The sequence below is a fragment of the Bradyrhizobium septentrionale genome (assembly GCF_011516645.4).
Lineage (GTDB): Bacteria > Pseudomonadota > Alphaproteobacteria > Rhizobiales > Xanthobacteraceae > Bradyrhizobium > Bradyrhizobium septentrionale.
This window is the reverse complement of record NZ_CP088285.1, coordinates 5,345,227-5,401,044: the sequence shown is the minus strand read 5'-3', so window position 1 is coordinate 5,401,044 and position 55,818 is coordinate 5,345,227. Positions and strand designations below refer to the sequence as shown.

Sequence of the window (55,818 nt, the reverse complement as noted above, 5' to 3'; positions counted from 1 at the left end):
TAAGCCGACCGTGCTTGACATTGGCTGTTCATACGGCATCAACGCTGCGGTGCATCGGTTTCCATTGACGTTCGGGGGCTTGCGTCATCGCTACGCTCGGCGCGAGATGAGGGCAATCAGCTCTGAGACACTGGTGCGTCTTGATCGCAGTTTCTATGCGTCTTGGCCCGATGTCGGACTGGCGCGATTTATCGGTCTCGATGTATCGGCACCGGCGATCAGCTATGCAACAGGTGTCGGTCTCCTTGAGCAGGGTATTGTCGCTGATCTTGAAAAGGAGACGCTATCGACGGACAGCGCGCTTATCATCCGCCCCACTGACGTTATCATGTCGACGGGGTGCATCGGCTACGTTACCGAGAAGACGTTCAGCAAAATTCTCGACGCGACAGAGAAGCGTCCATGGATTATCTCATTCGTGCTACGAATGTTCCCATTTGATTCTCTGGCTGCAACGCTCGCGAAGCGTGGCCTTGTAACGGAACGTCTTACCGGCGCGACATTTATCCAACGTCGCTTTCGCGATGCTGAAGAGTTTGAAAGTTGTTTGGCCACCTTGGCGGCTCTTGGCGTCGATACTACCGGTCTTGAATCGGAAGGGCTGCTTCACGCCGATTTGCTCTTGTCCCGCCCTGAGATAGATGCGCGCGCCACCCCTCTGGAAAACATTGTCACCGTCGCCAGCGGCAGGGGTCGGCCTATCGGGCCCCGTTATGTGCATATTGGAGGCAACGCGGGCTTGCAGGTTGCGTTGGAGCCGTGACGGGTTCCTTTTCCGAGGATAGCTGTGGGTGTGCCCCGGGGAACTGTGCACCGAAGTGGATCATGCCTGACTTCCGGAATGATTCCTTTCTGTCAGGTCGGTAGTCTTACAGAGAAGCCTTGGCTATGACGACTTCACCGACTGCAAATCCATGTGTTGCCGTGCCGTACGTCGAGATCGACGCTGCGTCAGATTTCTAGGATCGAGTGCGGCGTGTTGCCGTTTCCAACGTATCGCTCGAAGTGCGGCAAGCTTCATTGATCGCGCTCGTAGGGTGGCTCGGGACCTGACAAGACCACGCTATTGACCATCAATCGTCCGTCGATCCTGACGTCGGAGACGTCAGGATCGACGGAGTGCCTGTAAGCGAAACAAAACCGCGAACGCTAACGGCCGGCTTTGTCCCGTAGAGCGGTGGATCGGACCATTCCGGCGTCCCCGGTTCAGACCAACCTTACCGACGTGATAGCTGCTGGACAGGCTAGTGATATTAAGCTGAGACCACCAAAGAGGGCGGATATTGTGTGTTGGAGGGGTCGCCACACTTGGTCCGCCGAACCTCAGATAGTCGTACTCGAATTTGACGGACCATTCTGGCGTGAGCGCTTGCTCGATGCCTGCGCCGATTGTGCCACCGAAACGACTGTCATCGAAATGTGTGGCATTCTGTGGCGCCTCGCCAGGTTCGTTGTTATTGACGATATCGCCGCGATTGTGCTGCCATGCCACGCCTAGCCTGAGATAGGCTAGTGTGCGGCCGTTGCGGGCCAAAGGCATAACCCAGCCGACCGGTCCCGGTCGCAAAGACGTCTGGACCTGCTTTGCAGTTTGCGCTCACGATGATGCCGGAGACGGCAAGACAGGTGTTTGTACCCTCGGAGATTGCGCCACTGCTATCCAATTCGAGGCCAAAAACCCAGCGCTCCCTCTGCCAATTGTAGCCAATCTGACTTCCGGCCACGAACAGAGGGGTGTCGACTACGTCACCGAAAATCAAGGGGCCATAGGGGTCAGTGAACGATGTCCGGCCGTAGCCCCCGCCGAAGGACCCTCCTATGTATCCGCCGGTCCACCTCCATAGAGCCGGCGGCGCCTTCACTGTGACTCCGAGATCGGCCGAATGAGCGGCGCCGCTTGCAACGAGCGAGGCTGTTGCGGCTACAAAACAAAGAAGTTTATATCGCATATCACCTCAAGAGGCGCGCGCCACTCGCAACTAAAGCGAATGATCCGACTTAGCTGGCGCCGCTTCACGGTGTGTGCACGACGTGTGCCAGCGGCCGCAATGCGCATTGCCTGCGCTTTTTTTTCGATCGCACTGCCGTATTGGCGGCAAGACAGGTAGATTTGGGCCAGCCCGCAACCTCTACCCATCAAAACCGATGTCGCATTTACGACAACTCGCTGGATCAGGATGAGTTCAAAGGTAGAGCGCCAGACTTCCACTCTGGAAACTTCGGTTCAAATCCGAACGTCCGCACCAGTCACTTCATAGTGCGCGCAAGAACGGTGCAGGATGGTCGCCCTCGGCGATGTTGATTTCGATCTGCAACGAGCTACAAATTTACCAGAACACGCTCGACAAGACGCTTTATATGTATGTCCGGAAGTCCGATGGGCTCCCGGCTGATGCGACACCGGGAAACTGGAAGCTCGTGGCTACGAAGCAAGACGTTTCCGCAGCAGCGATCGAGCAATCAACGCGAAGGCTTTTATTTGTCCGTCCGGAAGTCTGCCAGGCCTTCGACTGGACGCGGCGCCAAATAGAACCGCGCGCGAGCCCACGTTCGTCGCCGCAGATCGGCCAACATCAAGTCATGAATTTTGATGGTGTGGAACGGCCCTTCGAACCGGCATCAAAAGTGCCTAACGTGGTCGCTTCGAGAGGCGCCACAAGGGAAGGACCGTTCCAATGGAGAAGATTATCACAGTAGGTTTGGATTTGGCTAAGTCGATCTTCCAAGTGCACGGGATCGGCAACGACGGGAGAGTATTGGTTCGCCGCATGTTGCGACGATCGCAGGTGCTGCCATTCTTTCGAGCGCTCTCCTCTTGCCTGGTCGGCATGGAGGCTTGTGCGAGTGCACATCATTGGGCGCGCGAAATCGCGGCCCTGGGGCATTCGGTCCGCATGATGCCACCGGCCTATGTGAAGCCTTATGTCAAACGAAATAAGACCGACATGGCTGATGCAGAAGCCATTTGTGAGGCTGTCACCCGTCCGACGATGCGGTTCGTACCGATGAAGACTGCCGAACAACAAGCCGCCGGTATGATTCTGCGGGCGCGAGAGCTGCTGATCAGACAGCGGAGCCAGACTGCCAATGCTCTGCGCGCTCACATGGCCGAGTTGGGTATTATTGCGGGGACGGGCATGGCAAGCATCGCGAAACTTCTGGGATTGCTCCGGGAGGGGGAAGACGACAGGATCCCCGCCACCGCCCGCTTTGCCCTGATCCATTTCGCTGAACAGATTGAGCTACTTACAAACCGCATAGAGAAGCTCGATAGAGAGATTTTGGTTGCCGTCAGAAAGGATCCCGATGCGAGGCGTCTGATGAGCATTCCCGGTGTTGGTCCTCTCATCGCCGCTACCGTTCGGACATCGGTCTTGGATGCTCGTGGCTTTGCCACTGCACGAGATTTTGCGGCTTGGATGGGTCTGACGCCGAGGGCACAATCGAGCGGTGGGAAAGAAAGGCTCGGCGCGATATCGAAGCGGGGAAATCGGCAACTACGGACGCTCTTAATCGTCGGTGCAACTTCTATCATCAAGCTTGCCAAACGAGGCTTGAAAGTCCCGCTCTGGGTTCGGACCATGCTGCAACGCCGGCCGGTCAAGGTCGTATCAGTGGCGTTAGCCAACAAGATTGCGCGCACCATCTGGGCGTTGCTAGTCAAGGGCGGCATCTATCAGGCACCGGCCGCAATGCTGAAATCTTAATCTTAAGAGCTCATCGGCGGAAAAGGAAAGCCGCCGAGGAGGCAGGGTGCAATCTGGATGAACACTGAATGACGACATTCCCGGTAGCAATCAGACCGCCTGACTCACTGCGCTTCGAGCGCGCAAAATTGATTGGGCGATTGCTTCCGCGGACATCATCGTGGCCAGCGGCCAGGTGCCGCGTTACAGGCCGAACATATGACCGCACCGCCATTCCTTGTTCAATCAGAGAAAGACCTTGCAGCCCGGGCCGTTCCACATATGAGTCAGACTCTCAGACTGATCTGCATTCTTCACGGACGACGGCTTAGGCCCCCGACTTAGCCGGCGGCCCTCATCTTACCCCGTGGAAGCTTCAACCCGAGAAGCTTGAACACGTGAGCGCTGATCTTCTCTTGCGCCTCGCGTCACTCAGTCGAGCGCAGCATGGCTAGCTCGCCGATATAGCACCCGCTGATGCCGGGCACGGCGTGGCCTAGCAGGATGCTGGAGAGGATGTCCGGCACCCCCAACGCGGTCGTCAGCGATTTGTAGGTGTGCCGGAGTGCGTGCCCTGCGGTTGGCAGTCCAGAGCGCTGCGGAGCCTGCCTAAAGCCCGGGAAAACGAGGTCCGGTACAGTGACCTCACCATGGCGCGGACACTCTTCCACGCCGAAACACATTATGGCGTTTTCTGGATACCGAAGGTATCTTGGCGTTGGACCCTCCGCCTATTCTGTAGCCCGGCGCGATCGAAGGCGGGCGCTCTTGTGAAGATGCGCTCCGCGATAGGCAGATCTTCGGTGCTGTCGATTTCGTACCACCTGAGACCGTCGCAGCGCGACGCTGCAATCCGTAAGCCTCGTCTTTCCACCAGGCTGGCAAGGAGCGCCTCTGTGTAGGCCTGCGTAGCTCCAGATCCGATGAGATCATCTAGCGCTGGGACGATCGTTGCTCTCAGCGTCGTCGCTGACAATCGTAGCAGGTTCATCGTCTTGAAACGTCTTGGGCCATCCGCGAAGGTTAGCTGCGGTCTGTTTCATGCGGAAACTCGTGATGACGCCGCTATCCGACAACAAGACCGCCGAACCTTCCATCGATTCATTGAAGGGAGCAACTGCAGCCACGTCGGTTGCTTGGCTCATCATTAGGTAGCGCAACGCATCCTCTTCAAAGAAGACGTCACCCTTCGACAATGAAGCAGTCTCCGGAAAAAAGCGCGTCGCGCGCCAGCCAAAGAGAATAGGCGCTGCCGGTGCGGTCGAACCCGGACGATTCGACAGAGTTGATTTCGAGCTCGCCAAAGCGGCTGCCGCAGGCATATTGAATAGCGTCCTTGCGGTAGCCCATACAATTGTGACTTCTTCCACGCCACCGCTTCCAAGTTTCGCAGCGCGTTATGGAGTATCGGCGTTTCATTGACCTCGACAAGCGGCTTGGGCCGCAGATCGGTCAGCGGCCGCAAACGGGAGCCGAAGCCCGCGGCCAGAATGACGGCTTTCTTCGGAGCATCGGTGGTCATTTCATTCCCCTTCGTCGTTGTTTGATATCGCGTCCTCACTCCCAAGCGTAAACGACACGGATCGTCACCGCGATTTCGGTAGTTAATCTGGTCCCGGCAGAGCTCCTGTGAGGGGATGGGCAACTCCCTCAGACCGAGGGGTCTTGGCGGCAGTCCTCGCCGCAGCGGCGCCCGACGATGTGAACAAGACTGTCCGCTGAGCCAACCCCACGCGCTCTCCAAAGGTCCCACAATGTCGGTTGTTCTGCTGCTGTGTGGGGTCTACGGGCTTCGTGAAAAGCGGATCTACATCTTCGGAAGCGCGGATCATCGTCCGCGTTGGGGTTTCTCCGAGAGAGAAATGCGCTCGTGACCCTTCGTCGGTGACTGGATGGTCGTTGAGGTGGGGAGATCGGCCGAGATATTGCGGCAATGGGCAGATCGGCCGCGTATGAGCTGTCGCGGCAGTCGATGGTATGCCCAATTTCAGGAGTGAAAACCTGCGACTTGCTGATAAGCGCGCTTGAGCATGATGGCAAGGCAGCCAGTTGCATGGCGGTGGTCCTTCGAGAATGAGTATGTTAGAGAAGCTATTGCCTTAAGTCAGCAGGGCGAAGATAGCGCGCTTCTGCACTTGCGAATTCGTCGTTCCTCAAGACCTCGTCGAGTGTCGCGATATCGGGCTCAATGCTGACAGTGTTCCCCTCAGCTGCGGCCGCAGACCTGCCGCATTGCCGCTCGCATGGAATGGTTGGCCCAGATCACCGTCGCGATGCGTGCTTTACAATAAGCAGAGACCGATGTTCGATAGTATTTCGTTGGAACGATCACGACCGGCAACCTGTTCTGGCAGGCGTGCGTGAACGCAAGGATCTCGTCTGCGGCGCTCTTTGCGAGTGAATGAGGATCGCATTGGCTCCCGCATCCACGCAAGCGTGAGTGCGCAAAACGGCTTCTTCCATTTCATGCCCGACAATCAACGCTTCGATGCGGGCAACAAGCACCAAATCGTCCGCGACCGTATCCTTCACGGCACGCAAGCGGGCGGCTGGAGAATTCGTCGATATCGGCGAGGGGATGCCGCTCGCCAATAAGCGAGTTCGTCTTCGGGAAATAGCTGTCTTCCAGCGCAATCCCGGCAGCGCCACGCTGACGGAGTGTGCGTGCCAATAGACGAGCATTGTTGAAGTGCCCGAAGCCGCCATCCCCGACAACAAGCACAGGAAGCTCGTTCTACGTCGGCGAGTTGGCTCCAGGACGCTTCATTGGCGTCGCGGCAGCCCAACGAGCAGGCAATTGACAGGCCCGACGCCCAGAGACCCTTGAACTCACGCGCTTGGCGATTGCGGCGGAGAGGCCGTCATGCGCTTCCATGAGGAACGAGACTTCGCTGCTGGAGCAGACCTGAGCACGCAGCATTTCAGTGAGTAAGGAATCAGCGCGCGGACCGGAGCCACTCGCGGGAACAGATTGCTGTGATTGGTCTTGCATGCCGATTCCTTGTTCGTGCGTTTGGTCGGCCGATATTCAGCGGCGGAAGGTGACATGTTTCTGTCATCAAGATCAATTACGCGGGTTGGTAGTTGACTGTGCCGCAAAATTGTTGCGTCTCGCACCGGACGAGCAGGATTCGTAGGTAAGCCAAGCAATCACATGATGTCCGATCGTTGAAGGACGCACTGTAACCCATGCGCCAACCGAGTTCCTTTCTGTATTTTGTATTCTGCGCGGTTGTGAGACTACCTGACGCGCTAAGGGTTCAGTTCGTTCGCATTTTGTAGCGCTCAAGTGTGCGTTTGGCGTTTCAGAGTACACCCGCGCGGACTCGCGATCAGGACTCGGTCGCGTTGCACGGAAATTATCTAATCGATCGTGTCGCGTTCCTGTCTAACTCCGTTCAGCTCGCGGATCATGAGCGTGGGGAGGGCGTGCGAGACGGATCCGAAGTCCTTGTCTCTCTTGTTGAAACGAATTCGAGGGTCCTTCCGGCCACGATGCCCGTGCCGTCCCTTGATCGAGGTGTGAGGCTGATAGTGCTCGGCACAGCGTGGTCTCCGATCCGGGGCTCCAGCGCCTGACGTTCGAGGTTATTGCCGGGCGCCTTCGATTCAACCAAGCGCGGGATGGGACCTTTTGGGAGGACACAGCCGATGTCGCCATCGCAGTCTGCAAGCGCCGAACCATCCCCGACCTTCGGCCATCTTGAGCGACCGGCATCTCCTGGGTTCAGCACCGCTTCGAGGCACCTGGATCTGCCCGCCCAGTTGTCATGCCCCGCGGTTGAGATACAGGCCAGCGTGCCAACGGAGGACTTCCCGCGTGCGCAAGACTTCACGCATATCGTCGGCTTGGCATGGGACCATGGTTGCCAATCAGCCTCCGATGTCCTGATCGGTGTACTGAGCAGAAAAGGCCTCCTGCCGACGTCACCGCTCCAGTCGCGAACACATTTTTACATCCATGGTCGGCCTTACACGACGAAGCTGGGGCAAGGAACAAGGCACCCGACCCCAAATAATCCGGCAGGACTTGATATTACGCTCATCCCTGGATCTAGCTTCGAATCCCACGAGCCCGCAGCAGTGGGCATCGAAGGCTTCGCGGGAGATATGCGAAAAACATCGTCATCGACCAAGGCTGCGACGTCTGCGATGCCGACGAAGGGTGCCAAAGGCTGTGGGCTGTGGTCATGTTTCAAGTCAGGGATTGGCAAAAGTCGTCGCGAAAGCTCGTCCGGCCCTCTGGATCAGCCGGATGAACAGGCCTCCGGATCGGGCGTCCCAGTGCAGCGTCCGCTGGCGCTCCGCCGCACGCAGTGGCTGGGTGACGAGCATATCACGGCGGATTACACACTCCTGGAGCGGGAATTGCAGAGGGACAATCCGGATCTGGCCGCCCACACCCGGTTTCTGCGGCCCGCGGAAGCTCATCTGCTGCGCTTGACCGATGACGCGAACGTCGTGCAGGAAACCTTGCTGGCGATCGTCAATGACGAGCATGGTAACGATACCGCCAACTTCCTGTTCGTGCCAGTGAACAATGGCGGTGTCAGTAGCAGCGACGGTACGCATTGGACGCTGCTGCTCGTTGATCGCCGCGAGCCGGAAGGGATCGTTGCCTATCACTACGACTCCTTGCCGAAGCGTTCTCACGCTGACCGGGCAAGAGAACTCGCAGTCAGGCTGGGCGCTCGCCTCGAGACCGCGCGCATGAACCGGCAGGAGAACAATTGTGATTGCGGCGTCTTTGTGGTGGACGGCACACGGACGCTGGCGAGACGATTGGCGGAAGGGCAGCGGCCTGATGACGAGCCGCTTCACCTCGACAACCTCGTCGCCGATCGGCAGGCACTCCAGGATCGACTGAGCGGTCGTGCGCATTCGCGACGGCGAACTCGGTAATGCGCTTGGTCTGCTGGCGCGTCGCTTGCCGGCACCAGAACCTTGGTTGGGTACCAGGACGCGTGAACGACGTGGGTCGGCTCGCTCACGACCCCGCGCTCGCCGGATCGTGGGTGCCGGGCTGTGATCGACCAGCCAATCGGACGCTTCGACACCGAGCGACGGGCTTAAAAGCGAACCTGTCAGCGCTGTCGATCTGCCCGAACGGTGGATCGACACCGTGACTGCCGCTGGCCCATGAAGAACATCGTGCGGTATGTGGATCAAGCGCGTACCGCAGGTGGTAAGGTGGAAGAATCGCGCCTAGCCTCTCGCCGCCGACTTAGCCGCCTATAAATTGGGGCATCAGAATAATGTTCGCGCTGAACGGATTGTTGGGGGTCACTTCCCTCATCCCTGGCCCCAACACCGCCATATAGGGCTGACCATGAATAATCAGACCTGTCGGCTGCTGGAATGACTGCGGCAGCATTCCTCTTCTATTCAGTGCGCCGATCAGGACGTCGGGGGCGCGTTGCGGGCCGTGATTGAAGCCCAAGGCGACGACATGTCCGAAATCATACGCCGGCGCCTGAGCCGGTATCGCGGCTGCCGGATAAGATGACTGTTGCGGCTGGCCCAACTCGCACCAAGCCCCGGTGTCGTGATCATCGTTACGCACGGCTTCGCGTGTAGACGACGCCGCAGCCCTTCATCTTCGGGATTCGACAACAGCCGTCCAGCTATCGCTTCGACCGTCCGTTGGGCCGCTTGCGCCTCACAAACGCGCGTGCTGCCAAAGACGACGATGGTATGGGCTATCTGTCGCTCCCGGAGCAGGGCTTCTGTCTTGAGGAAATCGAGCTGAAGGCGGACGCCGCGCGTCGCCTCGCTCTGCATGAAATCGGCATCCTGATCCGCCTCCTGATAGCTTGGCGACATCAGTATCCTGCGCAAGGCCTCGGGCGCGCGAGAATCAACTTCAGCGCTCTCGGGTTGTTGACCTGGAAGCGCATCAGCTCTGTCGACGTGATGCTCGGGGCTCGGCATCGAACCGGAGCGAGCGGACCGGGGACCGGTCATATGCCCCCTCCTATCCACTGTTTCGCTCAAGCACCGCCCCAACCTGTTTCTGTGTGGCAAGGGGCGAGTGCCGCGCTGCCTTTCAGGGCCTCGCGAACTTCGTCATCTTCCAATTTGTCCAGGAACCAGTGGCGATCAGCGGGCTGCTCCGCGCGACTGACAGTTGGAGTGTCTTGGTGAGGCTCTGCTTGTTCGACAATGGGCAATTTCGCTTGATCGGCCATGGTGACGCTCGTCAGGAGGATGAGAATACTGGCAGCATCCGCGATTGCCCGAACAGACGCATTGAGCAGGGTCAATCCGCAGCAGAAGACGACGGGAACTTTCCGGAGGGGCAGCGTGGGGCCTGTCTTTTCCACTTTCGGCCGTCGGCCGTCTGAGCGGCTTCGCGAAGGCGTGATAGCCCACCGTTGCCGGGAACAATGAGGCTCGGGCGAGCATTGGCCAGCATCTTTGAGCTGGCTCAAGCTATTCCCGTCACATTGGCCTCTTAACTCGGAACCGATTAGCAGATTTTGAGGTCATTCCTGACCCCTTCCTCGGGAGAGCGGCATGCAATCAGTCACGGGTCCAAATGAGCGAGCGCAGGTCAAAGATCTCGAGTTGCTCGACCGTTACTGGCGAGCCGCCAATTTCCTTTCCATTGGCCAGATCTACCTGCTGGCAAACCCACTTCTGAGCGAGCCGCTTAAACCCGAGCACATCAAGCCGCGATTGCTTGGTCATTGGGGCACCACACCGGGGCTCAACTTTATCTACGCTCATCTCAATCGTGCGATCCAAGCGTCCGATCTCAACGTCATCTATGTCTGCGGTCCCGGGCATGGCGGTCCCGGCATGGTCGCCAATACCTATCTGGAGGGCACATACACGGAAATCTATCCGGAGGTGACGCGCGACCTGGATGGCTTGCAAAAGTTGTTCCGTCAGTTCTCCTTCCCCGGAGGCATTCCGAGCCACGCGGCGCCGGAAACGCCGGGTTCAATTCACGAAGGCGGCGAGCTGGGATATGCGCTGGTGCACGCGTATGGCGCAGTGTTCGACAACCCTGATTTGATCGCCGTTTGCGTCGTCGGCGACGGCGAGGCGGAAACCGGCCCACTCGCGGCGTCCTGGCACTCCAACAAGTTCTTGAATCCGATGCATGACGGCGCAGTGCTGCCGATCCTGCACCTCAACGGCTACAAGATTACAAATCCTACCGTGCTGGGGCGGATGGATGACGAGGAAGTCCGCAGCCTCTTCATCGGCTACGGCTACGAGCCGCTGTTCGTCGAAGGTGACGATCCGCACGCCATGCACCGGCTGATGGCCGACACGCTAGACGTAGCGCTCGCCAATATCCGTTCCATCCAGCAACATGCACGCCAACAGGCTGCGGGCTTTCGGCGCGCCAAGTGGCCGATGATCGTACTGCGCAGTCCAAAGGGCTGGACGGGCCCGAAAGAAGTTGATGGATTGAAGGTTGAGGGATTTTGGCGCGCCCATCAGGTGCCGATCACCAATCCGCGAGGCAATCCCGAGCATTTGAAGCTGCTTGAGCACTGGATGAGGAGCTACGAGCCGGGCAAGCTGTTCGATGGGGACGGCCGGCTCGAACCGGATTTGCAGGCGCTCGCTCCGGCTGGCAACCGCCGGATGGGGGCCAATCCGCACGCCAATGGCGGCATGCTCAAGCGTGAGCTCAAGCTACCGGATTTCCGCAGCTATGCCGTCGACGTTCCGAGCCCCGGGGGCGTGGTCGCCGAGGCCACTCGCGAGCTCGGCAAGTTTCTGCGCGAAGTCGTGAGTCTCAATGCGAACGCCCGCAACTTCCGTATCATGAGCCCGGACGAAACCTCGTCCAACCGGCTGGACGCGGTGTTCGAAGCCACCGACCGGGTCTGGATGGAAGGGATCGAGCCCTACGACGTCCACCTCGCGCACGACGGCCGCGTGATGGAGGTGCTGAGCGAGCATCTCTGCCAGGGCTGGCTCGAAGGCTACCTGCTCACCGGCCGTCACGGCTTCTTCTCCTGCTATGAGGCTTTCATCCACATCGTGGATTCGATGTTCAACCAGCACGCCAAGTGGCTGAAGGTTTCGCGCGCGCTGCCGTGGCGGCGTCCTATCGCCTCGCTGAACTATCTCCTGACCTCGCATGTCTGGCGACAGGATCACAACGGTTTCAGCCATCAGGATCCCGGCTTCGTTGATCTCGTCACCAACAAGAAGGCCGATATCGTCCGCGTCTACTTTCCACCCGATGGCAATACTCTGCTGTGGGTCTCCGATCATTGCCTGCGCACCTACGATCGCATCAACGTGATCGTCGCGGGCAAGCAGCCCGCTCCGCAATGGCTTTCGATGCGTGAGGCGATCAATCATTGCGAGGCGGGCATCGGCATCTGGAAATGGGCCGGCACCGAGCCGCCCAACGCCGAGCCGGATGTGGTAATGGCTTGCGCCGGCGACGTTCCAACGCTGGAGACACTCGCCGCAGTCGATCTGCTGCACAAGGCGCTGCCGGACCTAAAGATTCGCGTGGTGAACGTCGTCGACCTGATGACGTTGCAGCCGAAGGAGCAGCATCCACACGGGCTGTCCGACCGCGACTTCGACAGCCTGTTCACGCGAGACAAACCGGTGATTTTCGCCTATCACGGCTATCCCTATCTGATCCACCGCCTGACCTATAACCGCGCCAATCATGCCGGCATGCATGTGCGCGGTTTCGCTGAGGAAGGCACCACCACGACACCATTCGACATGGTGGTGTTGAACGGGCTTGACCGCTTCCATCTTGCGATCGAGGCGATCGAGCGGGTGCCGGGGCTCGACATCAGCGCGGCCCACGTCAAGCAGGGATTCCGCGACAGGCTGACCGAGCATTCGCGTTACGTGCGCGAGCACGGCGAAGATATGCCGGAGATCCGAGACTGGGCGTGGTGCAACGGCGCAGGTGGTACGACACTGCGGTGATCGAGGATTTGAAAGGCCGCATCTGCAGCGAGCACGAAAGAGACCGCCGATGTCCGATCATGTCCTGGTGCTGAATGCAGGCTCTTCCAGCATCAAGTTCGGCTTGTTCGACATTGAACCCGTCGAGCCGGAACTGAAGTGTAAGGGCCTGATCGACGAGCAGCAAACGGCGCCACACATCGTGGTGACCGATGCGTCCGGAACACAGCTGTTCAAGAAAGGCCTTCCCGGCGGCGAAGGACAGCGGGTCGATCTGCTCAGCGGCATCTTGACCTGGATTGACGGGCATCTCGCCGGGAACAGGCTTGTCGCGGTTGGCCATCGTGTCGTGCATGGCGGACGCGACTTCTTTCGCCCCATCATGATCGACGACCAAGCTCTCGCCGCGATGGACGCGTTGACCCCGCTCGCCCCGCTGCACCAGCCGCGCTGTCTGACACCGGTTTGTGCGGTGCAGTCGCTGCGGCCAGGCCTCGCGCAAATCGCCTGCTTCGATACAGCCTTCCATCACAACCTGACGCCGCTTGCGAGCCGCTTTGCCATTCCGCGCCATTTCGAAGACCGCGGCATCCGGCGCTATGGTTTTCACGGGCTCTCTTTCGAATATGTCGCGGGCCGCCTCGCCGCACTCGCACCGACGCAGAAGCACACGGTGGTGGCACATCTCGGCAATGGCGCCAGCCTCTGTGCCTTGCACGAGGGCAAGAGCGTCGACACCACCATGGGACTGACCCCACTCGACGGTCTCGTCATGGGAACACGCTGCGGCACGATCGATCCGGGCGTGCTGCTCTATTTGTTGCAAGAAGCGAAGATGTCCGCCGACGAGGTCCAGCATTTATTGTACGAAAAGTCGGGCCTGCTTGGCGTGTCCGGCATCTCGGCCGATATGCGCGCCCTGCTGGCAAGCCCGGAAGCCGCCGCACGCGACGCGATCGATCTCTTCACGTTCCGGGTTGCCGCGGAGGTCGCTGTGATGGCGACCTCGCTCAACGGACTTGACGGCCTCGTGTTCACCGGCGGCATCGGTGAACACGCCGCTGAAATAAGGCAACGCATCTGTGATCGTCTCGCCTGGCTTGGCGTCAAGATGGATATGGCCGCAAATGCGCTGAGCAAGCAGCGTATCGCTGCGAAGGGCAGCCCGGTGGATGTGCTGGTCATTCCCACCAACGAGGAGATCAGCATTGCGCGGCACTGCCGCAGCCTGCTGGCTGCAGGTTGCTAGGTTGCGCCCACTACAACCGCCCTATTCAATCCGTCGCCGCAACCCACATCACGAGCTCGCGTGCGAGCGCGCCGAAGGCCCGATCAAATGCGGCTGCCGCCTCAGGCGGCGTCAGTGAGGTCATCTCTTCGGAGTCATCGAGAATCTTTGCAACCTTTACCTGACCATTCTGGTCCACTATCTTCGCAGAGAAGGAGATGATCGCGCGCGGCTGGGTTCCGAGCACGATTTCAAAACGACGGAGATCGATCAGCAGACGTGACGCACCTTCTACGCCGCTGTCGGCGCGGAACGGCGCATGTGCGATGTCGTAATTCTCGAAGCTCTGCAGTAGTCGCGCCTGCACCAGCGCCGGAAGGCTGTCGCTCCATTGCACGGCCTCAAACCCTTGATTTTCTTCCTCCGGCGAGAACAGAAAACGCTGGGTCTGCAGGTGGGTAATCGCGGTCGGCTCAGCTATGATCAACGGCGCAGGCAGAGCTGCATGGTGTTGCAACCCGAAGCTGTCCACGGCGTGAAGGTCGTAGACTACCTTGCGCGGCGCGGGCGTACCGCCGCCCGTCATGCGCTCCAGCCCTGCCACGATGCCGTCAAGCTTGGAGGTGTTGCGCGCGAGTCCTTCAGCAAACGTACTTAGATTATCGATCGTGCTATGCAGCGGCGCCGCATTTTCAGACAGAACGGCATCCACCCGGCGCAGGGCATCGCGCGCGGCCTGCGTCATGCTCCGGCCGGCGCCCTTTTCGGCCACCAGCGGCCCGCGCGCCGGCGGCGACGCGGGATCATCACCACCTTCCAGCGCAATCACGGGAACACCAGTCAACCCCTGGAAATCGAGACCAACGCGCGTGTCGCTATGCACCGGCGTGTGCTCAGCGACCGCGATCTTGGCGCGAACCTCGCGCGGGCGTTCCGGCACCAGCTCAAGTGCAGTCACCTCGCCGACGCGGATACCGTTGAAGAGGACGCCTGCACCAACGAGGAGCCCAGACACGGGATCGGTGAAAACAAGCTGATACGTCTCCCGCTTGCCAATGCCACCGACATTGTTCAGCCAATAGACAAAGCCGAACACCGCGACGATTGCCGATAATACGAATGCACCGACAATAATGTAGGGCGCGCGAATTTCCATGTGTTTCTCTCTCGTCTAGCTGCCCAAGCCGAGCATTTGCGCGCGGGCACCATGAAAGTAGGCATTGACCCAAGGATGATCGGACTCGAGCACGGAGGGCAGCGATCCGATCGCTGCGATCCTGCCGTCTGCGAGCGCGGCAACGCGATCGCAGACGGCTTGTAGGCTGTTCAAATCATGCGTCACCATGAAGACAGTGAAGCGCAGCGTCCGGTGCAACGTCCGGATGAGGGCGTCAAACTCGCCGGCCGCGATCGGATCGAGGCCGGATGTCGGCTCATCGAGAAAGAGCAGCGCTGGATCGAGCGCCAGTGCCCTGGCAAGCGCAACACGCTTGGTCATGCCGCCCGAGAGCTCGGACGGAAACTTGTCCCCGTCTTCGCGCGCGAGGCCGACCATCTCGAGTTTTGCGTCCGCAATTTCGTCAAGCAGCCGCGGCGAAAGCCGCGCGCGCTCGCGCAGAGGAAACTGAATGTTCTGTCGAGCCGTCAGCGCCGAGAACAGCGCTCCCTGCTGGAACAGGATGCCCCAACGACGTTCAAGGCTGCCGCTTGCGAAATCGATCTGCCCGCTGCGCTTTGGCAGCAATCCCACCAACGTTCGCATCAGTACAGATTTTCCGCCACCGGATGCCCCTACGAGGCCAAGAATTTCCCCGTCCTTCACATCGAGGTCGAGGTGATCGAGGATGATCTTCTTGCCAAAGCCGACCACGAGGTCCCGTATGTGTATCGCCGGGGCGTCGGTCATGGCTACATCCCGATCGAGGCGAAGAAGACTGCAAACAGTCCGTCGAGCACGATCACCAGGAAGATCGATTTCACCACCGAGGCGGTCGTTCGCTCCCCGAGCGACTCCGCGCTGCCCTTGACGCTCAGCCCCTCCACGGCCGCGACAAGCCCGATCACGAGCGCCATGAACGGCGCCTTGATGATGCCGACCTCAAAATGCGTGACGGAAACCGCCTCATGGAGACGTGCGATGAAGATTGCAGGGCTCATGCCGCCATAGAGCCAGGCGATGAGCCCGCCGCCATAGAGCGCCGCGAGCGAGCCGAGAAAGGCAAGGATCGGCAACGCCACCACGAGCGCCAGGATTCGTGGCAGGATCAGGACTGCAACCGGATCGAGCCCCATGGTGCTGAGGGCATCAATCTCCTCACGCATCTTCATTGCGCCGATCTCGGCGGTATAGGCACTCCCCGATCGTCCCGCCACCATGATGGCGACGATCAACACGCCGATCTCGCGCAGCACGAGGATGCCGACCATGTCGACGACATAGGATTCCGCGCCGAAGCGACGGAAATGGAAAATCCCTTGCTGGGCGATGATGGCCCCGATCAGGAACGTGATCAGGGCTATGATCGGTACCGCTTGCCACCCCACTCGGCCGAGCTGGTAGACGGTTGATGTCAGCCGAAACGACCGCGGATGCCTGAGAATGCCTAGCAGGGCTGCGCTGACGGTACCGAGCATATGGAGGAATGCCCCCGAATCGGACGCCAGCCGCCGGCCGCCGCGGCCGAGCTGATCGAGCCTCTGCAGCAAGGGGTTGAACGATTTGCGTTCCGCAGGGCCGCCGCGGTTCAGTCCTCGCACCTCTTCCAACAAGTCATCGTGCGGACCGTCGGCACCGGTGAGGGCTGCTCTGGTTGCGCCACCGCGGGCCAGCTTTTCAAGCAGCCAAGCCCCGACTGTGTCGAGCGTGGTGATGTGACGCAGATCAATCGCCCCGATGTCAGTGCGCGCCGCCCCCTCGCACAGCCGCTCCAACTGCTCGACATTGGCAACGTTCCAGGCGCCGCATGCTGTTAGCAGGCGTGGATCGTCTGCGTTCGCTGTCAATGCCGGTACGCTGAGCAAGGAAACCAACTCCAAGTTTGCCTATCAAGCATAGGAGGCTGGCGGCGGCGGTGTTTGACACAACGCAATTTGCTTCAACGGCCTCCAGGTCGTTCTTGACGCAAATCAAACGGCTTTGCGGGCGGGAGGCCTATGATTTGGCATGTTTGGCCCGTCAGCACCGGGCACGCTCAGGAAGATTTCGATGAACCGCCCCGCTTTCAAGCCTTTGCCGAATACTGCGTTACCGCACTCATTCAGACAGGTCCGGCTCGAACGTGCACGCGAGCACGATCACCCCGAGGGCGCCTCCGCGATCGGCTATATCATCGTCGCTCCGCTAGACACGGCGTCGCGGATCGATGTCGAGACTTGGAAAACCCATCGCGAGGCCTGCCGTGTCGTTCGTCAGCGGCCCGACGAGGACGATGAACTCGGCCACCTTGTGCACGGACCGAGCGACAGCTGGCGATTCCACTACGACGTGGCAGGGGCAGCCGCCGATGAAGCCGGATATCATTTCGGCAACGAGCGCTTTCGCCTCGGCGAATATGTCTCTGTCCGCGAGGCGGATGGCATGCATCCCTATCGGATCGTTGCGGTCTCGCCGCTTTGATCGCGCCCACGCCGGATCAGGATGTCGGTCCCCAAGGCATCCATCGCCGGAAGGGAGAGGTCTAGGACGACATTGATGATCCTGTGGTCGGTGGGCACTGCGGCGGCCGTGAAACCGAGCTCATGGCACATGTTCAGCATGGTCGTGTTCTCGGCCAGCACTTCGCCGGACAGCCGCTTGAGTCCTTCCGACCTCGCATAATGGATCAGGAGCTGCATCAACGCCCATCCCAGTCCTTTGCCCTTGAGGTCTGACTGCAGCAGGATAGCATATTCGGCATTCTCGTAGAGCGAGTCCGAATGAAGCTGGACTGCTCCCACCATCGCGCCAGTACTCGGATCCAGCGCCGCAAAGGCCATCGCACGCGCATAGTCGAGCTGAGTCAGCCGTGCATGAACGTGTGCGAAAAATTCTTCATTGCCTGGAAGAAGCGAAGCCTAAGGTCCTCGGCGGTCACTCGCCTGAAGAAGCTCTCGACCATTAGCTCATCTTCCGGCCGCAACGGCCGTATCACGACGCGCGAGCCGCCCCTGAGGGCAAGCTCTCCTTCCCATTGAGACGGGTAAGGCCGCACCGCGAGCCGCGTCTGGCCGGCAAACAGCCGCACTGGTCTGCGGACTGCCACGCGCGCGTCGAGCGCAATCACGCCGCTCTCGTCTGCCAGTAGCGGATTGATGTCGAGCTCTGCGACTTCCGGAATATCGGCCGCCATCTGCGCCAGCTTGACGAGGGTGAGCGGCACGGCGTCGCCGGGGACAGCGGGCACGTCGCGATAGGCCGCAAGCAGCCGCGAGACCCGAGTCCGCCCCACCAGGTCGCGCGCCAGGTTCATGTCGAGCGGTGGCAGCGCCAGCGCCTTATCGCTGATCACCTCGACCGCGGTGCCACCGCGGCCAAACACGATCACGGGGCCAAAGGTAGGATCGTCGGCAATGCCGACGATCAGTTCGCGTGCCGCCCTCCGCTCGATGATCGGTTGGATCGTCACCCCCTGAAGGGTGGCATCGGGACGCGCGTTCCGGGCACGCGCGAGCACCGTCCGGGCCGCCTCGGCGATGCTTTCGCGAGTCAGCAAGCCGAGAATGACGCCGCCGATATCCGACTTGTGACGGACGTCGCGGGAAAGCAGCTTGACGGCCACCACAAGTCCCCGGGCCAGGAACGGCGCGGCCTTCTCCGCGGCATCGTCGGCATCGCGCGCGGCAATCGTCGGCACCATCGGAATATCGTAAGCCTCAAACAGGGCGGCGATCTCGGCCGGGTCAAGCCATTCCCGCCCTTCGGACAGCGCCTTCGCGATTATGCGCCGCGCCGCAGCCGTTTCCGGCTTTAAGGTCGAGGCGATACCGGGCGGCGTTGCGGCCAGTGCGACGGAGGCTTCGCGGAATCTCACCAGGTACGTGAAGGCGCGCACCGCATCATCCTCGGTCGGAAAATGCGGGATGTGGGCAGCTTCAAAGGTCGCCGCCGTGCGGTCGTCGGCACCATCCCACGATGCAAGCACCAGCGTGCCAACGTCGCTCTTCCTGGTCCGACGATCAAGAACACATTGTGCCACCGCTTCGGCGATTCCTTCGGCCGGCGCGACCGCCGTTTCCACGTTCATGACCAGCACCGCGTCACTGTTCGTGTCCTCGAGCAATGCGTCGAGCGCGGACACGTAGCGAGTGGCATCGGCGTCGCCGGAAATATCGACGGGATTGGCGCGAGACCAGCCTCGCGGCAGAACCCGATCGAGCCGAGCAATGATCTCCGTCGTCAAGTTCGCCGGAGTGCCCCCGAGTTCGGCAAGCCGGTCGATCGCTAGGATACCGAGCCCGCCGCCATTGGTCAAAACCGCCAGCCGGTTGCCGCGTGGAACAAAACCGCGGCCGAGCAACTCGGCGCAATCGAACAGTTCGCGCAGGTCGTACACACGCAGTATACCAGCACGGCGGAATGCTGCATCAAAGACGGCGTCTGAACCGGCCAGCGCGCCGGTGTGGGTGGCAGCGGCCTTGGCGCCCTGGGCCATCCTCCCCGCCTTGACGACGATTACCGGCTTGAGCCGCGCCGCGGAGCGCGCTGCGGACATGAACTTGCGCGGATCCTTGATGGCCTCCACATAGAGCAGGATCGCGTTGGTATGGTCGTCCAATGCGAAATAGTCGAGCAGGTCGGCAACGTCGACGTCGAGCTGGTCGCCGATCGAGACAATGCCGGAAAAGCCAAGCCGCCGTTGCGCAGCCCATTCGATCATCGCGGCAGCAATGGCGCCGGACTGCGAGATCAGGGCCATCCGTCCGTCGAATGGACGATGGGCCGCGAAGCTCGCATTGAGCTTCGCGTGCGGGACCATCAGCCCGATACAGTTGGGCCCGATCAGGCGTATGCCGTGCTTGCGCGCCGTCCGCGCAACCATTTCGGCAAGCGAGCCCGCGCCGTGCCCGAGACCCGCCGACAGGATCACCGCGCCGCCGACGCCGACCGCGGCGGCGTCCGAGATGATCACGGGTATCGCAGCCGCCGGCGCCGCGATCACGAGGAGATCCGGAACGAACGGTAGCGACTTGATGTCCGGGAACGTAGCTTCGCCGCCGATCTCAGCGTAGTTTGGATTGACCACGGCGATCCGGCCGACAAAGCCGCTCGCCTTAAGATTCCTGAGAACAGCCGCGCCCAACGACGACGGACGCGAGCTGCCGCCGACAAGTGCTATTGTTCGCGGCAAAAGAACCCGCTCTAAGCCAAAAGTAGACATCGAACAGTCTCGCAGGGAACCAGCGGAGGCGCCTGTCGATTCGTGCAGCGCGCCAGAGCCCGCATGACGTCCTCGCGAGCGATAATTCCGAGCAGGTGGTGATGTCCGTCAACCACGGGCAGGCTCTTGAGCCGATGTGCGACCATCAGCTGCAGAACACGCTGCAGATTTGTGTCCGGCTCGACTGCAATCACATCGCACGACATGATCTCGTCGACTGTCGTCCCCATGCGATCGTCATAATGTGGCAATATGTGATCCGTCGTGAGCGCGAACACCTTAAGGGCGTCGAGTTTCGTGACGAACCCAACCACGATATCGTCGCGCAGGACGGGATAGGCATCATAGTCGTCTCTTGCGAACAGCCGGTAAAGATCGCCCACGCTCATCTCGGGAGCGACGCTCCGGACCGACTTCGTCATATTGCTCGCGACGGTTTCCTGAAGAAACTCGTACATGGCTGATCCCCTGGGTTGGATGGCACTTCGCGGAGGCACCGCTGCCTGAGCAACTACCCCGCGAAGCGCTTACGCCACCGTCTTGATGTCGATCGCCTGTTCTACTTGGCGGCCAGCCTCTTGACGGTGGTCTTGAGCAGGCCCTTTTGGGTCTTGATTGCGAAGCAAAGCTAAATCCGGAAGAGCCAATCGGCCGTTGACCAGGATCAAAACGGAGTCAAATGATGTGATCAAAGAATGGTCATCGAGCTAAAGCGAGTTTCGGTATGCACGCCATGATCTTGACCGCGCGCGGCGCGACGCTGCAACAAGTGCAACGGCCGGACCCAGTCCCTCGTCCCGGCGAGGTCCGCGTGAAAGTCAGCGCCTGCGGCGTTTGCCGCACCGATCTGCACGTCGTCAACGGAGAATTGCCAAACATTTCCTATCCGATCGTTCCCGGGCACGAAGTGGTCGGCCGCATCGACGCGATTGGTGACGGCGTAAGCGGCGCGCAGCTTGGTACGCGCGTTGGCGTTCCCTGGCTCGGGTCGACCTGCGGGCACTGCCCTTATTGCCGGGAGGGTAAGGAAAATCTCTGCGATGATCCACTGTTCACCGGTTATACGCGGGACGGCGGCTTTGCCACCCACCTGGTGGCAGACGCGCGTTACTGCTTTCCGCTCGGTGAAGACGGCGAGGACGCGGAGCTTGCACCGCTGCTCTGCGCCGGCCTGATCGGCTGGCGCTCCCTGGTGATGGCTGGCGACGGCCGCAAACTCGGCATCTACGGTTTTGGCGCGGCGGGACATATCGTCGCACAAGTGGCGCGTTGGCAAGGGCGGGATGTGTACGCTTTGACCCGTGCGGGCGACACCGAGGCCCAGCACTTGGCTTTGTCGCTCGGCGCATGCTGGGCCGGCTCTTCGGGCGATCGACCGCCGGCCGAACTTGATGCCGCGATCATCTACGCACCCGCGGGGCCCCTCGTCCCGCTTGCATTGCGCGCGCTGCGCAAGGGCGGACGCGTGGTCTGCGCCGGCATCCACATGTCTGATATTCCGAGCTTTCCCTACAACATTCTCTGGGGTGAACGACAGATCATCTCCGTTGCCAACCTCACCCGACAGGATGGCGTCGACTTTCTCAGGATCGCGGCGAAGGCCGGAATCCGAACGCACGTCACCGTCTTCCCCTTGAATCAGGCGAACGAAGCGCTTGCGCGCCTGCGCGACGGCAAGCTGGTCGGCGCTGCTGTGCTGAGACCGTGATGACAGCGGAATCGCCTACCGACGCGGCAACGGGTGAAGCCAGCCAGGACGTTGTATTGTCGTTTTTGGCCGGATCGGACCGACCGAACGTGGCCGTGCGGCGGATCGACACGCATTGTTCGATCGTCTTTCTCGAACCTTCGCGCGTCTTGAAGGTCAAGCGAGCGGTCAAGCTTCCCTATCTCGACTACTCGACGTTGGAGAAGCGGCGGCGCGCTTGCGAGGATGAGATTGCCATCAACAAGCGCTACGCCCCTCCATCTACCGCGGGATGGTGCCAATCATACGCGGGCGCGATGGTCCGGCAATCGGAGGGACCGGACCGGTTATCGAGTGGGCCGTCGAAATGGCTCGCTTCGATGAAAACAAGACGCTCGATCATCTCGCCGAGCAAGATCCAATCCGGCCGGAGCTTGGCGAGAGACTGGCCGCCATCCTGCTGGAATCCCATCGGACCGCAACCGGACGCAAAGGATCCCCATGGCTAGCCTCGCTCTCTGTCATCATTGATCGCAATACGGAGCAGTTTTGCGCCGAGCCAGTTCTGTCCCGAGAGGCGATCGCTAAACTGCACGAACTGAGCCATCTGTCCCTCGCGCGCAATCTCGAGCTGTTGCGCCGCCGCGCCCGCCGCGGGCAGGTCCGGCACTGTCACGGCGATGCACATCTCGGCAACATCGTTCTACTCGACGGCGAGCCCGTTCTGTTCGATGCGATCGAGTTCGATCCGGTCATCGCAACAACCGACGTCCTTTATGACCTCGCATTCCCCGTGATGGACCTGTTGTACTCCGGGCAGGGCCGACAGCCAACAGACTGTTCAACAGCTACATGCAAGCCACCTTGGATGCACAATCGAACGCGTTGTCCTTGCTGCCGCTGTTTCTGTCGATACGCGCTGCAATACGCTCCAACGTCCTCTCTACAAAGCGGCGGCAGCAGCAAAGCGACGAAACGATCGCCATTCATGCAAATCGGTATTTCGAGTTTGCACGCCGGCTCGTTGAACCGGGGCCGCCCCGCCTGCTTGCAATTGGCGGAAAGTCCGGTACCGGCAAGAGCGTGCTGGCGCGCGACATGGCGCATCTGATCGCGCCACCTCCGGGGTCCTCCGTGAAGAACGCGGACGAGCGCTGATTTAAGCGATCTTTTGAGCCGGGACAGTTTCGGCGAAGGCCCGGATGATGGCCCGCAAGAGTTCTGCGAGCCATCGCAGGAGCAGGCCGAAGTTGTAGCCGGCCGCGGCGAGGACGGCGTTGATACGGTCGCCGACGCGGCATTTGAGATAGTTGCGGTCCATGCGGTGCTCGGCCTTGACGTGACCGATGACGGGTTCGACAGCCGCGCGACGCTTCATCTCGCGCCGGATGGAAGCCGTGACGCGGCGAACCTGACCCGAGATCCAGACCCTGAACCGGTGCGGGTAGTTGTGGCCGCGGTACCCTTTGTCGACGTGGATACGACGAGCCTCCACGCCGGTGAGCTTCTCCATGTCGGCGACCACGGGGCCGAGCGTGTGGCCGTCGAAGGGATTGCCGTGCAGCGCCTTGGCATGGAGCACGAACTGTCCACCCTTCGGCGACGTCACGGGGGTGGCGATACTGACCTTGCAGCCGAACTCGTAAGGCGCGCGGGCTTTGCCCTTGCCCATGCACTCGACCTCCGGCGCATGCAACGCATAGACTTGGGGCCGCGCTGATGCTGATCCTGGCTGCGCACCCGCTGCGCCAGATCGAGCAGCGGGCCGAAGCGCGCTTCCAGCGCCGCGCATCGCCATCAATCTTGCGGCGGATGTCGCGGATGATCCGGCCAAGCCGCGTCCGCAGGAACTTGAGTTGGCGCCGGGCGCTCTTGAACTGGTGAGCGTGGGTATAGCGGCCGACCATGATGGCGGTGCGCTTGGCCAGGCGCGGATAGCTCTGGCGCAGCGGCACACGGTTGCGCTTGGCAAGCCCGACGAGCTTGGTGATGGCCCGATGCATCAGCCGCGCGTCGGTCGGATGGGCAACGGCCTTGGGCTGCACCGTGGTATCGACCACCACCCGCTCCAGGTCCTTGGCACCGATGGCGCCAGTCTTGTGTGCCACCGACAGACTTTCCTGGATCAACGCGACGAGCAGTTCCTCGCCGAGCCGCTGGCGCCAGCGCGTCATCGACGATCGATCGAACGGCACTGTGGCAGAAGCTCAACTCGCCGCAGAAGTATTGGTAATAAGGGTTCTCGATCCAGCGGGCGCACAGCACCTCATCCGAGAGATTGTGCATGTGCTTCAGAATGAACAGGCCGGCGACAAGCCGCGTCGGCAGGCCAGGCTGCCCCGGCCCGGTTTGGCACACCGAACCAAAGCGGTCATCCAGAAACTTCCAGTCGATCAGCGCCGCCAACCGCACCAGCGGGTGGCCCATGTCGATGATTTGATCGAGCGCCGGAAGCAACAGGTCTTTCTGGCGATCATCCCGCGGTTTGCTCATCGCCGTCCCAATGCCGATGACCCGCCGTCAGGGAATCACGAATCGCTCGAAAGCAAAATCCCAAAACGCAAGAACCCGTGGCCCAACACCCAGCTTTCCTGCAAAATCGAATACTTTATCCAGACAACTTCTGCCTATCTCTCAGGCCGATCTGCATTCTTCACGGATGACTCCGGGCGCCCTGGTTCTGCGATCGGATGTCATTCGCAAGCAACTCTATGCCGTTGCCGAGCACGCCACATTGCCGCCGGAGACCTATACTCCCGGCATCCGAACTCGTCTACCAGGCCAGTTCTCGATCGTGCCGGGCACGCCTTGGCGCAAGGGGTCTCTGTTATCCTTGACGCGGTCGACGTGGTCAGGGTCCAAGCGAAGATTCAAACCGGCGACGTCAATTGGGAAATCGTGGACGCCTCCGGCTCGCCCACTACAACGCTCCACCGCAGCATGTCCTGTTTGCGAAGCACATCGTGCCCTTCCGACCTGCGGACCGCGCCCTAAGGGAATATCCGGAATTGGTCGAGCCGATGAAGTCTGTCAGCATCTTTTCACCAAAACAGGAGGATGCTATGAAACGCGCATTGAGTGTTCTTTTTGCCAGAAGCGCCATCTCTACGGCGGCGCTCGTTCTATTCTACAATTGGTTCTTCCCCGACGCGATGCCGCTTGCCTCAACCGAGCCGCTTCTGGCTTGGCGATTTGAGGCAGCCTTTGTCGTCTCGGCGGTAGCTTGGACCGCGGCCTTTGTGGCAGCGGCGTCTGCGCTGTCGTTGCTGCTGATAGCCTTCACCGGTCGGGACGCCACGGTCGAAGGCCGCTAGAATGCAGGCTTAGAATGCAAGAAGAGTGCATTCGCTTAACCTGCCTTGACCTCTCTATGCATGAAAATCATCCCCGGGCGATCGGCGGCTGGACTCTAAGCTTACGTTCAAGCGTGGCCGACATAAGCCGATCCGGCGTCACCAAGCACAACGGCAATGCAGGATCGCGGCGAGCTGAGCCGCTATGCCGGAACGACACCGCCACGCAAACGAATGGCGGAAGGTCACGCTTGGCGCCGCCACACACTCCAGAGAACACCGACCATCAGAAGCCCGGTTACGAGTAGGACGACGACGAACATTTGCATGATGTCGAAGTTGAGCGTATCGCGCGACAAACAGCGCTGCGATGACCCCCGCGACTATGAAGAGAATTCGAATAATTATGACTCATGCCTCTCTCCTGCAGACGGGCGTGGCTCGTGGCCGAACACCGGTGGTGGCGCTTTGCGGCAGATCAAGCCCGTCCACGGCAACGGCTGACCGGATCAATGCTGCAGGACGTACTGTCCGGGCGCATCGTCGAGCGGCAATCTACCCTCGGGCGCGTGAAACCCCGATTGAGCCGGCACCCACGCACCGGAATGCGCCATCAGGAACTGAACCCACTCCAGCCACCAGGATCCGTCGCGGTTCACCGCCCTCCGCAGCCACTCGTCGGGGCCGACATAAGGTTGATCCGTCTTCTTCTCCAACAACTGATAGCTGTGCTCCTCCTCCGACGGCTGAGCAACGATGCCGGCATTGTGACCGCCGCTCGCCGGCACGAAGGCGATATCGGCATTTGCCAACAGGTGAATCTTGTGAACCGACCGCCAGGGCGCGAGGTGATCACGAACGGTGCCGACCACGAACATGGGGACGCGAAGGTCGGAGAGTGCCACCGGCTGCCCGTCCGCCAAATAACGGCCTTCGGCAAGGTCGTTGTTGAGAAACAGCTTGTGCAGATAGTCTGAATGCATCCGGTATGGCATGCGAGTCGCGTCCGCGTTCCATGACATCAGATCACTCGGTGCGGCGCGCTCGCCCATGAGATAGTCGCGGACCAGGCGTGACCAGATCATGTCGTTCGATCGCAGCAACTGGAACGCACCGGCCATCTGCGCCGTCTCGAGCACGCCGCTCTGCCGCATCATATCCTCGAGGAACGCGACCTGGCTTTCATTGATGAAGAGCGTCAGCTCGCCAGCATCGGTGAAATCGACCTGGGCTGCCAAGAGCGTCACCGAGCGCAGGCAGCCGGGCCGCTCCTTTTGCAGCCGAGCAGCCGCAATTGCGAGTAGCGTCCCGCCAAGGCAGTAGCCAGCCGCATGGATTGGACGTTCGGGAACAGCTGATTGATGACGTCGATGGCGGCGTCGATCCCAGCTTGCGATAGTGATCAAGACCAAGTTCGCGATCGGCCGGCCCGGGGTTGCGCCATGAGATCATGAACACCGTAAAGCCGCATTGAACCAGGAAGCGCACGAGCGAATTCTGCGGCGAGAGATCGAGGATGTAATACTTCATGATCCACGCCGGCACGATAAGTACCGGTTCGGGGCAAACGTCGGCCGTCTCGGGTGCGTATTGGATGAGCTCGATCAGCTCATTCCTGTAGACAACCGAGCTATCGCCAAATTTTGGTGACGGCGCGGCCGGTCAGGCGGCGGCGGTTATGGGCTGACGGTCAGTCGGTTGGGCGATGACCTCGATCCCGTCGTTGAATGTCACACCGAGAACGAGTTTTGGCAACTGGTTGTGGCCATCGAGACGACGCCAGCTTTTCTGCGCGGCCTCAAGCAGTTTGAAGACCATCGCGAGCGCCGTTCTGTTGGACAGGCAGCCCTTCGATCGGATCGTGCGGTGGCGCACGGTAGCGAAGGTGCTTTCAATGGGATTGGTGGTCCGCAGGTGTTTCCAGTGTTCGGCCGGGAAGTCGTAGAACGCCAGTAGCGTGTCCCGATCCTTGCTCAGGCAGTCGGCCGCCTTCTCGTATTTGGGCGTGTAGCTCTCGATGAAGGCGTCGAACGCCAGCTCGGCGGCGGCCTTGGTTTCGGCCATCCAGATCTCCTGCAACGCGCGTTTGGCTTTAGGCTGCTGGCTCTTCGGCAACTTGGCGATCACGTTGGCGGTCTTGTGTACCCAGCAGCGCTGCTCGCGCGTTTTCGGCCAGACCTCGCCGGCGGCCTTCCAGAACCCGAGCGCGCCGTCGGCGATGGTGAGCCGCGGCGGCACGCCGAGCCCGCGCCGCTTCAGGTCGAGCAGCAGATCGCGCCAGTCCTGCGCGCTCTCGCGGGCGCCATCGGTGAAGCCGACCAGTTCCTTGCGGCCCTCCGGCGTCGCGCCGATCAGCACCAGGATGCACTGCTTTTCGTCTTCGAGGCGTGCTTGGAGATGGATGCCATCGGCCCAGATGTAGACGTAGCGCTTCGCCGACAGATCGCGCCTCTGCCACGCGGTGTGTTCGTCAAGCCAACCGTCCTTCAGACGGCCGATGGCGGATGCCGACAACCCGGCAGCATTCTTGCCGAGCAGCGCCGCCAGAGCCTCGGAGAAGTCGCCGGTGGAGATACCCTTCAGGTAAAGGATCGGCAGCAGCGTCTCGATCGATTTCGAGCGGCGCATGTAGGGCGGCAGGATCGACGGAGAGAACCGGATGCGGTCGGGATCGGTAGCCTCCGCCTCGCGATCGCGGACACGCGGCTGGCGGACGCCGACCGGACCGATACCGGTCATCACCTCGCGTTCCGGCAGGTGACCGTGGCGCACGACGCGCTGGTGGCCGTCCGCAGTCTTCAAATCGGCATGCTTGCCGAGAAAGTCCGCGACCTCGGCCTCGACCGCCTGGGCCAACAGAGCACGCGCCCCATTGCGCAAGATTTCGGTGAGTTGATCGTCGACGTTTCCTGGCTGAATCAACTTGATGATGTTATCTTTGGACACGGCATATCGCTCCTTCGGTCGAGAAGTGGAGGCGTCAAGCACCCCCACGATATGCCGCCTTCCCGATTCCCGCCGTCACCAACTTTCAGCGATAGCTCTAGACAACCTTGCCCTTGGTCGCGGCAACGTTTTTGCCGACCACAAATGGGGCGGGTCCGGACGGCCTGGCGCTCAACAGGTCCCTGCAATCTTCCAACCAGTTACGCCAGCCCGACACGAAGTTGCCGCCACCCGAGTCCATTGCCTCGCGCAGTACCTCGGGGTTGCTGAACGCAAAGTTGGACGGCGCCACGACATCGAGGCATTGGCGGACGGTGAAATCCACAATTGCCGCATTTCCCTTCGAGACGTCGTGCAGGCCGCTCGCCGCCGAATGCCACCACTGTTCGCCCAGCAGGAATGCCTGCGCCATGACGTTAAAGGCCGGTAATGTCCAATCCCGGCCGGCGAACCGGTTGTCACCCGGTTGAGGCTTGACCATGAACCAGGGCTGCCAGACAGCATGCGGCGTCGACACCATCCGCGCGAAGCGCCAGCCGTCAGCAACCGCGTTCAGCGCCAGCTGAAGCCGTTTGCCGGGTGAGGCCGCGAGATGGAGTTGCCAATCGGCGAATGCGAGCGCAGGCTAGCCGGTGAAAGCCCCCCGGTCCATCGCGCCATTGCCGCGTGGGACCAATTGGTCGATCGACTCGGCACCCGCTATTGCCTGGCGTATTGCCGCATCTGCGAATGTTACCCTGATGGTGCCATTGCCGATGGCGATCCGATGTCGATTGATTGACCGCGCCAGGTGGGCTTTCCGGCTTGCTCGACGAGAGGGGCTGTGGGCGGGTCGGGCCCTCCATAGCCCGAGCCGTCCACAACCCCGGGCAATGGGGCAGCGGTCGTGGCGTCCGCAAGCGGCTCCTTCGAGAGCAACTGCTTGGCCGTCTTCCGTCTAAGTGCCCTCAGCAGGCGCTGCACGATCGAATGCTGTCTCGTCCCGAACTCCTCTGGGTGATTCTCGCTCAGCCGGCCGACGATTGCGAGCGCGGTCAGCTGTGGCTGCTCTGACAGCCAGCCTTCGATAGTGGCAATATGTGCGTCGAGCTTGGACGGCATGCGAACCCTGGTTTTATAGGGTCGACGAGCTCGCCGGTGCGTGGCACGCGGCTCGCCGGCAGTCACCGTCTTGCCGAGCGTTAGCGCTTGATCACTTTAGCCCCTTCCCGGCGCTTCTCCTTCAGCTTGAACGAGGGCTGAAAGAAGTTGACGTAAAGCCGTGCCGCCGCATAGAGGCGGCCCATCGCGCGCGCTGTCTCGACGCCATCGAAGCGGCCGTAGCCCATCAAGCGACGCACAACAGCACCATTCTTTTGCTCGACGAACGCTTGATCGTTCTTCTTGTAGGCACGCGAGCGCGTGACTTCGAGCTTCTGTTCGCGACACCATGGCACGACGACATCGTTCAAAGGCGCTATCGTTGTCGAAGTCTACGCCGCGCAAGAGCCAAGGGAACAGGCTCTGTGCGCGGTTGATCGCCTCGACGACCAGCGAACCTTCGCGCGTCACCAACGGCAGGCACTCCGTCCAGCCCGTGGCGATATCGACCATCGTCAGGGTCTGGATGAACGAGCCAGCCACTGACGTGCCGCCATGGGCGACCATGTCGACCTCACAGAAGCCGGGCGGCGGGCTGTTCCAATCATTGAACGTGCGGATCGGGACTTCGCGCCGGATTGCCGAATAGAATCCAGCACGGCGCCGCCTGCCGCCGCTCGCCGCGAGCTTCACATCGACAAGCAGGCGGTCAATGGTAGCGGCACTGATCGCCAGAACACAATCACGGTCCGCCTGCCCAAGCTGCAATCGGCCATGTTGCTCGAGGGCCGCCAGCAAGGTCGGGATCATCACCTTGAGCCGCTTGCCGCAAACCCGATCCGACGCCTCCCATAGCGCCGTTGTCGCGTCCTTGATCGTAGCGCCATATCTACGCTTGCGCTCTCCGGGAGCCTCGACCTTACCCGGTTCAACCTTTGCGCGCCGCCCAAGTGCGCGCACCGCATGCTTGCGATGCCAGCCCGTCGTCGCGCATAGCGCATCGAGGATGCGCCCCTTCACCACTCGTTTGGCCGACCGGTAGCGCTCCGTTACGGCCGACACCACCTCCCGCCGAGCGCCCATGCTGATCTTTCCCGCCATAGGCGCCACCGAACCAATTCGATGGCACCGACCCAATCATCGGCGAGAAGTTGTCCAGTAACATTCTGGATGAGGCAATGCGCTGGCTCTCGGATGGCACCGACGCAGGCGCTCTCGCAGTCGCCACATCGTCGTTAGCGGCAGATGTGGGCTGGTCGAGAACTGCATGGACTGTCATCGCTCGCCTCCAACTCGAGCCGGATGGGCTCGGGCGCAATCTATCTTTTCGACCTGGCAGCTGTTCAGACGCCGGGCCTTTGCCGCTCAGCCAAGGTGGAACCGCTTCCGACCCAACGCCACGATCTCCGCGTCGGTCGGATGATCGCTCGGCTCAACATGCAACTGGAGGCCGGGCCGCTCCGCCCTGAGATACTGCGTCAGCTCGGCCTTCTCGATGCCTGGACCGATGACGAGCAAATCGGTGCAACCGCTTACGGCCTCTCCCACCCTGGCAAGAAATGTCGCATCGGCCTGGACGAGACCATCGCCAGTATTCGCCTTATGATGCAGGTGCTGCGACGCCAAATGCACATGGACGGCCGTCGCGCTGACGCCTGTTAACCCAATGCCGAAAACCTTCGCAACAAGGTGATCGATCCAAACGACGGCGTGCGCATGTGACTGCAGGGTCATCTCGCTCATGAAGTAACTCCAATGCTTTCTTTTTCTGCTTCTCTCAATCGGCGCGCCAATGCCGCAAGCAGTTCCCTGCGACTGATAATACCGACGACGGTTCCGGCGCCGAGCACCGGAACTGGGCGACGTTGTAAATATCCATCTGCGCGACGACGTCCTCGATCGATGCCTCGACATCGACGGTGATCGGCGCGCCACTCATGAGCGAGCCGACCTGCAGCGTGCGCATGCGCTCGCGTTCAGGTGTATTCTCCGCAATGCCAAGCAAAGACTCCAGCCAGTTTCCTGATGGCGGGCTAATGCCAAGCTCATCGCGGTGGAGGAAATCGCCCTCCGAAACCATGCCGACAAGGTCGCCGGCGTCGTCGATCACTGGCAGGCCGCGCTGATCGGTTTCAAGCAGCAGCTCGACGGCATTGAGTACTGTGGCAGTCGGCTTGATCGTTGCGAACGAACTGCGCATCACATCGGTTGCGAGCATTGTCATGTCTCCCATTCACCACATATGCTGGCCGCCATTGATTGACAGCGTCGACCCGGTGATGAACCCTGCTTCGTCGGCAGCAAGAAAGGCGACGGCACGGGCGATCTCCTCCGGCTGCCCCAGCCGCCCGACCGCAATCTGCGGCAGAATAGAGTTCTGCATGACATCGGCCGGCACCGCAGCCAGCATCTCGGTGTTGATGTAACCGGGGCAGATTGCATTAACAGTGATCCCAAACCGCGCGCTTTCGAGCGCGAACGCGCGGGTGAAGCCGAGCTCGGCGGCCTTCGCCGCGGCATAGTTCGTCTGGCCGATCTGGCCCTTCTGCCCATTGATCGACGAGATGTTGATGATCCGCCCGAACTTGCGCGCCCGCATGCCCTCGATGAGAGGCCGGCACATGTTGAACAATGAATCGAGATCGGTCCGGATCACCGCATCCCACTGCGGCTTGGTCATTCGATGCAGTGTGACGTCGCGCACGATACCGGCGTTGTTGACCAGGATGTCGATTGGGCCCAGCGCCGCCTCCACCTCGCGGACACCGGCTGCACAGGCTCGTAGTTCGCGAGATCCCACTGGAAAACGGGAATTCCGGTCTGATCCTGAAAAGACCACGCGGCTCCTACATTCCTAGCATAGCAGGCCGCAACGCAGCATCCGGCAGCAGCGAGGGCGCGCGCAATCGCGGCCCCAATTTCCCTACTTCCACCCGTAACCAATGCGACGCGCGCCATGCCGGCTCCTGCAAGCTGGAGCACAACATTTGCGCGAAAAGCACGCTCGATGAATTGATCCCGCTCAATCAGAATCCACGAACGCGCATGAGGCAGATCAAATTGGCCCGTCCTCGACCGGTGTTTTGATGGCACTTGCTCGTACCCCTTTGGAGAACGGCCCATGTTCAAGAACATCTTGGTCCACATTCCGACGGATCTGTCGCCGCGCCCCGCAGTCGACGGATCGGTCTCGCTCGCGCTCAGCACCGGCGCGCATCTTGACGCGATGGCAATCGACTATGAGACTGCCAGTGTCCCGATCGTAGTCGGGGGTGGAGTGGCCGTCGCCTCGCTGTTCGAGGTCGAACATGCACAGGCTCTGGAGCGCGCCGAGGCGGCGCTGCGCGTCTTCGACATCGAGGCTCGGAATGCAGGGATATCCTACGCGACCCGCGCCGTGGGCGCGCTCCCCATCGATGCTCGCGGGATCATCTGCGCGAGCGCGCGACTCCATGACCTGACCGTGGTAGTGCAGCCGCGCGGCGAATACGACAGCTACGACGACGTGATCCCGCGGGAGCTATTGTTCCAGAGCGGCGGTCCCGTCCTGTTCATGCCTTACACGTTCCACGGCGCATTTTCGGCGAAGCGAATCGGGATTTGCTGGGACGGCAGCCGGCTTGCTGCCCGCGCCCTCCATGACGCAATGCCGCTGTTGCACGCAGCCGATGCTCTCGCCGTCATCACCATCGATGGTGCTGATCCGATTCCCTCAGAAAGCTCCACCGACCATCTGGTGCGTTATCTTGCAAAGGAGGGGCTTCCGGCCAAGATCACGTCGTTGCCGGCGTCCAAGTCAGAAGTTCAGTCGATCCTGCTGTCGATCGCGGCGGATGAGAGCCTCGACCTTCTGGTAATGGGTGGATACGGCCACTCCCGGCTGCAGGAAACCGTGCTCGGCGGCGTGACGCGCGATATGCTTCGTGCGATGACCGTCCCGGTCCTGATGTCTCATTAAACGCCAATCAACGTGAGGCATCCCGCCATGACGTTCCGGCATACTATTGGTTGCGGCCTCGTCATCGCCAGCCCGATCTGCGCCGCGCTGGCTCCAGCCGCCGCGGACCAGGAGCAAGGCCGTCGCCTTGCGCAGTTCTATTGCGCCCGCTGCCACGCGATCGATCGGGTGAGCCCCAGCCCGCTGAGGATAGCGCCGCCGTTCCGGACGCTGCACGAGCGCTATCCGGTCGAGATGCTGCAGGAAGCATTGGCGGAAGGAATCATCACTGGCCATCCGACCATGCCCCAATTCAGCTTCGATGCGGACCAAGTGGGCGACTTCATGCTGTTCTTGAAGTCTCTGGAGCGCGGCCAAGCAGTCCGTTGAGCCACGTCAATATGCAGGGCGCAAAGAGCTTTAATATTTGATTTTCAACATGGAGGTCAGACATGCGCGCATCAGATCATGACCAAACATATCATCGCCGTCAGCCCGCACACGAAGATTCTGGACGCGGCCAACATCATGCTGCGATGTCACCTCAGCGGTCTGCCGGTGATGGACGAAGATGGTACGCTCAGGGGCATGATATCGGAGGGAGATTTCCTGCAGCGCGCCGAGATCGGAACAGGACACAAACGATCGGCCTGGCTGGAGCTTTTCACCGGGGTCAGCCGTGCCGCGACCGATTTCGTGCACGAGCGCGGCCGTAAGGTCGAAGATGTCATGGCTACGAATCCGATCACCGTCGGCGAGCAGACGCCGCTCGACGAGATCGTGCATTTGATGCACAAGCATGGCGTGAAGGGGGTACCGGTTGTGAATGGCAAGACCATGGTTGGGATCGTCACCCGAGCAGACATCCTGCAAGCCGTCGCGTCGCTGGCGCGCGAAGTGCCTGACCCGACGGCCGATGATACCCATATCCGTGAACGAATCCTGCGCGAAATCAACGCCACCGGTTGGCGTCCCGCCGGCTTCCAGGTCTGGGTGCGCAACGGTGTCGTGCATCTGCACGGCCTGATCTTCGATGACCGCGCGCGCCAGGCCGCGATCGTGCTCGCCGAGAACACCTCGGGTGTCAAGGAGGTCCATGATCACCTCTGCTTCGTCGACGGCTATTCCGGCTACTATGTGGAATCGCCGGAAGACATCAAGGCGGCCGGCTGATCAGATCGAGGAGCCCAACATGGCAATGAGCACACTGCTTGTCGTCGCAGCCGTCTGTCTCCTCCTCTCGGTCTTTGCGCTCGTGCTCGTCCTCACCGATCGCAGCACGACGCGCTGGCGTCAGGAACAAGACGAGAATCGAGCCGCCACACGCGCTGCCTATCCCGACAAGAACGGGACCTAGCGTCGCTTTTCGCCCCGCGCGCCGAGACACTGACATCTGGGCGTACGAACACCGTCTATTCCTCCTCTGTATCTCCTGGACTTACGTACAGATACGTAAGTGGCTTCTACTTAGGGGAAACATCCAAATTTCCCAATCCAGGAGATGCGATCAATCTGCCTCCATCGATCTTCCCATCCATGGAGCGTCGCCATGCAAACCCAAAACGCTATTTCTCGCGATAGCAGCCGTCACCCGACCAGCATCCTCGCCCGACAGGCGCATGTCGAAAAGCCGTTTGGCATGATCGGGGCGCCGATGCGGTTCGCACGCAACAGCGAGATTTACGGCGAGGAGGAGGCTGCGGAATACCTCTACCAGGTTGTCTCCGGTGCCGTCCGCACCTACAAGATCCTGGAAGACGGACGCCGCCAGATTGGCACGTTCTATCTGCCCGGAGATATCTTCGGCTTCGAGGCCGGTGAAAGCCATATCTCCTCGGCCGAGGCCGTCTGCGAGACGCGGGTCGTCGTCGTAAAACGCGCCGCCCTCATGGCCCGCGCCGCGCACGAAAAGGATCTGGCGGGACAGCTGTGGGACGCGGCGGCGCAGGAGCTGCGCCGGTTTCAACAGCATCTGATGCTCCTGATCTGTAGCGCCGAAGAGCGTGTCGTCGGCTTCCTGCATGACATGGCGCGCCGCGCCACCAAGAATGCCGCCGTCGAGCTTCCGATGTCGCGACAGGACATCGCCGACTATCTTGGCCTCACGATCGAAACGGTCTCGCGCACCTTTACCCAGCTCGAGCGGAGCGGCGTAATTTCTCTTCCGACCGCGCGCCGGGTCGAGTTGCGAAACTGCGTGAAGCCGAATCGGCTCATGGTGGCGTAAGCGGCAAGATTGATTGTCTCCTACAAGCGATCGCGGGACAGAGACGAGAAGCATCTCTTACAGCAGTTTCGGATGTTGCCGGCTTCGTTTGCCGATCCAGGCCATGCATGTCGCAAACAGGACGAGCGCCGCGACCCCTGTGGCGCTCACCACGAACTGCGCCGCGATGCTGTCGGATACTTCAACGAGATACCAACTTGCCAGCAGGGAAAGCACGACGGCTGCGCAGTAGGTTTCGAGCGAACGCTCGCCGCAATGAATCAGGCCGACCATAGTAAATCCCCGCCAATTCGGTGGCACGAACTTCGCCACGACGATGGCAATGGCCAGGAAATGCAGGAGCCGCAAAAGGCCCAGATCCGGCTTGTCGATCGGATAAATTAACCGCGTAATATAGCCTGGAATCGCGGCTGCCAATGGCTCGACCTCCCAGCTCAATGTGATCATGAGGCCAAAGCCGAGATACGCTGTCGCGAGTAAAACGACGGGCCACGACACGATTTTTGGCCAAAACATCCGATAGCCCCGGATCGCCCACCACGCCCCAAGGACGACCAGGAATTGCCAAGCAAGCGGATTGAAATACCACTGATGACAGGCCACTCCGGCAAGTTCCAGCCGTACAATTGCACCAGCGCATAGATAGACGCGGAGGTCAGCAGGGACGCATTGGGAAACTTCAGTATTCCCCAGGGGGCGGGAGCAAACGATAGATGGAAGAGCACAAAGGTCGGCAGAACATCCGTGTTCATCGGGCGATACATCAGGATGGCAGCATGGGTCAGTGCGGCACCCGGCTGTTGCAACAGAATCTTCACGTTGGCTTCGTCCGCGAATCGATCGCTGCCCGAGGCGTGCACGACCACGACAAGCGTAATAGTCAGGATGAGAAAGGCCGCATAGATCTCCCAGCCTCGCAGCAGCGTATGCGCGAAGACTGCCCACCACCCCTCGCGACGGCGGACAGCGCCGTAGCTCAGCGCGCAGGTCACGCCGGACACGAACATGAAGACTTCAGCCGCATCGCTGAAGCCATAGTGCCGCAGGGTTAACCAGCTGAAGACATTGTTGGGGATGTGATCGAGGAAGATGCACCAGAGAGCAATCCCTCGGCATACATCGAGCCGGAGATCGCGCCCCAAGGCCAAGCCGTCGCCTCTCCCCGGATCTTGACGGGAGTTCTTGTCGTTCAGGCGAGCGGTCAGGCTGTCAGGAACCATAGGCGGTTACCAGCTGTCGGCGTCATTCCGGCCCGGCGCCCGCCGCGCCGGCGGCATATCAGCGTGATTAGACGACCGCTTGGTTGATAAGGATCAACGCACCTCATTGTTTCCGGGAGTTAGCTGAACGTGTCAGCGCCATTGGGAGGAATTTCGCCGTGCACGTACGGGAGATCATGTCACGGAACGTAATCACAATCGACGGCGACGCATCGGTGATCGACGCTATCAAGACGATGCTGTCCCATGGCGTCAGTGGCCTTCCGGTCACCGATCGGGATGGAGTGCTAGTCGGAATCCTGTCAGAAGGAGATTTCATCCGACGCGTGGAAGTCGGGACGGAAAGGCGCCGCGGCCGCTGGCTTGCGATGCTTGCAGGCGCGAACCAGGTCGCACTCGACTTCGCCCGCCAACACGGCCGCAAGGTAGTCAGATCATGTCGCCCAGTCCGATCACGGTCGAGGAGGACACACCGCTTGAACAGGTCGTCCAACTCATGGAATCGCACGGCGTCACACGATTTCCTGTGATGCGCGATAAAAGGCTGGTCGGGATGGTCACGCGCACTGACTTCATCACCGCCATCGCGAACCTCCGCCTCGATCGGCCTTCCGCTTCCGCCAACGACGACCAGATCCGCGCGTCGGTTATTGCCGCACTGGCGCGTGCGCCTTGGCGGCCCAACGCGCTGAATGTCAGCGTGCATGACGGGGTCGTAGGCTTGCGCGGCGGCATCCGGTTGCCGGCGTGAAGCGGACGAGGATCAGCTCTCGAAAGTCCCGCCGCCAGAGGAGGACTATGGCGGCGGTGACTTTGTCTCGCTGCAGGAGGAGCCCTCGACGGAAGACGATCAGCCATTATAGCACTCGTGCTGCCTGACTGGCACTGCCGTCTACACTACGTCGGTACAGCGAGCACTTGGCTCAGGCCTTGCCTGAAGAAATCGGCTCCCGATGGATCTCCCTACCCGGCTCATCGATGACCGCGACATAATGATCGACGGATGCGGTCGGATTCTCATGTCGGATCTTGCTCGCCGTTTGCTTGCTGTGTGTGATCACAGCTGTATCGGCTTGCGAACTCAAGTCCGATCCGATCACAGACCGGGACACCATCCTTCAGGTCGAAGTAATAGGTTGCCATCGGGAGCTTCGCGGGACCCGCGTGCCTGCGATCAAACAGTTGAAGCTGCCAGCTATTGGCAACCGGCAAGTTCAGGGAAACGGATGACGAAGGAGCCGACCTTGGTCCAGGTCAATCGGCCTTGCGATCCTCTTTCGCGTTATGCGGCGCAATCTGCCTCGCCTCCTCGTCCGCCAGCAGTTTGTGCACGATCTTGCGCTCCCCGTCCGTAAGCCGCGGATCAGCGCGCTTCTTCCTGAACAAGGCCAGGTTCTTGTTGTGAACAAACTGCTCCATGGGACGGTCTTCTGCTCCCATTCACGTACAGGGTCCGTCATCCTAGCTGTGCGTACGCAGGTTAACAAGTGACGGGCGCTGTCCGATCCTGGCGTGGCCGCCCCTTGAAGCGGGTTTGCGAGCCTGACCAAGGGATTAGCTACGTCGGAATAAGGCATACGCGGTCCGGACGGCTTGAGCCACATCAACCTCGAGCCCATGCGGCCGCGCTATGACTTACCGCAAATCCTTTCCAGCATCGCGAGACTCTCATGCCGCTCAAGCTGTCAACGTATGGGCCAGCCGTTGAGGCGTTCTGGCGGGAGCCAACCAGTTCGCTGTTGCGTACTCTCGATGCACCACGGCGCGGCCTGCGCCAACAGGAGGCCGAAAGACGGCTGGCGCAAATCGGTCCGAACCTCGCCGAGCCTTCCCAGACGCGATCGATGCTGCAGAAGGTCGTGCACCGTCTGATCAATCCGCTGATTGCCATCCTGATCGTGGCGGCAGCAGTGTCAGGATTCAGCGGCGACCTGGGAAGCGTTGCGATCATCGTCCTCGTGGTGGGCCTGTCGCTGACGCTGGATATTGTGCAGGAGCATCGCGCGGAAGTCGCTGTCGATGCCTTGCGACGATCGGTTGCGATCCAGGCTGATGTCATTCGCGATGGCGCGAGCGTTGCGCTGCGGGTGAGTGAGCTCGTCCCCGGAGACGTCGTGCAGCTCCGGACGGGCGACCTCGTGCCGGCCGACGGGGTCGCGCTTGAGGCCCGCGATCTCCAACTGAACGAAGCCCTTATGACAGGCGAACCGTTTCTGGCCGCCAAGACGACCGATCCCTGTATCACCAGTCTGCCCGCGGAAGCTAGCAATGCCCTGTTCGCCGGCACCAGCGTCGTCGGCGGCAGCGGAACCATGCTTGTCGTCGAGACCGGGCGCCGTACACGCTTCGGCATGATCAGCGCCGCGCTTTTGGCGAACGATCCGCCAAGTGCGCTCGAGCAGGGCGTGCAGAAGCTCGGTATGCTCATTCTGAGACTGACGATTTTCCTCACGCTGTTCGTGCTGCTCGCCCATCTCGTGGCGCATCGGGCGGCCATGGAATCGTTCCTGTTCGCCGTCGCGCTGGCCGTCGGCCTGACACCTGAGCTGTTGCCGCTGGTGATGACAGTGACGCTGGCGCGCGGAGCGCAGCGGATGGCCAAGAGACAGGTGATCGTCAAAAGGCTCTCCGCGATCCACGATCTTGGCGCGATGGACACGTTGTGCGTCGACAAGACCGGCACGCTGACGGAAGCGAAAATAGCGCTTGCGGCGGATATCGATCCCGCGGGGCGCTGTAGCGAGCGGGTGCTCGAACTGGCACGATTGAACAGCGCGTTCCAGACCGGCATCCGCAGCCCGCTGGATGAGGCCCTGCTCGCCGTGGATATCCCGTCGGGAAGCAGCGCCTGGACCCGGCTCGCTGAAATCCCCTTCGACTTCGAGCGCCGCTGCCTCTCGGTCCTCGCGGCACGCGGCAATGACCGATTTCTGATCGTCAAGGGCGCACCGGAAGCCGTCATGGCTCGTGCGGTCGCGGTCGAGGTCGACGGCTTGGCGCGACCGCTGGATGACAGCCATCGCGCCGAGCAAGATGACCATGCCCGGCAGGGCTTTCGGCTACTAGCCCGTCTTATTCGCGAGAGGGCGCCTGAGAGGCTGGCGAGCGTGGTGTAAAGCGCTGATGCGGCGTAGGATTCGGTTGCAAAGCCAACCCCATCACCTCAACCGCGAACGCCAGGCCCGCCATGACCGATGATACGATTCTGCCCTTCTCGTTTCCAGCCGTTCACGCCAAGAAAGTCACAGCTGCCTTCGATGGCGGTCGGCTGACCTCGAACGGGGGCGTGATGCTTCTGGCGATGGCCGAGCGGCGTCTCGGCTTGGCCGACAATTTGGCCCGGGTGTTCCCGGATCGGCGCGATCCGACGCGGGTCGTGCACAGCCTTGTCGATATGTTCCGCGCGCGCATGTTCGCGATCTGCTGCGGCTACGAGGACGCCGACGACCTCGATCATCTGCGGTCCGATCCCGCATTCAAGCTGGCCTGCGGACGGCTGCCGGACACGGGTCGCGATCTGTGTTCCCAACCGACGCTGTCGCGGCTGGAGAATGCTCCGCGCCTGCGCGACGTGATCCGACTGACCTACACTTTGGTCGACGCATGGATGGATAGCTACCCGCGCGAGCCGGCATCCGTCACGCTCGACATCGATGATACCTGCGATGTCGTCCACGGCCATCAGCAGCTCTCGCTGTTCAACGCTCATTATGACGAACGCTGCTTCCTGCCGATCCACGTCTACGACACGGAGAAGAGCCGGCCCGTGGCGGTCGTGCTGCGGCCCGGCAAGACGCCGGGCGGGGTCGAGGTGCGTGCCCATCTGCGCCGCCTGATACGGCATATCCGGACGCGGTGGCACAACACGCGAATTACGTTCCGTGGCGACGGGCACTATGCCCGGCCGGAGGCAATGGCGTGGTGCGAGACCAACGGCATCGACTACATCTTCGGTCTGTCCGGCACCAAGCCGCTCGCCAGAAAAGTCGACGAGGTCGCCGACGATATCCGCACCCGACGCGCCATCGAGAACCTAGCTGTTCTGCGCGGCTATACCGAGACGCGCCACAAGGCAAAGTCCTGGGATCGCGAACGGCGCACCGTCGCCCGTATTGAGGCGACGATGCTCGGCCTCGACATCCGCTTCGTCGTCACCAGCCTCGATGTCGGCTCGGCCGAGTGGATCTACGACAGCCTGTATTGCGCGCGCGGCCAAGCCGAGAATCTGATCAAGCTGCATAAGACGCAGCTCGCCTCCGATCGCACCAGTTGCCGTTCGGCGCTCGCCAACCAGGTCCGTCTCGTTCTCCACACCGCCGCTTATTGGTTGATGCTGACCGTGCGCGGCGCCATTCCCAAAGTCCGGGAATTGGCCACTGCCGAGTTCGCGACGCTGCGTCTTCGTCTCTTGAAAATCGCAGCCCGGGTCGTCGAAACCGCGAGCCGCATTCGCCTTGCGTTCGCCGCGGCATGCCCCGAAGCCGACCTCTTCCGCAGCTTGCCCGGCGCGCTGCTCCCGCTCGGCCCGTAACCGACCGGGCCTGCGCCCGCTCACCCGCCCCACTCCTCCAACGCGTACAAAACAGCTTGATGTAGAACCCGGTGACAAAAGGCCGGACGGTCACCCACGCCAGCCGCCAGCCCCCGTCAGACGTCAAGAACGACCGTGCTCTCGTGAATAGATCGGGCTAGGCGTCGCCATTCGGACTATGGCTCCGGATCAAGCGGACGTTACGACGGAGGACGAGGGTGTCCTTACGCTGGTCGGCTTCTGCGCCTTCGCCGACCCACCCAAGCGCGACGCAGCTGAAGCGGTCCGGGAACTCATGGCACGCGGCGTCCGCTTCAAGGTGCTCTCCGGTGACCACGCGGCGGTGGTCGCTCACGTCGCGGATGCCGTCGGATTACCCTCACGCCGCATCCTGACCGGCAACGAGATCGCCGATTTGAGCGATCGGGCGCTCGCCGCGCAGATCGAGGATGTCGACCTGTTCGCCAGGGTCGATCCGGAGCAGAAGAGGCGGATCATCCGGGCCTTGCGCCAGAGTGGTCACGTTGTCGGGTTTATGGGCGACGGCATCAACGACGCTCCGGCAATTCACACGGCCCATGTCGGGATTTCCGTGGCCGGCGCGACCGAAGTGGCACGCGCCGCGGCGGACATAATCCTGCTGGCTCCGGATCTCTCGGTGCTGGGCGCCGGCGTGATCGAGGGACGGCGAACCTTCGCGAACATCCTGAAATATGTCCGCATGGGGACCAGTTCGAATTTCGGCAACATGCTCTCGATGGCGCTGGCGTCCATCGTCCTCCCGTTCCTGCCGCTCTTGCCGCTGCAGATCCTGCTGAACAACCTGCTCTACGATCTCTCCGAGATCGGCATTCCCTTCGACGAGATCGACGAGGAGGATGCCGAGAGACCGCAATCGTGGAGTATGGCCGATATCTTGCGATTCACGGTTGTCATGGGTTCGATTTCATCGCTGTTCGACGCCGCGACGTTCATCATTCTTCTGAAGGTCTTCCACGCTGACGCGGCGGCCTTCCAAACCGGCTGGTTCCTGGAATCCATCGCCACCCAGATCCTGGTCATCTTCCTGATCCGCTCACGGCGACCGCCATGGTGGGCCAACCGGCCGCATCGCGTGCTGGTCCTGGGCTCGCTGGGCGCCCTTGCCGCCGCCGCCTTCCTGGCGCTGGGGCCCGTCCGATCCTTATTCGGGTTCGCGGGCCTGCCGCCTGTGCTTCTGGGCGCTATTATTCTGATAACGCTCGGCTACCTCGCCGCCGCTGAGGCCGGAAAGCATTTTGCGCTTCCTGCGGTCGCTCGGCGCGAGCCAAATCGCGCCGCATGGGGACGACAACATCCTGCCGGCGATGCCGCCCTGAATGGATGACGACAATCTGGCGTGCCGGCGTGCGGTAGTCTTGGTGGCACGCCGGACCACAGTTGATCCGCATTTGCGATCCTTCATGTCATTTGGTGCAGGGCTGGACGGCAAATGGATCGACCACGGCAGCAGAACCGGCAGAGGTTTGAAGAGGCGGTTGACAGCAGTGATCGCGTCGCTACGGCGGGCGCTTCGATGCCGACGTTCGAAGACTCCGCGCGGCGTCGGCATCGTCGAGGCGGCCCGACCGTCTCATGGTACGGCCGGCTGTTGATCGTTGGAGCATTGCTGACCGCCGCGGGCTGGGAGATATTCCGGTTGCTTCTGACCATCATCACCCTCGACTGAGGGTGCGCGAACTTCGATTCAGCGGAATACTGCAGCGTCGCGCTACGCCAACTCGGTCGATTCGTTCGTTTCGTACTCGTCAGTGCTCCATCTGCGGAAGTACACCGCATCTGCGCCCGGGATGCTCACGCAACGATTCGTCCCGGCAAACTGCGCGACCTTGGCGGCAGCGACCTCGTTGATTCCAAACAGCCGCTCATAATCGTGCTCGGAGATTCTCAAAACAGCGCCGGGGTCGAGGCGATCGAGCCGTGATCGCAGCTCGGCAAGAGTAAAATCTATGCTCATCAACGTTGCCAGATCTCTAGACCGAGCTGGGATTCTGCCGGGTGTTCACTCCCAGCAACGTGTAGAGCGGACAATACGATAAGAATGCGGTCGCGATCAGGATGAAGCCGAGGGTCCCGGCAACCAGCCAGCCTATCCCGAGCGAGCCATCCTTCACGGTATAAGCGGTCAGAGCCAAACCGATGATGATTCGGGCATACTGATCAACGCGTCCGACGTTCCGGGTCATCATGGTAGCCTCCTTGCCTGTGAACCGCATCTAACATCCGCCAGCATGCGCTGGAGTTGATCCGGATCAACCGCGCGTTGCCACCCGGTGGGGCGCAGCTCAATCCGTCGTCGATCTGCTGAGGCTTTGCTCGAGCGCCAGGAGCAACTGCGCACGGCCCACAATGCCAACGACCCGCGTGTCGCGAAGTACCAGCACCTGCGAGATCTGATGATTGTCCATTTCCGCGACGATCTCGTCTACCGTTGCATGCTCGTCGACGAAAACGGGCTTGCGGCTCATGACAGCATCAACACGGAGAGCCCGGGTCCGCTCGCGTACGAGCCTTCCCTCCTCCTTGCTGAGAAGCCATTCGAGCCAGAACCCTTCGGGGCAATGCACGCCGAGTTCCCTGCGATGGAGAAAATCGCCTTCCGAAATCACGCCGACTAGAGATCCGGAGCCGTCGAGCACGGGCAAGCCTCGTTGACCCGTTTCCAGCAGCAGCCGAACAGCATCAAGCAACGCCGCGCCCGGCTCGATTGTCGCGAACGAGGCGCGCATCACATCCTTTGCGAACATGCGCTATCTCCATTTAGCGATTCTAGTCTAGGATGGGCACAGCGCGCCCGCCTTGATGCACGTCAACCTTGAGACTGTGCCGGCTCGATGCTTCCGGGCCGGCGGCGAGCGGCAATCAGCTCCACGGTTGCCGACCTGGCGCGGCAAGCATCACCTGCCGACCGGCCTGGCGGATTGACGCGGATCAAGCACCAGTCGCCCTGCAACGCTTATCAGTTCAGAGATCAGCTACGGGAGGTTTCTGTGCGAGTTCATCAGATCATGGCCCGGAACGTCATTTCGATCGCTCCCGAAGCCGATATGAGGGAAGCCGCAAGCCTCATGGTCCGGCATCACATCAGCGGGTTGCCGGTTGTCGACGGGCGGCACGCGCTGGTTGGCATCCTGTCCGAGAGCGATTTTCTGCGGAGAAGTGAAATCGGCACGCAACGCAAGCGCGCCCGCTGGCTCGAATTGATCCTTGGCGCAGGCGAAGCCGCCGAAAACTACGTTCACGAGCGCGGTTGCAAGGTGGCCGAGATCATGACCGCCGCTCCGATCACGGTGGACGAACAGGTCACCTTGGCCGAGGTCGTCGAGATCATGGAGAGAAACAACATCAAGCGCGTTCCGGTCGTGCAAGACGGGAAGCTCGCTGGAATTGTGACCCGGTCAGACCTGATGCAGGCGGCGGCAAGCCTGGCCGGCCGGGTGGCCGACCCTACCACTGACGATGAACGTATTCGCGCACAAGTCGTCGAGGAGATCGAGAACAAGGACTGGTGCCCGTCCGGACTGAACGTGATCGTCAAGGATGGAATCGTTCATCTCAGCGGCACAATTTCGAAGAACCTTGTCGGACGGCCGCCATCGTTGCCGCAGAGAAAGTCAAGGGCGTAGTCAAGGTCCATAATCACCTGCGGCGGTTCGGTTCCGTATATGGCTCGTGTCTGAGCGCTCGCCCGAGGACGAGGAGTGGGCGCAGGTGGATTGACGGAGATCAACATTCCTTATCGCTCGAATGATACCTTCCGCTCCCGATCCAAAATCATCTGCCACCCCACGCCCAGGAAATCTATCGCGAGGCCCTCAATCACGGATTTGCCGCGCATGCGGGCGACCGCAGGCAGGAAGAAATCGCGTACCGGACCGCGTGGTCGGCGGTCAAGCGATCCTATGTCAAGGATGGTGATCATTGGGTTGCGCGCGCGCCTGCCTGAAGGCCCGTCAGGCCGATACGCTACAACTACTCAACGGGGAATTGCGCTGACTGTGGTGATCAATCAGTGTCGGAGGGTGGCGAGAGCGCCGCTGCCGCGGCTCCCGACTTAAGCGATTAGTGCGACATCAGCAGGCAGATTGGAGTTGCTGCAGCAAGCCGCGCGTCATGCCACCGAACATCCATTCACCCAGTTGACTGTGCGCATAGCCACCCGTAACGATAAGATCGGCGCCTTCGGTCCTCGCCAGCCTGATGAGGTACTCTGCGTCTGGCTCCGCGGTGTGGACGCGAACCTCGAACTGGCAATTGACCAGTGCCGTTCAAGGTAGCCCGCGACATCGCGCGCGCGGCTACATCTTGCTCATCCGACGCGCAGATTTCGGCGATCGTCACCTTCGAAGCCCGGATCAGGAAGGGCAACGCGTCTCGAACCGCCCGACGTGCCTCGCGGGTATCTTTCCAACCGACGACGACGCGGTCGGCCGATAACTTGGTCACACCTTCCGGCACTGACAGCGTGGGATCCATCCGCAGAATGGCCTCATCCGAATCGAGGTAGTGAAAGTAATCGGACTGAATTTTCCTGCGTTTGAAAACAACGAGATCTGCCGCCCTGGCCTGCTCCGCCAGGAACGCGGTCGGGGATTCCAGCGCACGCTGCCACTCCACCTTATCGCGCTCCCGCCCGCACCTTCCTCAACCATTCGCTCTTCGCCGCAAGATCGGCGCGCATCCGCTTGATATCCGTAAGCGCGACTTTCTCGTCACATTGAATCTCGCATAGAATCAGTCGGCCCCTACGAGAGCCAGTGGATTCGCTGCTGGACGAGAGATTATGTTATATCAGGCCGGGTTTTCGGCGCTGCGGCTTTTGGGGAAGTTGAGAGGGAGTAGATCTTCAATATCGTCGTCGTCGCGGCGCTGGGGCAATTCGGTGAGGACATGTCGCAACCATGCGAAGGGCTCAACGCTACAGGCGCGACAGGTCAGCACCAGGCTATAGACAACGGCACTGGCCCTGGCTCCATCAACGGTATCGCTGAAGAGCCAATTGTTCCTGCCACAGGCGAAGATTCTGATGTCGCGCTCAAGAAGGTTGTTATCGATCGGCATCTCGCCGTCCTCGGTGTAGCACGTCAGATATTCCCACTGATTGAGCGTATAGGAGACAGCCTCGCCGAGCTTGGTGTCGGGCACGACCTTTGGGGCGATTGCTTCGAGCCATGCCTTGAGAGCGTTCAGGACAGGAATGCTGTGTTGCTGGCGGAAGCGGCGCCTGTAATTGGCCCGCGTTTCGCCGTCATCCGGTTTTTCGTCGCGCACCTGTCTTTCAATCCGGTAGAGTTGGTCGAAGAACTTGAGGGCTTGCGCCGGCGGCCCGCCGGGTTTCTTCCTCGCCTTGAGGGCGTCGACAAAGCGCCGCCTGGCGTGGGCCACGCATCCGATATGCGTGGCGCCTTTCAACGTGCGCCAGGCCGAGTAACCATCACTCATCAAGATGCCGCGGTAGTCGCCAAGGAAGGTCTGCGGGTGTTCCTGCCCACGAACAGGCTGATAATCGAACAGCACAATCGGCTGCTCACTGTCCTCGCCGCTGCGATAGGCTCACATGTACGAGGTGCTGGAGGCTTCCTTGTCCTTTTCCTTCAATACCTGAACCGTTGTTTCGTCGCCGTGGATGAGGGCCTGGCACCCGAGCCGCAGTTTCAGTACATCGTAGATGCGGAGCAGATGTCGCTCACTCGCACCGATCACCCAATGCCCCAGAGCGCCGCGGGTGATCGTGGCGCCGGCGCGCTCGACGGCTTGTGCCAGACGGTAGAGCGGTGTGCCGTCGACGTATTTGTGAGCGAGTACGAAGGCCAACGTCGAAGGCGTGGCGATGCTGCCCGGCAAGGGCTGCACCGGCATCGGCGCGATGACAATCGGCGTGTTGATCCCGGTGCGTTCGCAGTTTCGGCATGCGTATTTGAACCGTACGTTCTGCACGACCTTGGCCTTCGCCTCGATATGGGTCTGCTCGGTAAGGCTCTCCCCCATCCGATGCATCCGGCCGGTGCAGCATGGGCAGACCTTCTGATCGTCGGGGATGTCATATTCGACGCGTTCCCGTGGCAGGCTCGAAGGTAACGGCTTGCGCCCTCGCTTCTTCCCCACCGACTTTCCAGTAGGCGACAATCCGGTATCGGGCAGATCGACGGCAGCATCGATTTCGTCAAAGATTTTATCGCCAACCGCAGCCTCTTCGGCCTCGTTAAAGACGCGATCAATGTGCTTTTCACTGCGCGCCGCATAGCGATGCAGTCGCGCCAGCGCCAGTTCCTCCTCAAGTCTGGAGACGCACTCGGTGAGCTGGCGGTTCTCCACTTGCAGCGCGGTTATTTGCGCCATCAGCTCTGTGACGCTCGGTTCGCCCGTTCGATTCATCGGATTCTTGAATCGGAAGCATGCCGTGGCGTCAAGATAGTTCAGCCGCCCGGGATATTTGCAAGCCGTAGACCGGCAATCTGTCAGCCAGCAACCCGATATTGTCGCACCGGATGGCGGACCATCGCATCGATGTCGATCCCGTCGAGGATCCAATGCAATTGTTCGCTCGTAAGTCGTACCACCGTTTCCTGGCGCCGAGGCCAACGGAACTTATCCTCGGTCAACCGCTTCAACACCATCACAAACCCTGACCGATCGAAGAACAGGAGCTTCATCCGGTCGCGACGACGGTTGCAGAAAGCAAACACAGCAGAGGCAAATGGATCGAGTGCCATCGTCTCCTGAACCAGCACCGCGAGGCTGTTGATGCCGGCCCGGAAGTCGATCGGCTCGCGGTGCAGGTAGACCTGAACGTCCGCGGCCAGTCTGAACATCGCACAACGCTCCGACTATCGCCGTCACCGCTCGTACATCACCGCATTCCAGCGTCAGCTGCAGTCCATTCGGCAGTGATGCGTTCACCTTGGCCGGAGAGGAAAGAGGGCTTGTCCGCTCAAGTTCCGAGAGCTGCACCCCAGGATCATTGGGTCGCAGGTCCTGCACAGCAGCACTGTCCTGCCTCGACATAGCCCGATCCGGGGTGCCTTCGATCTGAACCGGAATAAACGCCGGCGTCGAAGGCGGCGCGATCGCCACCGTTTCCTTCTTTGCGAACCGGTGCTGGCGTATCCACTTCCACACAAGGTTCGCATTGACCCCATGTTCGAGCGCCAGCTTGGCAACCGAAGCGCCCAGCTCAAGGCAGGCGGCGATAAGATGCTCCTTAGCTACCGGATCAAATGTTCGTCGTCCGCTCGGGTGCACAACCGTCACCCGCAGCTTCTGTCCTTCTTCCATCACGTAGTGTCCACCTCACATTTGGTGGACACCTCATGCATCAGCTCTCTCAACATAAAACGGTGCGTAGAAGGCCGCGCTTACTGATATCCTCTTCAGTAGTCTGATCGATGATCACCCCTCGGCGACAAAGGGAGGATCGATGGCGGACGCTGAAACGCCGATCATAGATGCGTGAAACTTATCCGCGATGCTTTCGGCCACGCGAATCTGTCCCTAATCCTGCTGCTGTGGGTCCGGGTGAATGGGCATCCTCTACACGCCGGGGGCACGCTTGCCGCAACGGCAACACCCGGGCGGCATACGCAGCTGGCACTTCTCTGACCAAGAGCGGAGCTTCTTTGCGCTACATCAAAAACACGGTTGCTGTATCGCGCTAGACAAGCGGTGTAGCCGAACAACCTGCCTGTCTAAAGCTATTTAGGCTATGGGCTCGGACCAACAGGTACTCCGAGCCCGCTACGTCCGAGCAGGAGGCGCGCATGTCCGGAACCTATTACGCGGATGATCTCGGTTCAGCCGTACACTACGCGCTGGAAACGACCCATGCCATAGCGGTTTGCCCTTTCCACTTGGACCAGACGATCCGTATTGGCGACGACGCGGCTGAACGCCATGCTTTCGCGCGCGCCAGAAAGATCGTCAGGCGCGATGGCACGACGTGGCAGGGAGACGCCCTTCGGAAAGAATTTGGATGCCAACTCGGCAAGGCCGCCGACCGGTACTGTCCTCGCTGCGTCCTTAAGGACGATCCGGGGCAAGGCCACGGGCTTTTCGGCTCCAATCCTCCCGGTCCTGCTTCCGGCTATGGATATGAGTACGCTATGCCGGGGCCTCACGACGAACCACAACTTGCCTGCGAGGGCTGCCGTGATCTCGTTACGCTTGAGAAGGCGAAGCTGCGGGAACAGCCAGCCGCAATCGTAAACTCTTGATCTAAGGCAAATGCCGACTTGACTGCACAAGCGAAGGCTTTCGATCCCGGATGTCGCCGATCTTTAAGTACGCGGCAATTACCGCGCGGCTCATCTCTCACGAGCAATCTTGATACAGATCATTTCCGAAACTACCAGGAATGGCACGCTGCACAATGCGAAACGAAGGAGGTTCCACATGACATCGATCTCAAAACCACAGTGTCCTCGGTGTGGTTCTGGGTTAGTCCATCTCGAATGGTATGAACGCGCCAACGCGCAGGAAGTCCAGGATCTTTGGCACTGCTGGAACTGCAAAAACCAATTCGTCACCGTCGCCACTTCTAACGAGAAGGAGCCGTCAGTCAGTGAGGTCACCGAATCATTCTTTACGAGCCTGCTAGTCTGATCAATGAAGAGCAGGTCCCATCTTATTAGGAACTCGTTCGATGCGATGTGGCCGATCCGTCGCGACATCGCCGACCTGGTACAGTCGGTTCGCCGGGCCGCACGCGACAAGCAAGCCGCCTTCTAAGGATTGCGGTGCGCGCCGGGCGTGGCCCTCGAGCGGTTCCTGCGATTGCGGACGGGCAAGCCGCTCAAACCTGGATTCAGGTTTCGCGGAAAACGCGGAAGAAGCTGTCGAACACCGGCTTCAAATGGCACTTTGGTCGCAAAGGCGTCGCTTCTAAGTGCAGCAGCGATCGACGCGCATTTTGGATCCGACGCATGATCATCGGGACACCAAGCTTCGGCAGATGATCAGAATGTCCTCCTCTTCGGCATAAAACTTGACGGTCTCGCCATCGTGAGTTTCTTCGAAAGGATGCCGGACCAGCGCCTTGTTCTTGTGGTGCGCGGCGAAAGTAGAGATGGCGTGGAGCAATTGGAGATTTTCGGTATCCTGAGCTGCTGCCGGTTTGATGGACACCCGCTTAAGCTAATCCCACCTTGCGCTCGAACTCAACCGGGCTGAGATAGCCGATGGTCGAGTGCCTGCGGGTCGTGTTGTAAAATCGTTCGATGTAGTCGAACACATCGGCGCGTGCCTCATCTCTGGTTTGATAAATCTTGTTGGCCGTACGCTCGGTCTTGAGCGAGGAGAAGAAGCTCTCCATCGCCGCGTTGTCCCAGACGTTGCCGGAGCGGCTCATGCTGCAAACGATGCCGTGGTCGGCCATCAGGCGCTGGAACTGCTCGCTGGTGTACTGGCTGCCCTGGTCGGAGTGATGCAACAGCGCATCCGGCTTGCCGCGCCGCCAGACGGCCATCAACAATGCGTCCGTCACGAGCTGTGCCGTCATGGCGGCACTCATCGACCAGCCCACCACGCGGCGTGAGAACAGGTCGATCACCGCTGCGACATAGAGCCAGCCTTCGGCCGTCCAGAGATAGGTGAAGTCGGCGATCCACTTCTGGTTCGGCCGCTCGGCGGCGAACTGCCGGTCAAGGAGGTTCGCCGGTACGGTCTCGAGCTGTCGATCGCCGCTGTCCTTCGGTAAGCGCCGACGTCGCGGCCGCGCCCGCAAGCCTTGCAGGCGCATCAGCCGCTCAATCCGGTGCAGGCCGCAATCCGCCCCGTCGGCGAGCAGGTCACGCCACACCCGGCGTGCGCCATAGGTGCGGTCGCTGGCGGCGAAGCTGGCCTTGACCTTGCCGCCGAGCTCCTCGTCGCTGCGGGATCTGGCGCTGGGAGAGCGGTTCAGCCAGGCATGGAAGCCCGACCGCGACACTCCCAGCGCATCGCATAGCCATGCCACCGGCCAGATCGTCCGGTGCTTCGCGACGAAGGCGAACTTCATGTCGCTTCCTTCGCGAAGTAGGCTGCGGCCTTCCTAAGAAACAGCCTGATTGGCGTTGCACGGAATGGCCTGCAAGACAAAGCCGAGCGATTTGGCCCGGCGCTGAAGGTTAGCGAGGACGCGGCTGCGATATTGTCGCTCATATTGGTCGGCACCTGGATCCCTGTAGCTCATGCCATGCCGGAGTGTGTTGTAGAATAAAACTGCAATCTTGCGGGCGGTCGCCGTCACCGCCTTCGACTTGCCCGCGCGTGAGGACAGCCGGCGATAGAATGCTCCGAGCGCCGTATCGCTCCGCCCCACGGTTGTGGCTGCCAATCGCAGTAGTGCGGCTGCCCGGCTGGAGGATCTCCGCGTGCGTGAAGATAGTACCTTGCCACCGGAGATTTTGTTGCCGGGTGCGAGGCAGAGCCAAGAGGTGAAGTGCTTGGCGGTTGGCCACGCCCTCAGATCCTTGCCGCACTCGCCGACGAGCTTCAATGCGAGTGACGGACCCAGCCCATGGATCTCAGTCAGATCAACGCCGAGCACACCGTACAGCGCGGTCCTGACATCGAAGGTGGGTGTGTTGACCTGCTTGGTCTTTACGCGTGGCTGGGATAGCTTTCCGACCGGCTTTGCTTCTCTGTTGCTAAGCGCGGCGATCAAGACTTCGAGCTTGCGGTCGCAGTCCAGCATCTTCGCCTGGTAGATGTCGTAGAGTTCCAGCGATTGGGTCAGAGCGAAGACATGTTCCTCCCGGTCGTTGCCGATCAGCGCCGCGCGGATCGTCTCCGTTGAAGAATGGCAGCGCACGTCTCGATAGGTTGCCAGAACGTCGGGATTGCGCTCGCCTGCAACAATGGCTCGGATAATCCGCATACCAGTCGCTCCGGTGATATCCGAGACGACATGATGGAGCTGCAGGTTCATCTCCATCAGAGCCTTCTGCATGTGCTGGATATGGGCGGCAGCATATTCAACCAGCCGCTCCCGCTGGCGCAGATAAGCGCGCAGGGTCGCAATCTCGGCATCGGGACGGAAGCTGCCGCGTAACAGCCCATAGGAATGAAGCTGGCGTAACCACGCAGCATCGCTGACATCGGTCTTGCGCCCGGGCACATTCTTGGCATACCGCGCGTTGACCAGAATGACCTCGAACCCGCGCTGCTCCAGAATCTCGTAGACCGGGATCCAATAGACGCCAGTGGATTCCATCGCGACGCTGGTCACACCGCATGTCTTGAACCAGTCCGCCAGACTATGCAGGTCCTGTGTGAACGTGCTGAACGTGCGCACTGGGACATCGGTGCAGGCCGGGTTCACGGCGGCCATGTGCATCTTTGATCCGATGTCGATGGCAGCCGCCCCGACGTTGACTGGCTTCAATTCCGGGCGATCTGCAGTTGTCGTCTTGAGCATTGCGGGTCCTCCGTCCAATCATGGGCAGGAGGGTCTGGGTTATGCCAATTTGTCATCTTCCTAATCGGGATCGCCGCCGGAGCGCCGTCACCACTCTCAAGTCCGCATGCACCCATGGACCACGTTTTTTAACGGGGACAGTGCCTCCAATAAGCTGACGGCCGCTACCCTCCCGGCCTCAGACGATAGCACAAGGCTGTTTCTACCCCGCGCAGGCACGCCACGGCGCTGGACAGTTTTTTAGGATATCCCGCTCGGCCTTCAGCTTGGCGACCTCACGGCGCAGCCGCTCGATCTCCTGCTGCTCCGGCTTCATCTGCCCGTGGCCGGGAAAGGCTTGCGCCGGGTCGGAGCCCAACTCCTTCACCCATTTGCGGAGAACATTCTCATGAACATCCAGGTCACGGCCAGCTTGCGCCACCGACACCCCACGTTGCCGCACCAGCTTGACCGCCTCGACCTTGAACTCGCGGCTGAACTTCCGTCTTTTCATCGCCACCTCCGGCTTCATGAAACACCTAATCTCGGTGTCCATCAAACCGGCAGCAGCTCAATCCTTCGGATTGGCGATGCTGCGTCCGGCTGGAAGCGTGCGAGTGCCAATCCCCGCGCGAAGGTGCGGCAGGCCTGCGGATGATGCTCGAGATGCTGTTCGACGAGGTCAGCGCCGCTATCGCGCACATTCAGAAGCTGACCGAGTTCAACGGAGCGCCGACTTCGGCTCGGGCATGAGGGCGGGTGGCATAGGTCGAAGATTGAGTCCATGACGGTCTAAAGTAGGTGTATCCCTACTGGTCGCCAGCGGTCTTTCGGTAAGCTGTTTCGCCACACGTCGATCTTGTATGACCTTGCCCCCAAGTTTTATCCAGTCCTGAGTTCGCCCCGGCTGTTGGATTTGCCCGGTTGGGCGGTGGCAGCGGCGGGAGCTGGCGCGGAGCCCTCGGCATAGCGCAGCGCCAGCTCCCGCCGCAGGTGGCAGGTGAAGGCGAACTCGGACGGCGTCTTCCATCCGAGCTGCGAGTGTGGTCGTGCCTCGTTGTAATCGACCCGCCAGCATCCGAGCGCGACACGGGCCTGGGCCAACGACATGAACAGCGTCTCGTTCAACAGTTCATCGCGCAGCCGGCCGTTGAAGCTTTCAATGAAGGCATTCTGCATGGGCTTGCCCGGCGCGATGTAGTGCCATGCCACGCGGCTCTGATCAGCCCATGTCAGGATGGCGTTGCCGGTGAGCTCGCTGCCGTTGTCGCTGACCACCATCTTCGGCTTGCCGCGCTCAATCATCAGCCGGTCCAGCTCCCGCGCCACCCGGGTGCCCGAGAGCGAGGTGTCGGCCACCAGCGCCAGGCACTCGCGGGTGCAGTCGTCGACCACGGTGAGGATACGGAAACGGCGACCATCGGTGAGCTGATCCGATACGAAGTCGAGCGACCAGCGGTCGTTCGGCGCCATCGGCACCGTCATCGGCGCCCGGGTCCCGATCGCCCGCCTGCGGCCGCCACGGCGACGCACCGCAAGCTTCTCTTCCCGGTAGAGCCGGAACAGCTTCTTGTGGTTGATCACATAGCCCTCCCGCTTGAGCCGAACGTGGAGGCGCCGATAGCCAAAGCGGCGGCGCTCGTGGGCGATCGCCCTCATGCGTTGGCGAAGACCGGCATCGTCCGCCCGGGTCGTCTGGTATCTCATGGTCATGCGACAGCAGCCGATGGCTTTACACGCCCGCCGTTCGCTCATCCCGAAGGCGTCTCGGAGATGGGCGACAGCTTTCCGCTTGGCCGCGGGCGTCACCATTTCTTTCCCACGAGGTCCTTCAAGGCTGCGTTGTCCAGCATGGCGTCGGCCAGCAACCGTTTCAGCCGCGTGTTCTCATCCTCCAGCGTCTTCAGCCGCTTGGCCTCCGAAACCTCCAGCCCGCCGAACTTGGCCTTCCATTTGTAGATGCTGGCGTCGCTGACGCCATGCTTGCGGCACAGATCGGCGACCGACACGCCGGCCTCATGCTCCTTCAAGATCCCGATGATCTGCTCTTCCGAAAAGCGGCTGCGCTTCATGCTCTGGTCCTTGTCGTGGGCCAGAACGAACTTCAAACTGGATTAAACCCGCGGGGCAAGGTCAGCCGGGCAGCGATACTCGCCTTTCTTCCCGGGCTGTGATGATAATTCGAGGCGACGAAAACCGGCGCCGCAGCAGGAACATATTACGTCGCTCTTTCTCATCTCTGAGCCTCACACTGCGCGCTGTCATGAATATATAGCAAGGCTTAGTTGCAGCCGAGTTCGATATGTCAGAAATTATGATCCGCTGTCCGGTGACGAGTCAGGCCGTGCTGACTGGCCTGAGAGTTGCCCTCGCTCAAGCACGGCCTTGGTCTCGAACCAGGCGACGATTGATTCGACCAGCGCGATGCCGATTGCCGCCATTATCCGAATCAGCTCGATCATGATCGGACAGGATCACCAAGCAGGGCCGCGGCCAAGCTCGCGGAATGCTCGTCGAAGCAGCATGGGCTGTAGCCCGTTCGCCGGGACCGCTGCGTGCATTCTTCCAGGGCGTGGCTTCACGACGCGGCAAGCACATCGCGGCAGTCGCGACGGCGCGGAAGCTGACGATGATCATCTGGCATATGCTGACTAAGAGCACTGACTACATCTGGACCAGGCCGGCCCTGCTGGCACGCAAGTTCCGGAGCATCGAACTGCGCGCTGGATTACCCACCAGCCATGCCAAGCGTGGATCGGCCTATGATTACAACATCCCCGCGAAGAGAGCTGAGGAACGAGCACGCGTGGAATCCGCCGAGAAGGAGTACTTGTGTCCGGTCGCCAGGATCGTGGACGAAATCCATCGCCCAGGTCTCGTTCGATCGTGTCGCCGGCCTGCGATCATCGCGCAGCTTGGCCTTGACCCGGCGCTTGGGCGTTCTGTTGCGCAATTGCAGGCCCAATTCGCGATAGATGCGCCGCGTCTTGTTCTGGCCATGGCGCCAGCCTTCACGACGCAGCAGGACGTGAACACGGCGGTAGCCGTAGCGGATGCGAATATTGCAGATCTCCTTGATCTTCTGTTCGAGGTCAGCCTGGCCGGAGCGACGGGACTTGTAGTGATGGATCGAGCGGTCAAATTCGAGAGCGTCACAGGCCCTGCGGATCGAGACCTGCCATTCGCTGCGGACCTCGTCGACAGCTTGCGCTTCCGGCCAGGCTTCATAGCTAATGCGATGGTCTGCCCCGCCGAACCCGCGCATACTGCGCGGCGAGTTTTCGACCGAGAAAGGACCAGAAAAATGTTGCGC

The 55,818-nt window shown here is 60.9% G+C and carries 48 protein-coding genes and 17 pseudogenes (2 of these 65 cut by a window edge); 29 read left to right on the top strand and 36 right to left on the bottom strand.

Features of this window, described 5'->3' with window-relative positions; translation table 11 throughout:
* A protein-coding gene (locus tag HAP48_RS27510; protein WP_165129335.1) for a class I SAM-dependent methyltransferase crosses the window boundary here: on the top strand, positions 1-763 show its 3' portion. Its footprint begins 170 nt before the window's first position; 763 of the gene's 933 nt are visible here — the last part of the coding sequence; its start codon lies off the left edge, out of view; it ends in the stop codon at positions 761-763.
* A 342-nt stretch (positions 764-1,105) separates the two neighbouring features.
* Here HAP48_RS27510 and HAP48_RS27505 read toward each other — a convergent pair whose 3' ends face one another.
* On the bottom strand, positions 1,106-1,540 hold the full coding sequence (locus HAP48_RS27505; protein ID WP_234583698.1) for an outer membrane protein: 435 nt from the start codon (positions 1,538-1,540) through the stop codon (positions 1,106-1,108).
* A 755-nt stretch (positions 1,541-2,295) separates the two neighbouring features.
* Here HAP48_RS27505 and HAP48_RS27500 point away from each other — a divergent pair.
* Both HAP48_RS27500 and HAP48_RS27495 read left to right on the top strand, forming a co-directional pair.
* A complete protein-coding gene (locus HAP48_RS27500) occupies positions 2,296-2,697 on the top strand; it encodes a hypothetical protein (protein ID WP_166208617.1) in 402 nt (133 codons plus the stop codon).
* A complete protein-coding gene (locus HAP48_RS27495; RefSeq protein WP_166208621.1) occupies positions 2,676-3,707 on the top strand; it encodes an IS110 family RNA-guided transposase in 1,032 nt (343 codons plus the stop codon). The genes HAP48_RS27500 and HAP48_RS27495 overlap by 22 nt, the downstream gene beginning before the upstream one ends.
* Before the next feature lie 908 nt (positions 3,708-4,615).
* Here HAP48_RS27495 and HAP48_RS50965 read toward each other — a convergent pair.
* The 4 genes and pseudogenes from HAP48_RS50965 to HAP48_RS27485 all read right to left on the bottom strand — a co-directional run bounded on the left by HAP48_RS50965 (position 4,616) and on the right by HAP48_RS27485 (position 6,606).
* Positions 4,616-4,882, bottom strand: coding sequence for a hypothetical protein (locus tag HAP48_RS50965; RefSeq protein WP_420869922.1), 267 nt, complete (start codon positions 4,880-4,882; stop codon positions 4,616-4,618).
* Complete coding sequence (locus HAP48_RS50960) at positions 4,869-5,036, bottom strand: glycosyltransferase family protein (protein ID WP_420869921.1); 168 nt, start codon at positions 5,034-5,036, stop codon at positions 4,869-4,871. The genes HAP48_RS50965 and HAP48_RS50960 overlap by 14 nt, the downstream gene beginning before the upstream one ends.
* A gap of 22 nt (positions 5,037-5,058) precedes the next feature.
* Positions 5,059-5,208, bottom strand: a pseudogene (locus tag HAP48_RS50955) (sugar phosphate nucleotidyltransferase); the annotation flags it as partial.
* Positions 5,209-5,777: 569 nt separating this feature from the next.
* Positions 5,778-6,606, bottom strand: a pseudogene (locus HAP48_RS27485) (isocitrate lyase/phosphoenolpyruvate mutase family protein).
* Between the two features lie 1,163 nt (positions 6,607-7,769).
* Between HAP48_RS27485 and HAP48_RS27480 the strand changes: the two are divergent.
* Entirely contained in the window at positions 7,770-8,588 is an 819-nt protein-coding gene (locus tag HAP48_RS27480) for a hypothetical protein (RefSeq protein WP_165128251.1), read from the top strand.
* A gap of 495 nt (positions 8,589-9,083) precedes the next feature.
* On the opposite strand, the gene HAP48_RS27475 is transcribed toward HAP48_RS27480, so the two are convergent.
* Together HAP48_RS27475 and HAP48_RS27470 are read right to left on the bottom strand one after the other, a co-directional pair.
* Positions 9,084-9,650, bottom strand: coding sequence for a hypothetical protein (locus tag HAP48_RS27475; RefSeq protein WP_175612289.1), 567 nt, complete (start codon positions 9,648-9,650; stop codon positions 9,084-9,086).
* Between the two features lie 26 nt (positions 9,651-9,676).
* Positions 9,677-10,009: a hypothetical protein gene (locus HAP48_RS27470; RefSeq protein ID WP_156928919.1), complete on the bottom strand. Its 333-nt coding sequence runs from the start codon at positions 10,007-10,009 to the stop codon at positions 9,677-9,679.
* 193 nt (positions 10,010-10,202) lie between these two features.
* Between HAP48_RS27470 and HAP48_RS27465 the strand changes: the two genes are divergently transcribed.
* Together HAP48_RS27465 and HAP48_RS27460 are read left to right on the top strand one after the other, a co-directional pair.
* The gene (locus HAP48_RS27465) at positions 10,203-12,611 is read left to right on the top strand and encodes a phosphoketolase family protein (RefSeq protein WP_166208624.1); all 2,409 of its coding nucleotides are present in this window, start codon (positions 10,203-10,205) and stop codon (positions 12,609-12,611) included.
* 49 nt (positions 12,612-12,660) lie between these two features.
* Complete coding sequence (locus HAP48_RS27460; RefSeq protein WP_166208627.1) at positions 12,661-13,839, top strand: acetate/propionate family kinase; 1,179 nt, start codon at positions 12,661-12,663, stop codon at positions 13,837-13,839.
* Between the two features lie 25 nt (positions 13,840-13,864).
* Here HAP48_RS27460 and HAP48_RS27455 read toward each other — a convergent pair whose 3' ends face one another.
* From HAP48_RS27455 to HAP48_RS27445, 3 genes are read right to left on the bottom strand one after another with little or no spacing between them, the layout of a single operon-like run.
* Complete coding sequence (locus tag HAP48_RS27455) at positions 13,865-14,974, bottom strand: ABC-type transport auxiliary lipoprotein family protein (RefSeq protein ID WP_166208630.1); 1,110 nt, start codon at positions 14,972-14,974, stop codon at positions 13,865-13,867.
* Positions 14,975-14,989: 15 nt separating this feature from the next.
* On the bottom strand, positions 14,990-15,724 hold the full coding sequence (locus HAP48_RS27450; RefSeq protein WP_165128245.1) for an ABC transporter ATP-binding protein: 735 nt from the start codon (positions 15,722-15,724) through the stop codon (positions 14,990-14,992).
* Positions 15,725-15,726: 2 nt separating this feature from the next.
* A complete protein-coding gene (locus tag HAP48_RS27445; RefSeq protein ID WP_420869820.1) occupies positions 15,727-16,839 on the bottom strand; it encodes an MlaE family ABC transporter permease in 1,113 nt (370 codons plus the stop codon).
* A gap of 184 nt (positions 16,840-17,023) precedes the next feature.
* On the opposite strand from HAP48_RS27445, the gene HAP48_RS27440 reads away from it, so the two are divergent.
* Complete coding sequence (locus HAP48_RS27440; RefSeq protein WP_165128243.1) at positions 17,024-17,434, top strand: hypothetical protein; 411 nt, start codon at positions 17,024-17,026, stop codon at positions 17,432-17,434.
* Here the strand turns inward: HAP48_RS27440 and HAP48_RS27435 are convergent.
* Together HAP48_RS27435 and HAP48_RS27430 are read right to left on the bottom strand one after the other, a co-directional pair.
* Positions 17,404-20,174: pseudogene (locus HAP48_RS27435) on the bottom strand (bifunctional acetate--CoA ligase family protein/GNAT family N-acetyltransferase). The gene HAP48_RS27440 and the pseudogene HAP48_RS27435 overlap by 31 nt on opposite strands.
* A complete protein-coding gene (locus HAP48_RS27430) occupies positions 20,156-20,632 on the bottom strand; it encodes a CBS domain-containing protein (protein ID WP_165128239.1) in 477 nt (158 codons plus the stop codon). Before HAP48_RS27430 ends, HAP48_RS27435 begins: the two are co-directional and overlap by 19 nt.
* A gap of 266 nt (positions 20,633-20,898) precedes the next feature.
* Here HAP48_RS27430 and HAP48_RS27425 point away from each other — a divergent pair, with 266 nt between their 5' ends.
* The 3 genes and pseudogenes from HAP48_RS27425 (at position 20,899) to HAP48_RS27415 (ending at position 23,019) form a co-directional block, all read left to right on the top strand.
* Positions 20,899-21,882 (top strand): zinc-dependent alcohol dehydrogenase family protein, encoded by a 984-nt coding sequence (locus HAP48_RS27425; RefSeq protein WP_166208633.1) that lies wholly within the window; start codon positions 20,899-20,901, stop codon positions 21,880-21,882.
* A 271-nt stretch (positions 21,883-22,153) separates the two neighbouring features.
* Positions 22,154-22,534: pseudogene (locus HAP48_RS27420) on the top strand (hypothetical protein); the annotation flags it as partial.
* Positions 22,535-22,713: 179 nt separating this feature from the next.
* Positions 22,714-23,019, top strand: a complete 306-nt coding sequence (locus tag HAP48_RS27415) for a hypothetical protein (RefSeq protein ID WP_029084182.1) — start codon at positions 22,714-22,716, stop codon at positions 23,017-23,019.
* A 1-nt stretch (position 23,020) separates the two neighbouring features.
* Here the strand turns inward: HAP48_RS27415 and HAP48_RS27410 are convergent.
* Positions 23,021-24,354: pseudogene (locus tag HAP48_RS27410) on the bottom strand (IS5 family transposase).
* Between the two features lie 569 nt (positions 24,355-24,923).
* On the opposite strand from HAP48_RS27410, the gene HAP48_RS27405 reads away from it, so the two are divergent.
* Together HAP48_RS27405 and HAP48_RS27400 are read left to right on the top strand one after the other, a co-directional pair.
* A complete protein-coding gene (locus HAP48_RS27405) occupies positions 24,924-25,175 on the top strand; it encodes a hypothetical protein (RefSeq protein WP_166208636.1) in 252 nt (83 codons plus the stop codon).
* A gap of 306 nt (positions 25,176-25,481) precedes the next feature.
* Positions 25,482-25,658 carry a hypothetical protein gene (locus tag HAP48_RS27400; RefSeq protein ID WP_156928921.1) on the top strand — a complete coding sequence of 59 codons (177 nt, stop codon included), beginning with the start codon at positions 25,482-25,484 and terminating at the stop codon, positions 25,656-25,658.
* 5 nt (positions 25,659-25,663) lie between these two features.
* On the opposite strand, the pseudogene HAP48_RS27395 reads toward HAP48_RS27400, so the two are convergent.
* The 3 genes and pseudogenes from HAP48_RS27395 to HAP48_RS27385 all read right to left on the bottom strand — a co-directional run.
* Positions 25,664-26,780: pseudogene (locus tag HAP48_RS27395) on the bottom strand (PHA/PHB synthase family protein); the annotation flags it as partial.
* A 36-nt stretch (positions 26,781-26,816) separates the two neighbouring features.
* The gene (locus HAP48_RS27390) at positions 26,817-28,100 is read right to left on the bottom strand and encodes an IS256 family transposase (protein ID WP_166208639.1); all 1,284 of its coding nucleotides are present in this window, start codon (positions 28,098-28,100) and stop codon (positions 26,817-26,819) included.
* Between the two features lie 97 nt (positions 28,101-28,197).
* On the bottom strand, positions 28,198-28,620 hold the full coding sequence (locus HAP48_RS27385; protein WP_224496632.1) for a hypothetical protein: 423 nt from the start codon (positions 28,618-28,620) through the stop codon (positions 28,198-28,200).
* A 72-nt stretch (positions 28,621-28,692) separates the two neighbouring features.
* Here HAP48_RS27385 and HAP48_RS27380 point away from each other — a divergent pair, with 72 nt between their 5' ends.
* Positions 28,693-28,881, top strand: coding sequence for a hypothetical protein (locus HAP48_RS27380; RefSeq protein ID WP_156928922.1), 189 nt, complete (start codon positions 28,693-28,695; stop codon positions 28,879-28,881).
* 416 nt (positions 28,882-29,297) lie between these two features.
* Here HAP48_RS27380 and HAP48_RS27375 read toward each other — a convergent pair whose 3' ends face one another.
* From HAP48_RS27375 to phbB, 4 genes and pseudogenes are all read right to left on the bottom strand, one after another.
* Positions 29,298-30,281, bottom strand: coding sequence for a hypothetical protein (locus HAP48_RS27375; protein ID WP_166208641.1), 984 nt, complete (start codon positions 30,279-30,281; stop codon positions 29,298-29,300).
* 264 nt (positions 30,282-30,545) lie between these two features.
* Positions 30,546-30,923 carry a hypothetical protein gene (locus tag HAP48_RS27370; protein ID WP_165128233.1) on the bottom strand — a complete coding sequence of 126 codons (378 nt, stop codon included), beginning with the start codon at positions 30,921-30,923 and terminating at the stop codon, positions 30,546-30,548.
* Positions 30,924-30,957: 34 nt separating this feature from the next.
* Positions 30,958-31,398, bottom strand: a complete 441-nt coding sequence (locus HAP48_RS27365; RefSeq protein WP_224496631.1) for a CBS domain-containing protein — start codon at positions 31,396-31,398, stop codon at positions 30,958-30,960.
* Between the two features lie 15 nt (positions 31,399-31,413).
* A pseudogene (gene phbB / locus HAP48_RS27360) lies at positions 31,414-32,138 on the bottom strand (acetoacetyl-CoA reductase).
* A 163-nt stretch (positions 32,139-32,301) separates the two neighbouring features.
* Here phbB and HAP48_RS27355 point away from each other — a divergent pair.
* The 5 genes from HAP48_RS27355 (at position 32,302) to HAP48_RS27335 (ending at position 35,344) form a co-directional block, all read left to right on the top strand.
* Positions 32,302-33,138, top strand: coding sequence for a universal stress protein (locus HAP48_RS27355; RefSeq protein ID WP_166208646.1), 837 nt, complete (start codon positions 32,302-32,304; stop codon positions 33,136-33,138).
* A gap of 27 nt (positions 33,139-33,165) precedes the next feature.
* Positions 33,166-33,507 (top strand): c-type cytochrome, encoded by a 342-nt coding sequence (locus HAP48_RS27350; RefSeq protein ID WP_166208649.1) that lies wholly within the window; start codon positions 33,166-33,168, stop codon positions 33,505-33,507.
* A 78-nt stretch (positions 33,508-33,585) separates the two neighbouring features.
* Positions 33,586-34,290: a CBS domain-containing protein gene (locus HAP48_RS27345; RefSeq protein ID WP_166208652.1), complete on the top strand. Its 705-nt coding sequence runs from the start codon at positions 33,586-33,588 to the stop codon at positions 34,288-34,290.
* A gap of 19 nt (positions 34,291-34,309) precedes the next feature.
* Positions 34,310-34,474 carry a hypothetical protein gene (locus HAP48_RS27340; protein ID WP_165128221.1) on the top strand — a complete coding sequence of 55 codons (165 nt, stop codon included), beginning with the start codon at positions 34,310-34,312 and terminating at the stop codon, positions 34,472-34,474.
* Between the two features lie 282 nt (positions 34,475-34,756).
* Positions 34,757-35,344: a helix-turn-helix domain-containing protein gene (locus HAP48_RS27335; protein ID WP_234622330.1), complete on the top strand. Its 588-nt coding sequence runs from the start codon at positions 34,757-34,759 to the stop codon at positions 35,342-35,344.
* 57 nt (positions 35,345-35,401) lie between these two features.
* On the opposite strand, the pseudogene HAP48_RS27330 reads toward HAP48_RS27335, so the two are convergent.
* Positions 35,402-36,564 (bottom strand): annotated as a pseudogene (locus tag HAP48_RS27330) (OpgC domain-containing protein).
* A gap of 176 nt (positions 36,565-36,740) precedes the next feature.
* On the opposite strand from HAP48_RS27330, the gene HAP48_RS27325 reads away from it, so the two are divergent.
* Both HAP48_RS27325 and HAP48_RS27320 read left to right on the top strand, forming a co-directional pair.
* Positions 36,741-37,094, top strand: a complete 354-nt coding sequence (locus HAP48_RS27325) for a CBS domain-containing protein (RefSeq protein WP_224496630.1) — start codon at positions 36,741-36,743, stop codon at positions 37,092-37,094.
* Complete coding sequence (locus HAP48_RS27320; RefSeq protein WP_224496629.1) at positions 37,001-37,315, top strand: CBS domain-containing protein; 315 nt, start codon at positions 37,001-37,003, stop codon at positions 37,313-37,315. Before HAP48_RS27325 ends, HAP48_RS27320 begins: the two co-directional genes overlap by 94 nt.
* A 503-nt stretch (positions 37,316-37,818) precedes the next feature.
* Here the strand turns inward: HAP48_RS27320 and HAP48_RS27315 are convergent.
* The gene (locus HAP48_RS27315; protein ID WP_165128215.1) at positions 37,819-37,983 is read right to left on the bottom strand and encodes a hypothetical protein; all 165 of its coding nucleotides are present in this window, start codon (positions 37,981-37,983) and stop codon (positions 37,819-37,821) included.
* A gap of 251 nt (positions 37,984-38,234) precedes the next feature.
* On the opposite strand from HAP48_RS27315, the gene HAP48_RS27310 reads away from it, so the two are divergent.
* The 4 genes from HAP48_RS27310 to HAP48_RS27295 all read left to right on the top strand — a co-directional run bounded on the left by HAP48_RS27310 (position 38,235) and on the right by HAP48_RS27295 (position 42,803).
* On the top strand, positions 38,235-39,680 hold the full coding sequence (locus HAP48_RS27310) for a cation-translocating P-type ATPase (protein ID WP_224496628.1): 1,446 nt from the start codon (positions 38,235-38,237) through the stop codon (positions 39,678-39,680).
* 71 nt (positions 39,681-39,751) lie between these two features.
* Positions 39,752-41,095: an IS1380 family transposase gene (locus HAP48_RS27305; RefSeq protein WP_166205074.1), complete on the top strand. Its 1,344-nt coding sequence runs from the start codon at positions 39,752-39,754 to the stop codon at positions 41,093-41,095.
* A gap of 178 nt (positions 41,096-41,273) precedes the next feature.
* Positions 41,274-42,461 carry an HAD-IC family P-type ATPase gene (locus HAP48_RS27300; protein WP_224496627.1) on the top strand — a complete coding sequence of 396 codons (1,188 nt, stop codon included), beginning with the start codon at positions 41,274-41,276 and terminating at the stop codon, positions 42,459-42,461.
* Positions 42,462-42,650: 189 nt separating this feature from the next.
* Positions 42,651-42,803, top strand: coding sequence for a hypothetical protein (locus HAP48_RS27295; protein ID WP_166208658.1), 153 nt, complete (start codon positions 42,651-42,653; stop codon positions 42,801-42,803).
* A 42-nt stretch (positions 42,804-42,845) separates the two neighbouring features.
* Here the strand turns inward: HAP48_RS27295 and HAP48_RS27290 are convergent, their stop codons facing one another.
* The 3 genes from HAP48_RS27290 to HAP48_RS27280 all read right to left on the bottom strand — a co-directional run bounded on the left by HAP48_RS27290 (position 42,846) and on the right by HAP48_RS27280 (position 43,881).
* Positions 42,846-43,091: a hypothetical protein gene (locus HAP48_RS27290; protein ID WP_029084194.1), complete on the bottom strand. Its 246-nt coding sequence runs from the start codon at positions 43,089-43,091 to the stop codon at positions 42,846-42,848.
* Between the two features lie 16 nt (positions 43,092-43,107).
* On the bottom strand, positions 43,108-43,323 hold the full coding sequence (locus tag HAP48_RS27285) for a YgaP family membrane protein (RefSeq protein WP_224496626.1): 216 nt from the start codon (positions 43,321-43,323) through the stop codon (positions 43,108-43,110).
* Between the two features lie 96 nt (positions 43,324-43,419).
* The gene (locus HAP48_RS27280) at positions 43,420-43,881 is read right to left on the bottom strand and encodes a CBS domain-containing protein (RefSeq protein ID WP_165128213.1); all 462 of its coding nucleotides are present in this window, start codon (positions 43,879-43,881) and stop codon (positions 43,420-43,422) included.
* Positions 43,882-44,124: 243 nt separating this feature from the next.
* Here HAP48_RS27280 and HAP48_RS27275 point away from each other — a divergent pair.
* Both HAP48_RS27275 and HAP48_RS27270 read left to right on the top strand, forming a co-directional pair.
* Positions 44,125-44,854 (top strand): annotated as a pseudogene (locus HAP48_RS27275) (CBS domain-containing protein).
* A 46-nt stretch (positions 44,855-44,900) separates the two neighbouring features.
* The gene (locus HAP48_RS27270; RefSeq protein ID WP_165129329.1) at positions 44,901-45,080 is read left to right on the top strand and encodes a ChaB family protein; all 180 of its coding nucleotides are present in this window, start codon (positions 44,901-44,903) and stop codon (positions 45,078-45,080) included.
* Between the two features lie 116 nt (positions 45,081-45,196).
* Here HAP48_RS27270 and HAP48_RS50950 read toward each other — a convergent pair.
* The 4 genes and pseudogenes from HAP48_RS50950 to tnpA form a co-directional block, all read right to left on the bottom strand.
* Positions 45,197-45,604, bottom strand: a pseudogene (locus HAP48_RS50950) (universal stress protein); the annotation flags it as partial.
* Between the two features lie 321 nt (positions 45,605-45,925).
* Positions 45,926-47,509: pseudogene (gene tnpC, locus HAP48_RS27265) on the bottom strand (IS66 family transposase).
* Positions 47,510-47,592: 83 nt separating this feature from the next.
* Positions 47,593-47,946: an IS66 family insertion sequence element accessory protein TnpB gene (tnpB, locus tag HAP48_RS27260; RefSeq protein ID WP_165128211.1), complete on the bottom strand. Its 354-nt coding sequence runs from the start codon at positions 47,944-47,946 to the stop codon at positions 47,593-47,595.
* 64 nt (positions 47,947-48,010) lie between these two features.
* A pseudogene (gene tnpA, locus HAP48_RS50945) lies at positions 48,011-48,409 on the bottom strand (IS66-like element accessory protein TnpA); the annotation flags it as partial.
* Positions 48,410-48,891: 482 nt separating this feature from the next.
* Between tnpA and HAP48_RS27250 the strand changes: the two are divergent.
* Entirely contained in the window at positions 48,892-49,344 is a 453-nt protein-coding gene (locus HAP48_RS27250; protein ID WP_175612290.1) for a hypothetical protein, read from the top strand.
* A 712-nt stretch (positions 49,345-50,056) separates the two neighbouring features.
* Here the strand turns inward: HAP48_RS27250 and HAP48_RS27245 are convergent.
* From HAP48_RS27245 to HAP48_RS27220, 6 genes and pseudogenes are all read right to left on the bottom strand, one after another.
* Positions 50,057-50,254, bottom strand: a complete 198-nt coding sequence (locus tag HAP48_RS27245; protein ID WP_166208661.1) for a hypothetical protein — start codon at positions 50,252-50,254, stop codon at positions 50,057-50,059.
* A gap of 4 nt (positions 50,255-50,258) precedes the next feature.
* Positions 50,259-51,158 (bottom strand): annotated as a pseudogene (locus HAP48_RS27240) (IS3 family transposase); the annotation flags it as partial.
* A complete protein-coding gene (locus HAP48_RS27235; RefSeq protein WP_166204212.1) occupies positions 51,159-52,526 on the bottom strand; it encodes an IS110 family RNA-guided transposase in 1,368 nt (455 codons plus the stop codon). It abuts the pseudogene before it with no gap.
* 238 nt (positions 52,527-52,764) lie between these two features.
* A pseudogene (locus HAP48_RS27230) lies at positions 52,765-53,019 on the bottom strand (transposase); the annotation flags it as partial.
* A gap of 368 nt (positions 53,020-53,387) precedes the next feature.
* A protein-coding gene (locus tag HAP48_RS27225; protein WP_166215951.1) for an IS3 family transposase occupies positions 53,388-54,577 on the bottom strand; the annotation gives its coding sequence in 2 pieces (ribosomal slippage) (positions 53,388-54,328 and positions 54,328-54,577; 1,191 coding nt in all).
* 240 nt (positions 54,578-54,817) lie between these two features.
* The gene (locus HAP48_RS27220) at positions 54,818-54,967 is read right to left on the bottom strand and encodes a hypothetical protein (protein WP_156929111.1); all 150 of its coding nucleotides are present in this window, start codon (positions 54,965-54,967) and stop codon (positions 54,818-54,820) included.
* Between the two features lie 8 nt (positions 54,968-54,975).
* Between HAP48_RS27220 and HAP48_RS27215 the strand changes: the two are divergent.
* A pseudogene (locus HAP48_RS27215) lies at positions 54,976-55,335 on the top strand (IS110 family RNA-guided transposase); the annotation flags it as partial.
* Between the two features lie 18 nt (positions 55,336-55,353).
* Here the strand turns inward: HAP48_RS27215 and HAP48_RS27210 are convergent.
* Positions 55,354-55,736, bottom strand: a pseudogene (locus tag HAP48_RS27210) (IS3 family transposase); the annotation flags it as partial.
* A gap of 73 nt (positions 55,737-55,809) precedes the next feature.
* Between HAP48_RS27210 and HAP48_RS50940 the strand changes: the two are divergent.
* A pseudogene (locus tag HAP48_RS50940) lies at positions 55,810-55,818 on the top strand (IS110 family transposase); its annotated part runs 443 nt beyond the window's last position; the annotation flags it as partial.

Coding starts and splice junctions, on each gene's coding strand:
- HAP48_RS27440 (WP_165128243.1), top strand. CDS start 17,024: ATGAACCGCCCCGCTTTCAAGCCTTTGCCGAATACTGCGTTACCGCAC.
- HAP48_RS27310 (WP_224496628.1), top strand. CDS start 38,235: ATGCCGCTCAAGCTGTCAACGTATGGGCCAGCCGTTGAGGCGTTCTGG.
- HAP48_RS27345 (WP_166208652.1), top strand. CDS start 33,586: ATGACCAAACATATCATCGCCGTCAGCCCGCACACGAAGATTCTGGAC.
- HAP48_RS27425 (WP_166208633.1), top strand. CDS start 20,899: ATGCACGCCATGATCTTGACCGCGCGCGGCGCGACGCTGCAACAAGTG.
- HAP48_RS27505 (WP_234583698.1), bottom strand. CDS start 1,540: ATGCCTTTGGCCCGCAACGGCCGCACACTAGCCTATCTCAGGCTAGGC.
- HAP48_RS27320 (WP_224496629.1), top strand. CDS start 37,001: ATGTCGCCCAGTCCGATCACGGTCGAGGAGGACACACCGCTTGAACAG.
- HAP48_RS27400 (WP_156928921.1), top strand. CDS start 25,482: ATGATGTCGAAGTTGAGCGTATCGCGCGACAAACAGCGCTGCGATGAC.
- HAP48_RS27295 (WP_166208658.1), top strand. CDS start 42,651: ATGCCGACGTTCGAAGACTCCGCGCGGCGTCGGCATCGTCGAGGCGGC.
- HAP48_RS27250 (WP_175612290.1), top strand. CDS start 48,892: ATGTCCGGAACCTATTACGCGGATGATCTCGGTTCAGCCGTACACTAC.
- HAP48_RS27285 (WP_224496626.1), bottom strand. CDS start 43,323: ATGATGACCCGGAACGTCGGACGCGTTGATCAGTATGCCCGAATCATC.
- HAP48_RS27405 (WP_166208636.1), top strand. CDS start 24,924: ATGAAACGCGCATTGAGTGTTCTTTTTGCCAGAAGCGCCATCTCTACG.
- HAP48_RS27335 (WP_234622330.1), top strand. CDS start 34,757: ATGATCGGGGCGCCGATGCGGTTCGCACGCAACAGCGAGATTTACGGC.
- HAP48_RS50960 (WP_420869921.1), bottom strand. CDS start 5,036: ATGGGCTACCGCAAGGACGCTATTCAATATGCCTGCGGCAGCCGCTTT.
- HAP48_RS27220 (WP_156929111.1), bottom strand. CDS start 54,967: ATGATCGAGCTGATTCGGATAATGGCGGCAATCGGCATCGCGCTGGTC.
- HAP48_RS27315 (WP_165128215.1), bottom strand. CDS start 37,983: ATGGAGCAGTTTGTTCACAACAAGAACCTGGCCTTGTTCAGGAAGAAG.
- HAP48_RS27375 (WP_166208641.1), bottom strand. CDS start 30,281: ATGGCGGGAAAGATCAGCATGGGCGCTCGGCGGGAGGTGGTGTCGGCC.
- HAP48_RS27450 (WP_165128245.1), bottom strand. CDS start 15,724: ATGACCGACGCCCCGGCGATACACATACGGGACCTCGTGGTCGGCTTT.
- HAP48_RS27500 (WP_166208617.1), top strand. CDS start 2,296: ATGTTGATTTCGATCTGCAACGAGCTACAAATTTACCAGAACACGCTC.
- tnpB (WP_165128211.1), bottom strand. CDS start 47,946: ATGTTCAGACTGGCCGCGGACGTTCAGGTCTACCTGCACCGCGAGCCG.
- HAP48_RS27350 (WP_166208649.1), top strand. CDS start 33,166: ATGACGTTCCGGCATACTATTGGTTGCGGCCTCGTCATCGCCAGCCCG.
- HAP48_RS27495 (WP_166208621.1), top strand. CDS start 2,676: ATGGAGAAGATTATCACAGTAGGTTTGGATTTGGCTAAGTCGATCTTC.
- HAP48_RS27290 (WP_029084194.1), bottom strand. CDS start 43,091: ATGAGCATAGATTTTACTCTTGCCGAGCTGCGATCACGGCTCGATCGC.
- HAP48_RS27305 (WP_166205074.1), top strand. CDS start 39,752: ATGACCGATGATACGATTCTGCCCTTCTCGTTTCCAGCCGTTCACGCC.
- HAP48_RS27325 (WP_224496630.1), top strand. CDS start 36,741: ATGTCACGGAACGTAATCACAATCGACGGCGACGCATCGGTGATCGAC.
- HAP48_RS27355 (WP_166208646.1), top strand. CDS start 32,302: ATGTTCAAGAACATCTTGGTCCACATTCCGACGGATCTGTCGCCGCGC.
- HAP48_RS27415 (WP_029084182.1), top strand. CDS start 22,714: ATGCAAGCCACCTTGGATGCACAATCGAACGCGTTGTCCTTGCTGCCG.
- HAP48_RS27465 (WP_166208624.1), top strand. CDS start 10,203: ATGCAATCAGTCACGGGTCCAAATGAGCGAGCGCAGGTCAAAGATCTC.
- HAP48_RS27385 (WP_224496632.1), bottom strand. CDS start 28,620: ATGGTGTCGACGCCGCATGCTGTCTGGCAGCCCTGGTTCATGGTCAAG.
- HAP48_RS27235 (WP_166204212.1), bottom strand. CDS start 52,526: ATGCTCAAGACGACAACTGCAGATCGCCCGGAATTGAAGCCAGTCAAC.
- HAP48_RS27460 (WP_166208627.1), top strand. CDS start 12,661: ATGTCCGATCATGTCCTGGTGCTGAATGCAGGCTCTTCCAGCATCAAG.
- HAP48_RS27370 (WP_165128233.1), bottom strand. CDS start 30,923: ATGAGCGAGATGACCCTGCAGTCACATGCGCACGCCGTCGTTTGGATC.
- HAP48_RS27475 (WP_175612289.1), bottom strand. CDS start 9,650: ATGACCGGTCCCCGGTCCGCTCGCTCCGGTTCGATGCCGAGCCCCGAG.
- HAP48_RS27365 (WP_224496631.1), bottom strand. CDS start 31,398: ATGCTCGCAACCGATGTGATGCGCAGTTCGTTCGCAACGATCAAGCCG.
- HAP48_RS27455 (WP_166208630.1), bottom strand. CDS start 14,974: ATGGAAATTCGCGCGCCCTACATTATTGTCGGTGCATTCGTATTATCG.
- HAP48_RS27340 (WP_165128221.1), top strand. CDS start 34,310: ATGGCAATGAGCACACTGCTTGTCGTCGCAGCCGTCTGTCTCCTCCTC.
- HAP48_RS27380 (WP_156928922.1), top strand. CDS start 28,693: ATGGAGTTGCCAATCGGCGAATGCGAGCGCAGGCTAGCCGGTGAAAGC.
- HAP48_RS27430 (WP_165128239.1), bottom strand. CDS start 20,632: ATGTACGAGTTTCTTCAGGAAACCGTCGCGAGCAATATGACGAAGTCG.
- HAP48_RS27300 (WP_224496627.1), top strand. CDS start 41,274: ATGGCTCCGGATCAAGCGGACGTTACGACGGAGGACGAGGGTGTCCTT.
- HAP48_RS27280 (WP_165128213.1), bottom strand. CDS start 43,881: ATGTTCGCAAAGGATGTGATGCGCGCCTCGTTCGCGACAATCGAGCCG.